43 protein-coding genes are annotated in these 47,903 nt (G+C 72.0%); 13 read left to right on the top strand and 30 right to left on the bottom strand.

The genetic code is table 11. The annotated features are described in order from the left end of the window. Positions 1-223 precede the first annotated feature (223 nt). Complete coding sequence (locus tag ACWEQL_RS16870) at positions 224-1,738, bottom strand: gamma-aminobutyraldehyde dehydrogenase (RefSeq protein WP_452151016.1); 1,515 nt, start codon at positions 1,736-1,738, stop codon at positions 224-226. Between the two features lie 438 nt (positions 1,739-2,176). Here ACWEQL_RS16870 and ACWEQL_RS16865 point away from each other — a divergent pair, with 438 nt between their 5' ends. Then, positions 2,177-3,829, top strand: a complete 1,653-nt coding sequence (locus ACWEQL_RS16865) for a PucR family transcriptional regulator (protein WP_452151015.1) — start codon at positions 2,177-2,179, stop codon at positions 3,827-3,829. A gap of 112 nt (positions 3,830-3,941) precedes the next feature. Here ACWEQL_RS16865 and ACWEQL_RS16860 read toward each other — a convergent pair whose 3' ends face one another. Further along, positions 3,942-5,300, bottom strand: coding sequence for an aminotransferase class III-fold pyridoxal phosphate-dependent enzyme (locus ACWEQL_RS16860; RefSeq protein ID WP_452151014.1), 1,359 nt, complete (start codon positions 5,298-5,300; stop codon positions 3,942-3,944). Between the two features lie 246 nt (positions 5,301-5,546). Continuing rightward, entirely contained in the window at positions 5,547-6,992 is a 1,446-nt protein-coding gene (locus tag ACWEQL_RS16855; protein WP_452151013.1) for a gamma-aminobutyraldehyde dehydrogenase, read from the bottom strand. Positions 6,993-7,293: 301 nt separating this feature from the next. Between ACWEQL_RS16855 and ACWEQL_RS16850 the strand changes: the two genes are divergently transcribed. The 4 genes from ACWEQL_RS16850 (at position 7,294) to ACWEQL_RS16835 (ending at position 11,410) form a co-directional block, all read left to right on the top strand. Continuing rightward, positions 7,294-7,767: an Lrp/AsnC family transcriptional regulator gene (locus tag ACWEQL_RS16850; RefSeq protein WP_030243538.1), complete on the top strand. Its 474-nt coding sequence runs from the start codon at positions 7,294-7,296 to the stop codon at positions 7,765-7,767. After that, complete coding sequence (locus ACWEQL_RS16845; protein ID WP_452151012.1) at positions 7,764-9,158, top strand: aspartate aminotransferase family protein; 1,395 nt, start codon at positions 7,764-7,766, stop codon at positions 9,156-9,158. The genes ACWEQL_RS16850 and ACWEQL_RS16845 overlap by 4 nt, the downstream gene beginning before the upstream one ends. A gap of 309 nt (positions 9,159-9,467) precedes the next feature. Then, on the top strand, positions 9,468-10,244 hold the full coding sequence (locus ACWEQL_RS16840) for an ABC transporter ATP-binding protein (RefSeq protein ID WP_452151011.1): 777 nt from the start codon (positions 9,468-9,470) through the stop codon (positions 10,242-10,244). Between the two features lie 11 nt (positions 10,245-10,255). Beyond that, complete coding sequence (locus tag ACWEQL_RS16835; RefSeq protein ID WP_452151010.1) at positions 10,256-11,410, top strand: hypothetical protein; 1,155 nt, start codon at positions 10,256-10,258, stop codon at positions 11,408-11,410. A gap of 66 nt (positions 11,411-11,476) precedes the next feature. Here the strand turns inward: ACWEQL_RS16835 and rlmN are convergent, their stop codons facing one another. The 4 genes from rlmN to ACWEQL_RS16815 all read right to left on the bottom strand — a co-directional run bounded on the left by rlmN (position 11,477) and on the right by ACWEQL_RS16815 (position 15,679). After that, positions 11,477-12,577 carry a 23S rRNA (adenine(2503)-C(2))-methyltransferase RlmN gene (gene rlmN / locus ACWEQL_RS16830; RefSeq protein ID WP_452151009.1) on the bottom strand — a complete coding sequence of 367 codons (1,101 nt, stop codon included), beginning with the start codon at positions 12,575-12,577 and terminating at the stop codon, positions 11,477-11,479. Positions 12,578-12,757: 180 nt separating this feature from the next. Beyond that, positions 12,758-13,615 (bottom strand): S1 family peptidase, encoded by an 858-nt coding sequence (locus ACWEQL_RS16825; RefSeq protein WP_452151008.1) that lies wholly within the window; start codon positions 13,613-13,615, stop codon positions 12,758-12,760. 10 nt (positions 13,616-13,625) lie between these two features. Continuing rightward, positions 13,626-15,137 carry a peptide deformylase gene (locus tag ACWEQL_RS16820; RefSeq protein ID WP_452151007.1) on the bottom strand — a complete coding sequence of 504 codons (1,512 nt, stop codon included), beginning with the start codon at positions 15,135-15,137 and terminating at the stop codon, positions 13,626-13,628. A gap of 170 nt (positions 15,138-15,307) precedes the next feature. Then, entirely contained in the window at positions 15,308-15,679 is a 372-nt protein-coding gene (locus tag ACWEQL_RS16815) for a GntR family transcriptional regulator (protein ID WP_452151006.1), read from the bottom strand. 172 nt (positions 15,680-15,851) lie between these two features. Between ACWEQL_RS16815 and ACWEQL_RS16810 the strand changes: the two genes are divergently transcribed. From ACWEQL_RS16810 to ACWEQL_RS16785, 6 genes are all read left to right on the top strand, one after another. Then, positions 15,852-16,235, top strand: coding sequence for a hypothetical protein (locus tag ACWEQL_RS16810; protein ID WP_452151005.1), 384 nt, complete (start codon positions 15,852-15,854; stop codon positions 16,233-16,235). Positions 16,236-16,680: 445 nt separating this feature from the next. After that, a complete protein-coding gene (locus ACWEQL_RS16805; RefSeq protein WP_452151004.1) occupies positions 16,681-17,316 on the top strand; it encodes a hypothetical protein in 636 nt (211 codons plus the stop codon). Next, entirely contained in the window at positions 17,316-18,635 is a 1,320-nt protein-coding gene (locus tag ACWEQL_RS16800) for a hypothetical protein (protein WP_452151003.1), read from the top strand. Before ACWEQL_RS16805 ends, ACWEQL_RS16800 begins: the two co-directional genes overlap by 1 nt. Positions 18,636-19,269: 634 nt before the next feature. Next, on the top strand, positions 19,270-19,533 hold the full coding sequence (locus tag ACWEQL_RS16795) for a helix-turn-helix domain-containing protein (RefSeq protein WP_452151002.1): 264 nt from the start codon (positions 19,270-19,272) through the stop codon (positions 19,531-19,533). 212 nt (positions 19,534-19,745) lie between these two features. Beyond that, on the top strand, positions 19,746-20,987 hold the full coding sequence (locus ACWEQL_RS16790; RefSeq protein WP_452151001.1) for a tyrosine-type recombinase/integrase: 1,242 nt from the start codon (positions 19,746-19,748) through the stop codon (positions 20,985-20,987). 388 nt (positions 20,988-21,375) lie between these two features. Next, the gene (locus tag ACWEQL_RS16785) at positions 21,376-21,963 is read left to right on the top strand and encodes an excalibur calcium-binding domain-containing protein (protein ID WP_452151000.1); all 588 of its coding nucleotides are present in this window, start codon (positions 21,376-21,378) and stop codon (positions 21,961-21,963) included. Between the two features lie 124 nt (positions 21,964-22,087). Here ACWEQL_RS16785 and ACWEQL_RS16780 read toward each other — a convergent pair whose 3' ends face one another. The 5 genes from ACWEQL_RS16780 to rpsB all read right to left on the bottom strand — a co-directional run bounded on the left by ACWEQL_RS16780 (position 22,088) and on the right by rpsB (position 27,276). Beyond that, positions 22,088-23,245, bottom strand: a complete 1,158-nt coding sequence (locus ACWEQL_RS16780; RefSeq protein WP_452151019.1) for a phosphatidate cytidylyltransferase — start codon at positions 23,243-23,245, stop codon at positions 22,088-22,090. A 479-nt stretch (positions 23,246-23,724) separates the two neighbouring features. Beyond that, positions 23,725-24,282: a ribosome recycling factor gene (gene frr, locus ACWEQL_RS16775; RefSeq protein WP_452150999.1), complete on the bottom strand. Its 558-nt coding sequence runs from the start codon at positions 24,280-24,282 to the stop codon at positions 23,725-23,727. Between the two features lie 84 nt (positions 24,283-24,366). Further along, entirely contained in the window at positions 24,367-25,134 is a 768-nt protein-coding gene (gene pyrH / locus ACWEQL_RS16770) for a UMP kinase (protein WP_452150998.1), read from the bottom strand. 263 nt (positions 25,135-25,397) lie between these two features. Further along, positions 25,398-26,237 (bottom strand): translation elongation factor Ts, encoded by an 840-nt coding sequence (tsf, locus tag ACWEQL_RS16765; protein WP_452150997.1) that lies wholly within the window; start codon positions 26,235-26,237, stop codon positions 25,398-25,400. A 172-nt stretch (positions 26,238-26,409) separates the two neighbouring features. Then, on the bottom strand, positions 26,410-27,276 hold the full coding sequence (rpsB, locus tag ACWEQL_RS16760; protein WP_452150996.1) for a 30S ribosomal protein S2: 867 nt from the start codon (positions 27,274-27,276) through the stop codon (positions 26,410-26,412). Between the two features lie 696 nt (positions 27,277-27,972). Between rpsB and ACWEQL_RS16755 the strand changes: the two genes are divergently transcribed. Beyond that, positions 27,973-28,650 carry a M23 family metallopeptidase gene (locus ACWEQL_RS16755; protein ID WP_452150995.1) on the top strand — a complete coding sequence of 226 codons (678 nt, stop codon included), beginning with the start codon at positions 27,973-27,975 and terminating at the stop codon, positions 28,648-28,650. A 37-nt stretch (positions 28,651-28,687) separates the two neighbouring features. Here the strand turns inward: ACWEQL_RS16755 and ACWEQL_RS16750 are convergent, their stop codons facing one another. The 18 genes from ACWEQL_RS16750 to proS all read right to left on the bottom strand — a co-directional run bounded on the left by ACWEQL_RS16750 (position 28,688) and on the right by proS (position 46,289). Further along, the gene (locus ACWEQL_RS16750) at positions 28,688-29,260 is read right to left on the bottom strand and encodes a TetR/AcrR family transcriptional regulator (protein WP_452151018.1); all 573 of its coding nucleotides are present in this window, start codon (positions 29,258-29,260) and stop codon (positions 28,688-28,690) included. Positions 29,261-29,478: 218 nt separating this feature from the next. Further along, complete coding sequence (gene whiG / locus ACWEQL_RS16745) at positions 29,479-30,303, bottom strand: RNA polymerase sigma factor WhiG (RefSeq protein ID WP_452150994.1); 825 nt, start codon at positions 30,301-30,303, stop codon at positions 29,479-29,481. A 749-nt stretch (positions 30,304-31,052) separates the two neighbouring features. Beyond that, positions 31,053-32,213, bottom strand: a complete 1,161-nt coding sequence (gene dprA, locus ACWEQL_RS16740) for a DNA-processing protein DprA (RefSeq protein ID WP_452150993.1) — start codon at positions 32,211-32,213, stop codon at positions 31,053-31,055. Between the two features lie 83 nt (positions 32,214-32,296). Continuing rightward, a complete protein-coding gene (locus tag ACWEQL_RS16735; protein WP_452150992.1) occupies positions 32,297-34,069 on the bottom strand; it encodes a YifB family Mg chelatase-like AAA ATPase in 1,773 nt (590 codons plus the stop codon). A 1-nt stretch (position 34,070) separates the two neighbouring features. Then, a complete protein-coding gene (locus ACWEQL_RS16730; RefSeq protein WP_452150991.1) occupies positions 34,071-34,697 on the bottom strand; it encodes a YraN family protein in 627 nt (208 codons plus the stop codon). 171 nt (positions 34,698-34,868) lie between these two features. Then, a complete protein-coding gene (locus ACWEQL_RS16725; RefSeq protein ID WP_148642766.1) occupies positions 34,869-35,195 on the bottom strand; it encodes a DUF2469 domain-containing protein in 327 nt (108 codons plus the stop codon). Between the two features lie 55 nt (positions 35,196-35,250). Further along, positions 35,251-35,724, bottom strand: coding sequence for an NUDIX hydrolase (locus ACWEQL_RS16720; protein WP_452150990.1), 474 nt, complete (start codon positions 35,722-35,724; stop codon positions 35,251-35,253). 175 nt (positions 35,725-35,899) lie between these two features. Further along, positions 35,900-36,658, bottom strand: coding sequence for a signal peptidase I (gene lepB, locus ACWEQL_RS16715; protein WP_452150989.1), 759 nt, complete (start codon positions 36,656-36,658; stop codon positions 35,900-35,902). Between the two features lie 145 nt (positions 36,659-36,803). Next, positions 36,804-37,922, bottom strand: a complete 1,119-nt coding sequence (gene lepB / locus ACWEQL_RS16710; protein ID WP_452150988.1) for a signal peptidase I — start codon at positions 37,920-37,922, stop codon at positions 36,804-36,806. 247 nt (positions 37,923-38,169) lie between these two features. Continuing rightward, complete coding sequence (lepB, locus tag ACWEQL_RS16705) at positions 38,170-39,201, bottom strand: signal peptidase I (RefSeq protein ID WP_452150987.1); 1,032 nt, start codon at positions 39,199-39,201, stop codon at positions 38,170-38,172. Next, entirely contained in the window at positions 39,185-39,943 is a 759-nt protein-coding gene (gene lepB, locus ACWEQL_RS16700; RefSeq protein WP_452150986.1) for a signal peptidase I, read from the bottom strand. The genes lepB (ACWEQL_RS16705) and lepB (ACWEQL_RS16700) overlap by 17 nt, the downstream gene beginning before the upstream one ends. A 266-nt stretch (positions 39,944-40,209) precedes the next feature. Then, positions 40,210-40,560, bottom strand: a complete 351-nt coding sequence (gene rplS, locus ACWEQL_RS16695; RefSeq protein ID WP_030306736.1) for a 50S ribosomal protein L19 — start codon at positions 40,558-40,560, stop codon at positions 40,210-40,212. Positions 40,561-40,714: 154 nt separating this feature from the next. Further along, positions 40,715-41,533: a tRNA (guanosine(37)-N1)-methyltransferase TrmD gene (trmD, locus tag ACWEQL_RS16690; RefSeq protein WP_452151017.1), complete on the bottom strand. Its 819-nt coding sequence runs from the start codon at positions 41,531-41,533 to the stop codon at positions 40,715-40,717. 5 nt (positions 41,534-41,538) lie between these two features. Next, positions 41,539-42,204, bottom strand: coding sequence for a ribosome maturation factor RimM (rimM, locus tag ACWEQL_RS16685; protein ID WP_452150985.1), 666 nt, complete (start codon positions 42,202-42,204; stop codon positions 41,539-41,541). 244 nt (positions 42,205-42,448) lie between these two features. Beyond that, positions 42,449-42,688: an RNA-binding protein gene (locus ACWEQL_RS16680; RefSeq protein WP_344442344.1), complete on the bottom strand. Its 240-nt coding sequence runs from the start codon at positions 42,686-42,688 to the stop codon at positions 42,449-42,451. Positions 42,689-42,690: 2 nt separating this feature from the next. After that, positions 42,691-43,119: a 30S ribosomal protein S16 gene (gene rpsP / locus ACWEQL_RS16675; protein WP_045700219.1), complete on the bottom strand. Its 429-nt coding sequence runs from the start codon at positions 43,117-43,119 to the stop codon at positions 42,691-42,693. Positions 43,120-43,677: 558 nt separating this feature from the next. Beyond that, a complete protein-coding gene (locus ACWEQL_RS16670) occupies positions 43,678-44,256 on the bottom strand; it encodes a hypothetical protein (RefSeq protein WP_452150984.1) in 579 nt (192 codons plus the stop codon). Positions 44,257-44,876: 620 nt separating this feature from the next. Further along, on the bottom strand, positions 44,877-46,289 hold the full coding sequence (proS, locus tag ACWEQL_RS16665) for a proline--tRNA ligase (RefSeq protein WP_452150983.1): 1,413 nt from the start codon (positions 46,287-46,289) through the stop codon (positions 44,877-44,879). Between the two features lie 368 nt (positions 46,290-46,657). Between proS and ACWEQL_RS16660 the strand changes: the two genes are divergently transcribed. Continuing rightward, entirely contained in the window at positions 46,658-47,632 is a 975-nt protein-coding gene (locus tag ACWEQL_RS16660; RefSeq protein ID WP_452150982.1) for a class I SAM-dependent methyltransferase, read from the top strand. Positions 47,633-47,903: the final 271 nt, after the last annotated feature.

Below are 47,903 nucleotides of genomic sequence, written 5' to 3'. Positions count from 1 at the left end.
GGATACCGCAGGCGGCGAGGCCGCCGGCGCCGGCGGTGAGGGCGGCGGCGCGCAGCACCGTGCGGCGGGTCAGGGCGGCCCGGCCGCTGGTCAGGCTGCGTTCCCAGGCCCTGCGGACCGGTTCTGACAGACCGTCGGTGATCTCGTTGAACGCCATGGAACGGGGCCTCCTGGGGCGAGGGGTACGTACGGGCGGGCGGGCGGGGGGTGCGCCCGCGGGGGGTTATCTGTCTCCGAAGACCGTGCGGTGCCAGTCCTTGCGCGCCACCGCCGTGGTGTCGAACATGACGTGCTTGACCTGGGTGTATTCGTCGAACGAGTACTGTGACATGTCTTTGCCGTAACCGGACGCCCGGTAGCCGCCGTGCGGCATCTCGCTGATGATCGGGATGTGGTCGTTGACCCAGACGCAGCCGGCCGCGAGCTCCCGGGTGGCGCGCAGCGAGCGGTGCACGCTGCCGGTCCAGGCGGAGGCGGCCAGCCCGTACGGGGTGTCGTTGGCCAGCCGCAGGCCCTCCTCGTCGCCGTCGAAGGGCAGCACCACGAGCACCGGGCCGAAGATCTCGCCCTGGACCACCTCGCTGTGCTGCGGGGCGTCGGTGATCAGGGTCGGCAGGTAGTAGGCGCCGGCCGTCAGGTCGCGGCCGTCGTGCCCCTTGTCGCCGGGCGCGCCCCCGGTGACCACGGTCGCGTACGAGCGGGCGCGCTCGACGAAGCCGGCCACCCGGTCGCGGTGGGCGTACGAGACCAGCGGGCCCAGGTCGGTGCGCGGGTCGAGGGGGTCGCCGAGGCGGACCGTCCGGTACAGCTCGGCCACGCCGGCCACGAAGGCGTCGTAGAGCGGGCGCTGCACGTAGGCGCGGGTGGCGGCGGTGCAGTCCTGGCCGGTGTTGATCAGGGAGGCGGCGACCGCGCCGTGCACCGCCGCGTCCAGGTCGGCGTCGTCGAAGACCACGAAGGGGGCCTTGCCGCCGAGTTCCAGGTGGGTGCGCTTGACGGTGGAGGTGGCGAGCTCGGCGACCCGCTTGCCGACGGGGGTGGAGCCGGTGAAGGAGACCATCGCGACGTCCGGGTGGGACACCAGCCGCTCCCCCGCCTCCCGCCCGGCACCGGTGACCACGTTGACCACGCCGTCCGGGATGCCGGCCTCGGTGCAGGCCCGGGCGAACATCAGCGAGGTGAGCGGGGTCAGCTCGGAGGGCTTGAGGACGATGGTGTTGCCGGCCGCGATGGCCGGCAGGACCTTCCAGGCCGCCATCTGCAGCGGGTAGTTCCACGGCGCGATCGAGCCGACCACGCCGATCGGCTCGCGCCGCACGTACGAGGTGTGGTCGCCGGAGTACTCGCCGGCGGCCCGGCCCTCCAGGTGGCGGGCGGCGCCGGCGAAGAAGGCGGTGTTGTCGATCGTCCCGGGGACGTCGAACTCGGTGGAGAGCCTGATCGGCTTGCCGGTCTGCGCGGTCTCCACCCGGGCGAGGTCCTCGGCGGCGTCGGCCAGCACGGCGGCCAGCCGGTTCAGCGCCTGGGAGCGGGCCCCGGGGGTGGCGCCGGCCCAGGCGGGCAGGGCGTCCAGGGCCGCGGCCACCGCGGCGTCCACGTCGTCGGTCGAGGCGAGGGTGAACTCCTGGACCACGCTGCCGTCGGCGGGGTTGACGACCTGGAAGGGCCGGTCGCCGGTGCCCCGGGCGGGCCGGCCCGCGATGTACTGGGCGCCCGCGGCGAAGTCGGTCAGGTCCATCTGGTGTGCCTTCCATGTGCCCGGTGGTTGCGCGGCCCGCAGCGGCGGGGGCGACCGTACTGCCGTCCACGCCGTGCTCCGCGGTCGGCGGGCGTGGGGTCCCGCACCGGTGGCGGGCCGGCCGGTCGGGCCGTCGCGCCGGGGATGCGGGGAATCCGTTCCGGTCGGTCACCGGGATCCGCGATCCTGACAGCCACGCGCCGTCCCGGCAAGGGATTCCGCTGTTGCCTTCCGGTCACCCGACGGATTCCGGCGGTGCCGCCCGTGTCCCACCACTGCCGACCCGCTGACCATGCCCGCTGCCGGGTCGGAGTGACAAGGGTCACTCCGCCAAGCTCGGGGCGCAGGGCCTTACAGGGTGCAAGGGTCGCGGCCGGGCGACGGCCCGGCGCCGGGATGGATGATTTAGCTGACACTCTGAACCCAGGAGGCCCCGCGATGCTCCCCACCGTCGCCCGCGTTCTCGACCTGGAGGTGATGCGGCGCGGTCTGCCCGTGGTGGTGGCCGGCGACTCCCACCTGGAACGCCCGGTCCGCTGGGTGCACGTCAGCGAACTGCCCGACGTGGCGGGCATGCTGCGGGGCGGGGAGCTGGTGCTCACCACCGGCATCGCGCTGCCCGGGGACCGCGACGGGCTGGCCCGCTACGTCCACGAGCTGGCCGAGGTCGGTGTCGCCGGGCTGGTCGTCGAGTTCGGCCGGCGCTACTTCGACTCGCTGCCCAAGGCCCTGGTGCACGCCGCCGAGCAGCGCGGCCTGCCGCTGATCGCGCTCCGCCGCGAGCTGCGCTTCGTCGCCGTCACCGAGGCCGTGCACGCCCTGGTGGTCAACGCCCAGCTGGAGCAGCTGCGCACCTCCGAGGCGGTCCACCAGGTGTTCAACGAGCTCGCGGTGGAGGGCGCCGAACCCGCCGAGGTGGTCCGCCAGGTGGCCCGGATGGCGGGCGCGCCGGTCGTCCTGGAGAACCTCGCCCACCAGGTGCTCGCCCACGACACCGCAGGCCGTCCCGAGGCCGAACTGCTGGAGGAGTGGGAGCGCCGCTCACGCGGGGTGCGGCCCGGCGGCCGCACCGGGCACGACGCGCGCAGCGGCTGGCTGGTCACCGCGGTCGGCGCGCGCGGGCAGGACTGGGGCCGGCTCGTCCTGGTCGAGGAGCCGGGCCCGCTGCCCGAGGACACCCCGCACCCGCACGCGATGCTGCTGGAGCGCGGCGCCGCCACCCTGGCGCTCAACCGGCTGGTGGTCCGCGACCGGGAGAGCCTGGAGCGGCAGACCCACCGCACCCTGCTCTCCGGCATCCTCACCCACGCGCTGACCGTCTCCGAGGTGGCCCTGCGCGCCCAGGCGCTCGGCGTCCCGCTGGAGGGCCGCAGGCTGGTCGGGGTGATGCTGCGCCAGCGCCGCGGTCCGATCCCGGCCGCGCTGGAGGCCCAGGCCCGGCTGCGGGACTTCACCGAGCTCGCCGCCGGGGCGATCCGCGCGAGCCGGCTGACGGCGCTGGTCGGCGCGCTGGACGACGAGGGCGTGGGCGTGCTGATCGCGCTCGGCGCCCAGCAGGACGAGCACACCGCGCTGGACGCCTTCGCCGCGGCGCTGCGCCGGCTGATGGCCGAGGGTCACCGGGACGGCGGGCCGCCCCCCGCCCCGGTGATCGCGGTGGGCTCCTCGGTCGGCTCGGTCCGCGACGCCCGGCGCACCCTTCTGGAGGCCACCCAGGTCGCCGACGCGGCGCTGCACGACGCCCCCGGCGGACGCGCGGCCGCCTACTACCGGCTGCCGGACGTCCGGCTGCGCGGCCTGCTCCACCTGCTGCGCGACGACGCCCGGCTGCAGACCTACGTGGAGCGCGAGCTCGGCCCGCTGCTGGCGTACGACGCCGAGCACAACGGGCAGTTGGTGCAGATGCTGCGGATCTACCTGGAGCAGGGCCGCAACAAGTCGGCGGCCGCCGACGCGGCGCACCTGTCCCGGCCGTCGTTCTACGACCGGCTGCACAAGGTCGAGCGGATCCTCGGCGTCGACCTCGACCAGGTGGAGTCCTGCCTGTCGCTGCACGTCGCCCTGCTGGCGCTGGACGCGGTACGGCGCTGAGCGCCCGCGGTGCCGCCGGCACGACGACGGACCCGGGCGGGTGCGCCCGGGTCCGTACGGCTTGCGCCCGGATGTGCCGTGCTCGAACGGGCCGTGCTCGAACGGGCTGTGCTCAGACGGTGTGCGCGTCGGTGAGCGACAGCACCTCGTCCAGCACCGCGAGGCCGGCCTTGGCCTCCTCCTCGGTGACGGTGCACGGCGGGACGACGTGGAAGCGGTTCATGTTGACGAACGGCCACAGCCCGCGCGCCTTGCACGCCGCGGCCAGCTCGGCCATCGGCGCGTTGGCGGCGCCCGCCGCGTTGTACGGCACCAGCGGCTCGCGGGTGGCGCGGTCCTTGACCAGGTCGAGCGCCCAGAACACGCCGAGGCCGCGGACCTCGCCGATCGAGGGGTGGCGCTCGGCCAGCTCGCGCAGGCCGGGGCCGAGCACGTTCTCGCCGATGAGCCGGGCGTTCTCGACGATGCCCTCCTCGGCCATGGCGTTGATGGTGGCCACCGCCGAGGCGCAGGCCAGCGGGTGGCCCGAGTAGGTGAGCCCGCCGGGGAACGGCCGCTCGTCGAAGTCGGCGGCGATCCTCGCGTTGATCGCCACGCCGCCCAGCGGGACGTAGCCGGAGTTGACGCCCTTGGCGAAGGTCAGCAGGTCCGGGGTGACGCCCCAGTGGTCGGCGGCGAACCAGGCGCCGGTGCGGCCGAAGCCGGCCATCACCTCGTCCAGGATGAAGACGATGCCGTAGCGGTCGCAGATCTCCCGCACCCCCGCCAGGTAGCCGGGCGGCGGGATCAGGATGCCGGCCGTACCGACCACGGTCTCCAGGATGATCGCCGCGATGGTGCCCGGTCCCTCGAAGGCGATCACCTGCTCCAGGTGCTCCAGCGCGCGCTCGCACTCCTGCGCCTCGTTCTCGGCGTGGAAGTTGGAGCGGTAGGCGTACGGGCCCCAGAAGTGCACCACGCCGGAGACGCCGGTCTCGTTGGCCCAGCGGCGCGGATCGCCGGTGAGGGCGATCGCGTTGGCGGTGGCGCCGTGGTACGAGCGGTAGGTGGCCATCACCTTCTGGCGGCCGGTGTGCAGCCGGGCCAGCCGGATGGCGTTCTCGTTGGCCTCGGCGCCGCCGTTGGTGAAGAAGATCTTGTCGAGGTCGCCCGGGGTCCGCTCGGCGATCAGCCGGGCGGCCTCGCTGCGGGGCTCCACCGCGAAGCCAGGCGCGATGGTGCAGAGCCTGGCGGCCTGCTCCTGGATCGCGGCGACCACCTTGGGGTGCTGGTGCCCGATGTTGGTGTTCACCAGCTGCGAGGAGAAGTCGAGGTAGCGGTTGCCCTCGTAGTCCCAGAAGTACGAGCCCTCGGCGCCGGCCACCGCGAGGGGGTCGATCAGCGCCTGGGCGGACCACGAGTGGAAGACGTGCGCGCGATCGGTGGCCTTGACGGCCTGCCCGGCGGCCCGGTCAGCGGTGGGGTTGCTCATGCTGGCAAGGCTAGGGAGTGCCGCCCCCGAAGTGCAGCTCCATCCTGTCAGGTGGTCGCCCGATCGCCCGACAGGGTGCAAAGGCACCGGGCCCGGGTCGGATCGACCCGGGCCCTTCGTCGGATCACACGAGCGACGGTGATCGGACCGTCCGCTCATCCGGACGGCCCGCCCGCCGGACCGCCTGTTCGCCGGACCGTCTACTTGTCGGACCGCCTGCTTGTCGGACCGCCTGTGCCAGGAACGTCAGATCGCGGTCATGACGTGCTTGACGCGGGTGTAGTCCTCGAAGCCGTAGGAGGACAGGTCCTTGCCGTAGCCGGACTTCTTGAAGCCGCCGTGCGGCATCTCGGCGACCAGCGGGATGTGGGTGTTGATCCAGACGCAGCCGAAGTCCAGGCGGCGCGACATCCGCATGGCCCGGGCGTGGTCCTTGGTCCACACCGAGGACGCGAGGGCGTACTCGACGCCGTTCGCGTAGTCCACGGCCTGGTCCTCGTCGGAGAACCGCTGCACGGTGATGACCGGGCCGAAGACCTCGTGCTGGACGATCTCGTCGTCCTGCAGCAGGCCCGAGACGACGGTCGGGGCGTAGAAGTAGCCCTTGTCGCCGACCTGGTGGCCGCCGGCCTCGACCTTGGCGTGGGTGGGCAGGCGGTCGATGAAGCCGGAGACCTGCTTCAGCTGGTTGGCGTTGTTCAGCGGGCCGTAGAGCACGTCCTCGTCGTCCACGCCACCGGTCTTGGTCTCGGCGGCGGCCTTGGCCAGCGCCTCGACGAAGGCGTCGTGGATCGACTCGTGCACCAGCACGCGGGTGGCGGCGGTGCAGTCCTGGCCGGCGTTGAAGAAGCCGGCCACCGAGATGCCCTCGACCGCCTCGGCGATGTCGGCGTCCTCGAAGACCACGACCGGGGCCTTGCCGCCCAGCTCCAGGTGGACGCGCTTGACGTCCTTGGAGGCAGACTCGGCGACCTGGATGCCGGCGCGGACCGAACCGGTGATGGAGGCCATCGCCGGGGTACGGTGCTCGACCATCAGCCGGCCGGACTCGCGGTCGCCGCAGATCACGTTGAAGATGCCGGCCGGCAGCTCCATCTCCTTGGCGATGCCGCCGATGATCTCGGCCAGCAGCACGGTGGAGGCCGGGGTGGTGTCCGAGGGCTTGAGGACCACGGTGTTGCCCGCGGCGATGGCCGGCGCGAACTTCCACACGGCCATCATCATCGGGTAGTTCCACGGCGCCACCTGGGCACAGACGCCGACCGGCTCGCGGCGGACGATCGAGGTCATCCCGTCCATGTACTCACCGGCGGCCTTGCCCTCCAGCAGGCGGGCGGCACCGGCGAAGAAGCGGATCTGGTCCACCATCGGGCCGATCTCCTCGGAGAGGGTCAGCGCCCGCGGCTTGCCGGTGTTGCGCACCTCGGCGTCGACGATCTCGTCGGCGCGCGCCTCGACCGCGTCGGCGATCTTCAGCAGCAGCTTCTGCCGGGTGCTCGGGGTGGCGTCGCGCCAGATCGGGAAGGCGGCGGCCGCGGAGGCCATGGCGGCGTCCACGTCGGCGGCACCGGACAGCGGCGAGGTCGCGTACACCTCACCGGTGGTGGGGTCGACGATGTCGAGCGTGCGGCCGTCCTCGGCGTCGACGAACTCACCGTTGATGTAGTTGCGCAGCGTACGAAGGTCGCTCACTGGGTCTCTCCTCGGTCTGGGCCTGCGGCGTTGCAGAGTCCGGCGCCATGGTACGTCGGTACACGGTCAGTACGAAGGCGCCGAGTGGCCGGGCCGGGTACGGCGCGGTCCACTGGTTTGGCGGAACGCGCACCACCCTCGCGGGGGTGCGCGCGTACGAGGCCAGGGTAACCGGATGACTGCCGGTATCGACAGGCCATCTCCGAAGCAGCGATGAAATCCGCACGCGTTTTCCAAGATCGCAACGAAATCAGCAGTTTCCTCGCTTGCGAACACGGGAACGATCGGGCACAGTTGCGGCGTGGCCAACCGCGACCGGAACGCCAGCGTTCCCCTCGACGCCGCCTCCAAGGCGATCATCGAGCAGCTCCAGGAGGACGGGCGCCGCCCGTACGCCGCCATCGGCAAGGCCGTCGGCCTGTCGGAGGCCGCGGTACGACAGCGCGTCCAGAAGCTGCTCGACCAGGGCGTGATGCAGATCGTCGCCGTCACCGACCCGCTCACCGTCGGCTTCACCCGCCAGGCGATGGTCGGGATCCGGGTGGAGGGTGACATCGAACCCGTCGCCGACGCGCTGGCCGCCCTCGACGAGGTCGACTACGTCGTCTGCACCGCGGGCTCGTTCGACCTGCTGGCCGAGCTGGTGTGCGAGGACGACGAGCACCTGCTCGAACTGATCAACAAGCGCATCCGTGCCCTTCCCGGCGTGCGGAGCACCGAGAGCTTCGTTTACCTGAAGCTCCGGAAACAGACCTACACCTGGGGCACCCGATGACAGCCGACCCGGCGCAGAAGGACCTTTCCAAGACCGCCTACGACCACCTGTGGATGCACTTCACCCGCATGTCGTCGTACGAGAACTCCCCCGTGCCGACGATCGTCAAGGGCGAAGGCACCTACGTCTGGGACGACAAGGGCAAGAAGTACCTGGACGGCCTCGCCGGCCTGTTCGTCGTCCAGGCCGGCCACGGCCGCGAGGAGCTCGCCGAGGCCGCCGCCAAGCAGGCCAAGGAGCTCGCCTTCTTCCCGGTGTGGAGCTACGCCCACCCGAAGGCCGTCGAGCTGGCCGAGCGCCTGGCGAACTACGCCCCGGGCGACCTCAACAAGGTCTTCTTCTCCACCGGTGGCGGCGAGGCCGTCGAGACCGCCTGGAAGCTCGCCAAGCAGTACTTCAAGCTGACCGGCAAGCCCACCAAGTACAAGGTCATCTCGCGTGCGGTCGCCTACCACGGCACCCCGCAGGGCGCCCTGTCCATCACCGGTCTGCCGGGCCTGAAGGCCCCGTTCGAGCCGCTGGTGCCGGGCACCCACAAGGCCCCGAACACCAACATCTACCGCGCCCCCGAGTACCTGGCCGGCCCCGACGGCACGGTCGACCCCGAGGCGTACGGCCGCTGGTGCGCCGACCAGGTCGAGCAGGCCATCCTGTTCGAGGGCGCGGACACCGTCGCCGCCGTGTTCGTCGAGCCGGTGCAGAACGCCGGCGGCTGCTTCCCGCCGCCGCCCGGCTACTTCCAGCGCCTGCGCGAGATCTGCGACCGCCACGACGTGCTGCTGGTCTCGGACGAGGTCATCTGCGCCTTCGGCCGCCTGGGCACCATGTTCGGCGCCGACAAGTTCGGCTACCAGCCCGACATGATCACCTGCGCCAAGGGCATGACCTCGGGCTACTCCCCGATCGGCGCCACGATCATCTCGGACCGCATCGCCGAGCCGTTCTACAAGGGTGACAACACCTTCCTGCACGGCTACACCTTCGGCGGCCACCCGGTCTCCTCCGCGGTGGCGCTGGCCAACCTCGACATCTTCGAGCGCGAGGGCCTCAACCAGCACGTGCTCGACAACGAGTCGCGCTTCCTGGGCACCCTGAACAAGCTGCGCGACCTGCCGATCGTCGGCGACGTCCGCGGCAACGGGTACTTCTACGGCATCGAGCTCGTGAAGGACAAGGTCACCAAGGAGTCGTTCAACGACGACGAGGTGGAGCGCGTGCTCTACGGCTTCCTGTCGAAGGCCCTCTTCGACAACGGCCTGTACTGCCGCGCCGACGACCGTGGCGACCCGGTCGTGCAGCTGGCCCCGCCGCTGATCTCCGACCAGTCGACCTTCGACGAGATCGAGCAGATCCTGCGGGTCAGCCTCACCGACGCGTGGGCCAAGATCTGACCTTCCTTCCCCACCCTCCGCCGAAGGGCGGTCCCGTGTGCGAACGGGACCGCCCTTCGGCGTCGCCGTGCGTCGCCGCTTCGGCGTCCCCGCGCCCCGCCGCTCGACATCCCTGCGCCGCTCCCCGCGGCCCCCTCCCGGTCCGCCGACGGGCCCGCGGGGAACGCAGCATGGGTATCTTTTACGGTCAAACACGCCTGATTGCGGATGATTTGCCCCGGATGAACCAGTGCGCCGCGCCCGCGACCGGCCCCGATCGTTCTAATCTGACGACTGTCATATCCCTGCAGCCACCCAGGATGGAACCTCATGTCAGCGGCCCCTCCTGACAACGACGTGCTGTGGGCCCGAGGGATCGTCAAGTCCCTCCACGGCACCCCGGCCCTGCGCGGCATCTCGCTCGGCGTCCGGGAGGGCGAGGTCCTGGCGGTCACCGGCCCGCGCGGCTCCGGCAAGAGCACCCTGCTCGGCTGCCTCTCCGCGCACCTCCCGGTCGACGAGGGCGAGGTCTGGTTCAACAGCTCCCCCGTCCACACCCTCGGCCGCCCCGGCCGCGAACGGCTGCGCCGCGGCCGCTTCGGCTTCGTCGGCTCCGAGCCCCACCTGGTGCCCGAACTGACCGCCCGGGAGAACGTCGCCCTGCCCCTGCTGCTGGCCGGTGCCGGCAACAAGGCCGCCTACACCGCCGCCGGCGAATGGCTGGAACGCCTCGACGTCGGCGACATCGCCCGGCTGCGCCCGGACCGGCTGATCCAGAGCCAGCGCCAGCGGGTCGCCGTCGCCCGCGCGCTCGCCCCGCTGCCGACCGTCGTCTTCGCCGACGACCCGACCGCGCCGCTGCACCGCGAGGCCGCCGAGCAGGTCCTGCGGATACTGACCAGCGCGACCCGCTCGCACCAGCTCACCCTCGTCCTCGCCACCCACGACCCCGAGCTCGTCCGGTACGCGGACCGCGCCGTCACCCTGGTGGACGGCCGGATCACCGCACCGGCCACCACCGTGCCGCCCGGCATCGGGGGCACCGCCGCCGCGGGAACGGGGGCCTCCCCGACGGGGGCGTCCGCCGTCACCGCAGTGCGCCGCTGAAAGAGTCGACCGTGTTCTATCTCCGCCTGGCCCGGGGCTACCGGGTGCTCGACCTCGGCCGCTGGCTGCTGACCGCCGTCGCGGCCGCAGTCGTCGCGGGCTTCCTGCTGCGCGCCCTCGGCCGGGCCCTCGGCGACCGGCCGGGCGACGCCGACGCCGTCGTCCGGCTGCTCTGGTGCCTGCCGCCGCTCGCCGCGGTCGCCTGGTTCGCCGCCGTCGCCGCCCGCGCGGTGCCCGCCCAGCGCCCCGAGCGGATCACCGGCCTGATCGCCGCGGGCGCCGGCGCCACCCGGATCCGCACCCTGATCGCCGGCGAGATCGCCCTCGCCACCACCCTCGGCAGCCTGCTCACCCTGCTGCTGTTCCTGGTCCTGCGCAACGACATCGCCGGACCGGAGCTCGCCGCCGACCTCGGCATGGGCGTCCCGCTGCCGGCCGCCGCGCCGGTCACCCTGCTCGCCCTGGTCCCGCTCACCGCCGGGATCTCCGCGGCCCTCGCCGTACCGCTGCCCGAGCGCCTCCCCGGCGCCGCCGAGCGGCCCGCCGCCACCGGCTACAGCCCCCTGCGGATCGCCCTGCCGATCGGACTCGCCGTCGTCGGGCTGGCCCTGGAACTGATCGCGCTCCGGCCCGGGGCCGCCGCCGACGGCCGTCCGGTCGAGCTCCCGGCCGGCCTCGGCAACACCAGCACCGCCGCGCTCGGCGGCTGGGCCGCCGTCGCCCTCGGCCTCGCCCTGCTCACCGGGCCGCTGCTCGCCTGGGCCGGGCGGCTGCTCGCCGTCGGCCGGCCCACCCCGCTACGGCTGCTCGCCGGGCGGGGGCTGACCGCCCAGGCCAAGCGGCTCGGGGCGCCGCTGGCCGTCCTCGCCCTGGTCACCGCGGTGGTACTGACCACCATCCGCTACTGGGTCGGCACCCCGGGCAGCGCCGACGCGCTGCCCGCCGTCGAGGCCTGCCTGGTGCTCGGCTGCGCGGCCGGCGCCGTGATCGCCCGGCTCGTCGAGGTCCGCACCGCGCGCCGGAACGTCACCGACGCGCTGCTGCGCCTCGGCACACCGCCCCGGCTGCTGTTCGGCGCGGTCGTGCTGCGCGCGCTGGCCGCCGGCACGGTCCTGCTGGTCACCGGCGGGCTGACCGCCGCACTGGCCGCCGCCGGTCTCGCCTGAGCCCGCCGACAGTACGGGGCGGGACGGGGGCTTCCCCGTCCCGCCCCGTACTGTTCGCGCTGCTCGTCAGCCGGCCGCCGCGAGCTGGCCGCAGGCGCCGTCGATCTCCTGGCCGCGGGTGTCGCGGACGGTGGTCGGCACGCCGTGGGCCTGGAGCCGCCGGACGAACTCGCGCTCGTCCTCCGGACGGGAGGCCGTCCACTTGGAACCCGGGGTCGGGTTGAGCGGGATCAGGTTGACGTGCACCCGGTGGTTCTTGATCAGCCTGCCGAGCAGGTCCGCCCGCCACGCCTGGTCGTTGATGTCCTTGATCAGCGCGTACTCGATGGAGATCCGGCGGCCGGACTTCTCCGCGTAGTTCCACGCCGCGTCCAGCACCTCGGCGACCTTCCACCGGGTGTTGACCGGCACCAGCTCGTCGCGCAGCTCGTCGTCCGGCGCGTGCAGCGACAGCGCCAGGCGGCAGCTCAGGCCCTCGTCCGCCAGCCGGTTCATGGCCGGCACCAGGCCGACCGTGGAGACCGTGATGCCGCGCTGCGACAGGCCGAAGCCGTCCGGCGCCGGGTCGGTCAGCCGGCGGATCGCGGCCAGCACCCGGTTGTAGTTGGCCAGCGGCTCGCCCATGCCCATGAAGACCACGTTGGACAGCCGGGCCTCGCCGCCCGGGATCTCGCCCGCCTTCAGCGCGCGCATCCCCGCGGCGATCTGCTCGACGATCTCGGCGGTCGACAGGTTGCGGGTCAGCCCCGCCTGGCCGGTCGCGCAGAACGGGCAGTTCATGCCGCAGCCGGCCTGCGAGCTGATGCACATGGTGACCCGGTCCGGGTAGCGCATCAGGACGGACTCGACGAGCGTGCCGTCGAACAGCTTCCAGAGCGTCTTGCGGGTGGTGTCGTCGTCGCAGGACACGTGCCGCACCACCGACATCAGCTCGGGCAGCAGGCTCCCGGTGAGCGTCTCCCGGCTGGCGGCGGGAATGTCCGTCCAGCTCGCCGGGTCGCCGGACAGCCGGCCGAAGTAGTGGTTGGAGAGCTGCTTCGCGCGGAACGGCTGCTCGCCCAGCTCGGCGACGGCCTCCTTGCGCTCGGCGGGGCTCAGGTCGGCGAGGTGTCGCGGGGGCTTGGCGCCGCGCGGCGCGACAAAGGTGAGTTCTCCGGGCTTAGGCATGGTCCGTCCAGTGTCGCAGACGGCGGGAGCCTCCCCAGTCCTCACATGGGACGGAGGGTTCGACACTGGCCGCCGCCTGTCATCGTTGGCCGCCCTCGGACGGCCCACAGACGGCCCAGGGACGGCCCAGCAAGCTCCATGGCCAAGATCGCCCAGGGCCGCGTTCGCGCGTTCATTGCCCTACGCCGACGAGCCACCGTGGCTCCAGGACAACCGAACGCCATCGTCGTCCCGACTGAACGTCACGGACCCCTGGCTAACACTGCGAACGGCCCTCAGCTGAACCAATTCAGCGAACGTGAACGGGCGCAGCTCTCCGCCGGCGTCGTGGAGTTCGACCTTCAGTTCTGCAAGAGCCGCGAGTGCCGCCCCATAGCTAACTGGATCCTCAGCACTGTCATCCATTCCATGGGACACCACACCCGCGACATTCCCATTGGAGTCAATGATCGGCCCGCCGCTCATGGCGGGGCGGAATATTCCCGCCATTCGGAAGCTCGGGAAGGTGCTGAACGCAGCATCTCGCCGACTCACATGAATCTCCTCCACGAAGCCCCGAGACGCCAGCATCTTGGCGCTATTCCCGGAAGAATCCTGAGGATACCCGACTGCCATGCATCCAGATCCAATCGTCGGCGCGTCCATGGTGACTTCGAGAGCATGAAGCTCCCCGATAGGCCGGTGACTCTCAGAAACGTTGGCCACAAGGAGCGCCACATCGCTGTGACTCTCGGCGACACTCACCTGACGGATGTAAAGCCCGACCAGGCTCCCGTCAGGGGTTCCATCCTCCGGCATGCGCGGGAGAAGGAGGAACGCCGAGATCTCGTCCATGCCGTCCAGCTGCTCGACCACATGCTTCGCCGTAACACATACGATCTCGCCATTCTGAAGCACAGTGACACAAAACGCCGTGCCCTCTATTTGCCCTTTATCCCCATTGTGCCGGATTAGAATTGGAAAGACTGACCTCCGCATCCCCGAAGCGACGGGATCGACGTCGATCGTCTCAGATGAATCGAAGTTGAACTTGTACACGGACACCCCTCTACTCCGCTGCCGCCCTGTAACTCCAGCCCCGACCCGTACCGCGATACTCGGAAACGGGAATCGGCTCCACACCGGGCCGCATCCGCGTCGTGTACAGGACGCCCTCCAGGTGGTCGATCTCGTGCGCCACCAGGCGCGCTACCGCGTCCTCGAAGATGGTGATCCGACGCTGACCGTCAATCTCCTGATGCTCGACCGTGATAGCTAGCGGCCGGGGGACCACTCCACGTACGTCGAAGAAGCTCCAGCAGCCCTCGTACTGTTCATCAATCTCGGCGGACTCCTCGATAACGCGGGGGTTCAGCAGGGTGATGGTCTCCCCGTCAGCGGTACGGACGATGGCTGCCGCGCGGTCGATTCCGAGCTGAGGTGCGGCAACGCCCATGCCCTTGCTGAAGACGTGGATGCCGGCGGCGCGGACAGCAGCAGCGTTCAGCTCAGCCACCACGCGACGAACGTCCTCAGCCTCGGAGGGCAGGTCGAAGGAGCGCGCCCGGTTGGTCAGGATCGGGTCTCCGGCCTGGATGACGCCGATCGATCGCATCTTCTCGCTGGCAGTGGCAGACATGGGTGACCTGGCCTCCTCATGGTCAGGGCGGGCGCGGAACTTCCACTCCAGCCGGTAGCGGGCATGGAGCGGCGGATCATCGGTGGTCCAGGAGTACATCTGGCGGTCGCCGCTGGAGTCCTGGCGGATCGCGGTCCGGAAGGGGAATGCCGCAGCGGTCATGGTGGTCTCAGTGCCCCAGACGGCCGGGTCGAGTTCGGCGGGAAAGTCGAGCCGGACACTCAGCCTCTGGGTGGGCAGCCTGACCGCGCGCTGGAACCAGTTCCCCCACTTGTCGTCGCTGACCGCGTACGAGTACTCGATCCAGATCGTCTCGCCTGGGTACAGCGGGTACCGGCCGTACTCGTTCTCGAAGAGCAGCCACAGTTCCTTGAAGGAGTCGCGGTCGTGCTGGACGCGCCAGCCAACAGGCTCGTTGCCCACCTTGGCGCTGAGGTTGATCTCCTCCCAGGTGAGCGGGTTCTCCCGGTAGTGCCGGTTCGAGCGCTCCGGGTTCCCAGGGAAGCGGTCGACGGAGATGCGGATCAGGTATCGGGTGATCGGGTCCGGGCTCGCGTTGTACAGCTGGCGACGCTGGGTCGCACGGTAGGTCCGCCCGTCGTAGTGCAGCTCGGCATCTTCGTGCCGGACGATCAGGCTCGCTGGCTGAGCCTCCCCGGCTGACTGCTCCAGCGCCGCCTGGTGACTCGCTGGCTCCGGCCGCCCCTGTGCCTCGACTTCAGCGAACGCCCGCCGAAGCGCCCCGCCGGCATGCAGCACCCGATCGGCTTGCTCGGCGAACAGTCGAGACGGCCGCTGCTGCCCGCTCTCCACCTTCGAGACGTACGAAGGCGTGTAGCCCACCGCCTTCGCCAGAGCGGACTGGGAGAGGCCCCGCACGTCCCGCCAACGCTTCAGCTCGGCGATGAACGGCTCGGTTGGCTGTGGCGGCTCGCTCGGCATCCCGTCCCCCTGACTGTGCCTGTGAGTGACCTGTGAGTGATCAGCTCTCAGCCTGTAATCACTGCCTTGAGCTGCGATTTGCTGACTGCACCAGAGACGGAACCTACCGGACAGGAGCAGTCGACACCATGAGATCGAGCCCAGGATTGACCAGTCGTCAGTTGCCGCAGCTACGCGGAGCGGTCCGCCAGCAGAGCCTCTACCGCAGCCAGCCGGTCGGCCAGCTGCTCAACCTGGGCTTCGAGAGCGCTTACGCGGTCGCCAACAGCAGCGGGCGGAGCGGCAGCAGGCTCGACAGGGGCGGGGTCGCCAGGGTGGCGGACGAACGTGCCGCGCCCCTGGGTGGAGGACACCAACCCCTCCTCTCGAAGCACCCGGACACCGTTCGAGGCGGTCATCACCGCGACGTGGAATCGATCGGCCAGCTGACGCGCGGACGGCAGTTTCTGGCCCGGCTGAAGCTGCCCGGAGCGGATCTCCTCCCGGAGTGCGTCGGCTACCTGGATGTAGGGGGCGCGGTGGTCATCGGTGGAGACAGTCATAGGGCCAGCGTATCCGCTGACACGAGCTAATACACCTAGGCCGATTCGCTTGACAGGTTGATACACCTAGGTCAGTCTAGGTGTCACAGCAAGGCTTTCAACGCAGCTGTGGAGCGGCGCCCAATCCGCCAAGAAAGTCCGCCGCTCCACGCCCCACGAAGGGAGTTCCATCATGCACGGATTGCTCTCGGTCCTGCCGCCGGTCTGGGTTGGTGCGGTGGAGGAGAACGTCACGTTGCTCGGGGAGCCGGACCGGGCTGAGGATGAGGCCCGGGCCACGGTGCAGCTGTCGGTGTCGCTGCGATTCTTCGACCTGGTGGGGCTGCTGGCCTTCCAGCCGGGGATGATGCTCACCGAGGACGAGCTGACCGCCGGCGTTGAGCTGCCGGAAGCGCTGCGGTTCGCGCTGGTGAACTCGACCCCGCTCCAGATCGAGGAGTACGCGGATCTGGCCCGGGCGGCCCTCTCCGGCCCCGGGCGCCCCTTCCACCGCTACACCCGCATGGTGGCCGAGGCCGTGACCCGCGAGTTCGGGATCGCCGCGCCCAAGGCATAGCCAGCCCCGCCCCCCAACCTAGCCGCTCACTGGCGCTCACCAGCGCTCACCAAGCGCTCACTGGCCCGGCCGAGTACGGCGTACCCGGTGTACCCCCACCGCCCCGCGCGGCGGGTGCACCGGCCCGTCGGCCGACCGACGCTCACCGGTGCTCACCGGTGTTCACCGCCGCTCACCTGCCGGAAGTGCGTACCCGGGCATGTGAGTACACCCCGGACCGGCGTACCCGATCGCTCGGTCCGGGCCCGGTGAACACCCGACTGTTCACCCGACTCCCGGCCTGCTCTCCGGCCGCTGTCCCGCCCTCTCCCGTCGACGATCGGTCGGCCCCTGACCAGCGCTCACGGGCCGACCGGCCACCCGACCCGCTCACCCGGTGAACACCCGACTGTTCACCGGGTGAGCGCCCGACTCCAGCCCGACTCCCGACCCATGAGGAGCAGCTGTGACCGACCCGACCGAAGCCGACTCCCGCGTACCCGAGTCGGACCCGACCGACCTCGTGATGCCCGACCCGATCTCCCTGCCGTCGGCCGACCGTGACGCGCACCGCGCGACTGCCCGGTGGGCGGCCGACCGGTTCGTGAGCGTGCTTGAGCGCGTGCGCCCGCTGGTGGTGTTCGACCGGTGGGGACAGCCCGTCGGGATCCCCGACTACGGCTCCCCCGCCTTCGCCGCCCTGCCGCCGGCCGACCCGCGCCGGGAGGCCGCCCTGATCACCGCCGCCGAAGCCTGGCGCCAGCAGAGCGAGAGCGCCCCGGAGCGCATCCACGCCAGTCTGCGCACCCACCTGCTGCTGGGCGAGCAACAGCGGGCCGCGTGGGAGGCCGCCGACGAAGCCGCGTGGAAGGACCTCGTACGCACCGTGCGGTCCTGGTCGAACCACCCGACGGCCGTGGAGCTGGCCGCCCAGCGCGCCCGCGCCGCCGAGGCCGCCCGCCGCCCCGTCACGCCCACGGCCGGGTGGCCTCGGGTGGCGATCCCCGGGCGGCCCGGCTGGAGCCGCCACCACCGCCCCGACGGCCCGCCCGTCGACCTGCCCGACACCACCACCGCCCCCGATCTCGCGGAGAGCGCCTGATGCCCGTCGAACTCCACCTCGCCACCACTGCCGACGGCCGACCAACCGGGCCCGTGGACCCGCTGTACGACCCCGCCCCCGGCATCGACCGGCCCACCCGACCGGGCCCGGTCCCGGAGCCGGAGGTGTTCTGCGGCTGGGTCGGTGACACCGTGCGCGACCTGGACCCGACCACCGAGGCCGACCCCGTCGGTGTCCTGGTGAACCTGCTGTCCGCCAGTGGTGCGGCCATCGGGTCGGGGCCGTTCATGTGGATCGGCAACGACCGCCACCCCGCCCTCATCTGGGCCCTGACCGTCGGCGCCACCGCCGCCGGCCGCAAGGGCGCGGGCACGAACACCGCCCGGCGCCTGCTGAAGGCGGCCGTGCCGGACTTCATCGCCTGCAACACCCGCTCCGGCCTCTCGTCCGGCGAGGGCCTGATCGAGATGGTCAAGGACGGTGACCCCGACAGCGAGAAGGACGACGGTGTCACGGACAAGCGGCTGTGGGTCATCGAGTCCGAGTACGGGGTCACCATGGCCCGGGGGCGCCGGGAGGGCTCATCGCTCGGCGGCATCCTGCGCCAGGCATGGAACGGCGAGGACCTGGGCGTCATGAACCGCGACGCCCTGCACGCCACCGCCCCGCACATCGCCGTCATCGGCCACATCTCCCCTCGTGAGCTGCGGGCCAAGATGCAGGACGCCGAGATGGCCGGCGGCACCTACAACCGCTTCCTGCCGGTCTTCGTCCACCGCAACCTCCTCGACCCCGACGGCCGGGGCGCCCCGGATGAGCTGATCGACAACCTCGCCACCGCGTGGAGGACCGTCCTTACGGACGCCCGCCGCGTCGGCGAGGTCCGACTCACTCCCGAAGCGGCCCAGCTGTGGCGCGAACAGGTCTACCCGGCGCTGTGCGGGGATGAGGCGGACGACGGGCCGCTGGCGGAGTTCACCGCCCGCGCCGCCCCGTACGCCAAGCGCGCCGCCATGGTCTACGCCCTGCTCGACCACACCGACCGCATCGCCGAAACCCACCTGCGCGCCGCCTGGGCCCTCGTGCGGTACGCCCGCGCCAGCGCCGCCCACATCCTCGGCACCGCCGCCACCGCCAGCACCGGCGACCCGGCCCTGGACAAGCTGGCCGCCGCCGTGAAGACGGCCGGAGCCGCCGGGATGACGCAGTCCCAGGTGCAGGTGCTCTTCAAGCGGCTCAACGCCACCCAGCGCTCCGACCTCACCGCGCGGCTCTGCCAGCTGCCCGGCTACGCCGCCGCCCAGATCCCCAACGGTGGCCGCCACCAGACCGTGTACCTCTACGCCCCGCCCGACTGACCCCGGGCCGGAAAGCCCGGAAAGGTCGGAAAGCCCCCTGACCTGCACAGATACCCGGCGGAAAGTGGTCCGGAATGGTCCGCAAAGGGGTCCGGTGGCATCCGGCGCCGGGAGGGGCCGGGGGCTTTCCGGACCATTCCGGACCACTTTCCGCCACCCAAAACCCCAGCTCAGACCCCTTTACAACCTTTCCGGCCTTTCCGGCCCGCACCCCAGACGAACGGACACCCGCCATGACCCGCACCACCGCCCGCACACCCCGCCCCCGACCGCTCCGGCGGGCAGCACCACCGGCCGCCACGACGCCCCGCGCCCGCTCCCCACCAACCCGGCTGTCAGGCCGTCTGACACCTCTGACACCTGACACCGCTGACACCCGAACCCCTAGGCAGGCGCGATGTCAGACGCCCCCTGACGGCCTCTGACACCCCCTGACAGCCACCCCGGCCTAGCACCCCCCTCGCTAGACCTAGCAACCCCGCTAGCGACCCAAAGCCGCCCCCACCAGGCACCTAGCGCCTAGCAGCCACACACGGAAACCACCCCGAACCGCCCTCAGCGCACCGACCGGCACCCGGCCCCTCGCTAGCGCTAGGTCCGCACGCCCGCATCCCGCCGCCGCCAGGAGACACCCGTGCCCAACCGCCACAGCCCGGCCGTCCCCTCGCTCACCGACCGCCACCGCACCACCGGCCCCGGGCCCGCCCCGGCCGCCCTGCCCGCCCGCTTCCTCACCCCCGAAGACGTCGCCGCGCTCTTCGGCGTCCCGCTGGAGACCGTCTACCAGTGGCGCCGCAAGCGCACCGGCCCGCCCGGCTTCCGCGTCGGCCGGCACCTGCGCTACCACCCCGAAGCCGTCGCCCGATGGGTCGCCGACCAGACCCGCGACGCCGCCTGAAGCACCAGGGAGGCGCCAGGGAGGCAGGGAGTTCTCCCTGACCGCCTCCCTGGCCCCCGCACCCGCCCTGATCAGCAGCAACACCGTCACAGGGAGGCAGGGAGGCACCCCGAAGCCCCCGCCGAACACCCCCGAAACGCCGCTCCCACGGCACCCCCTTGCCTCCCTCCCTGCCCCGCCACACCCACGCCACCAACCCGAAGGAGCGGCCCATGGCCGGCCACATCCAAGACCGCTGGTACAAGACCGAACCCGGCCCCGACGGCAAGCCGCAGCGCGTCCGCAGCGACCGCTACGGCCTCGGGAGCCGATATCGCGCCCGATACATCGGCCCGGACGGCACCGAGAAGTCCAAGTCCTTCCCCGACCGCCAGAAGCGGTTGGCGGAGGACTGGCTGACCAACATCGAGGCCGACATGGCGCGCGGTGAGTACATCGACCCGAAGGCGTCGCGGACAACGTTCCGGGCGTTCGCGGAGCGGTGGCTGGCCGCACAGACCACTGACCCGGCGAGCCAGGTGCTGGTGGAGACCCGGCTGCGGCTACACGCCTTCCCCAGGATCGGGACACGCCCGCTCGATTCCTTCCGACCGTCCCACATTCAGGCGCTTGTGAAGGAGCTGGAGCAGAGCCCCATCTCCGGCGGGTACGCCCGGAACATCTACGCCGACGTGCGGGCCGTGCTGTCGGCCGCCGTGGACGACGGGCTGTTGGCCCGCAACCCCTGCGGCGCCAGGTCGGTCCGCCCGCCGGCCACCGAAGCCCGCCGCATCGTCCCGTGGCTGCCTGAGCAGGTGTTCGCGGTGCGCGGGGCACTGGCCGAGCGCTACCGGGCCATGGCCGATCTGGGGGCCGGATGCGGGCTTCGGCAGGGCGAGATCATCGGGCTCGCAGAGGGTGACGCCCTGGACTTCCAGAGCGGCACCGTGCGGGTGCTCCGGCAGGTGAAGCAGATCCGCGGGAAGGCGGTGTTCGCCCCGCCGAAGTGCGGCAAGGAACGAGACGTGCCGCTCCCTGACTCGGTGGCCGCTGCCGTGAAGGCCCACATGGACTCCTTCAAGCCGGTACCGGTCACGCTCCCCTGGAAGACCCCGGACGGGCCGAAGGTGACCTTTCCGCTGCTCTTCAGCAACACCGCCCACGGGTTGGTCTGGCGGAGCAACTTCAACCTCCAGGACTGGAAGCCCGCCCTGGCGGCGGCCGGCCTCATCCCCACGCCCCGCAGGGGTGAGCCCTACGCCTCAGCGCGCGAGCACGGCATGCACGCACTCAGGCACTTCTACGCCTCCGTGCTGCTCGACGCTGGCGAGAGCATCCGGGCCGTGAGCGACTATCTGGGCCACGCTGACCCGGCCCTGACGCTCCGGGTGTACGCCCACCTCATGCCGAACAGCCAGGACCGGGCCCGGAAGGCCGTCGACCAGCTGTTCCTTCCGGGTGAGCCGACGATGTGACGGCCCAGGGACGGCCCACGGCATGCAGAGGACCCTCTCCCGGCGGGAAAACCGCTGGTAGAGGGCCCTTTGCTGCCTCACCCTTCAGTGTTCTCCGGGCTTAGGCATGGTCCGTCCAGTGTCGCAGACCGCGTGCGCGGTCGAGGACGCCCGGCCGCCGGCTCGGAGGGGCCCGGCCCGCCGTCGTCCGTCATCGTCGGCCGACCTTCCACGGCCCACGGACGGCCCCGGCCCGCCATCCCCGACCGGCAGCATCCGCCCGCCGTGCGCCGTCAGCGGCCACACCCGTGATCTCCGTTTGGTTACGAATCAACATCATCGATGATCATGCTCCTGCCGGTACGCCATGATGCCGCCGTCACGTCCGCAGCAGATCAAGGATGGCCCCGTGCATCCGTACAACGCCTCGTCAGTACAACCGGCCCCGCGAAGCGGAAGGAACCGGCTGCTGCGCATTCTCCTGCTGGTCTTCCTGCCCCCGGTCGCCGCCGTCATGGTGTGGCGGTCGCGCCGCCTGCAGGTCGCCGTGAAGGTCCTGCTGACGCTGTGGTGCCTGTTCATGTCGCTCTTCTGGCTCGGGGCGATCAACGGGCCGAGTGAGACCAAGACGACTCCGGCTCCCGCTCCGACGGCCACTGCGACCAGCAGCCCGACAGCCACCCCCAGCAGTAGCCCGACAGCCGGTCCGACGCCCACGGCAGCTCCATCACCGACTTCAACGCCGGAATCCCCGGTCCCGACGCCGACACCGACGACGCCTCCCGTCGTCGAGACCCAGGCGCCCGTCGTGGTGCCGACCACCAAGCCGGTCGTCCCCGAACCCGAACGCACCAGCGCCCCCAGTGCCCCCGCGTCCGTCTACTTCAAGAACTGCGATGAGGCGAAGGCCGCGGGCGCTGCGCCGCTCCATCGCGGAGACCCCGGCTACCGTTCCGCGCTCGACCGCGACGGCGACGGGGTTGCCTGCGAGCGCTGACGCCGGGCACGAGGGCGACCGGCCCAGGGGGAACGGCCGGAACGACGAAGGGCCCCGGACGCGTGGGTGCGTCCGGGGCCCTTCCGTGGTTCCGGCCCCTCGTTGCGGGCCGGCTGCCGGGGGCTCAGCTGCCGACGAAGGCCGCCAGGAGCAACCAGACCACCGGGGCGGTCGGCAGGAGCGAGTCCAGCCGGTCCATGATGCCGCCGTGGCCGGGCAGCAGCGTGCCCATGTCCTTGATGCCGAGGTCGCGCTTGATCATCGACTCGCCCAGGTCGCCCAGGGTCGCCGTGACCGCCGCGCAGCCGCCCAGGATCAGGCCCTGCCACCAGCTGCCGCCGTCGATGACGAACTCCATGAGCAGCGCGCCCGCCAGCATCGAGAGCCCGATGCCGCCGGCCAGGCCCTCGCGGGTCTTGCCCGGGCTGATCGCCGGCGCCAGCTTGGTGCGGCCGAACTTGTAGCCCACCGCGTAGGCGCCGGTGTCGCTGCAGATGGTGACGATCAGGAACAGCAGGATCCGCTGGGGACCGTCGTCGGCGGCCAGCATCATCGCCACGAAGGTCGCCAGGAACGGCACGTAGAAGGCCGTGAAGATCCCCGCCGTTATGTCCCGGAGGTAGTCCTCCGGGGGCTCGATCATCCGCCAGACCATCACCGCGAGCCCGGTCAGCGCCAGCGAGGCCGCGGCCCACTGCACGCCCGACCAGTAGCCGGTGGAGATCATCGCGATGCTGCCCGCGACCAGCGGGACCAGCGTCGTCCTGATCCCCTTGCGCTCGGCCAGCCGGCTGGAGAGCTCCCAGACGCCGACCACCACTGCCGCCATCACCACGAACAGGAACAGCGCCTTCACGAAGAACAGCGAGGCGATGATCACCGCTCCGAGGCCGACGCCCACGCCTATCGCGGCCTGGAGGTTGCGACCGCCGCGCTGCTTGCGCTGCTGCGGCTGCGGGTCGGGCTGGGCTGCCACGGGGGTCTCCTGCCGTGGGTGGGACGACGGCCCGGGGTGGGGGTGCCCGGCCGGGTGGCTCTGGTGGGGCTGGAACGCGTCGCCGTACGGGGGCGGGGTGTCCTCGCCTATCGCCCGCAGCACGACCGTCTCGGCCGCGCCGGGGGTCGCGGGGGCGGCCGTCGGCGTGCCGGGCGCGGCCGCGGGCGGCGCGGCGGGGGCGGGCGGTACGGGGGCACCGCCCGGGAAAGCGGGGGAAGGGGTGGGCGCGGGCCCGCCCGGGGCCGGCGCTTCGGGGTGCTCGTCCCGGAACAGCGGCCCGCTCAGCCGGCCCGCCTCCCGGGCCGGCTGCTGCTCCTCGGCCGGGGGCGCGGCGTGCCGGCGGCCCGCCCGCCGACCGGGCCCGGGGCCCGGTCCGGCGGCCTGCGGGTGTCCGGCCTGCGGGTGTCCGGCGGTCGCTGGGTGTCCGGCGACCTGCGGGTGCTCCGGCGGGTACGCCGGAGCGGGTGCCTGGGGGTGTCCCGGGACGGGTGCCCGCCCCGGAGCGGGGGCCGGCGCGTGGCCCGGCGCCCGCTCCGGACCGGGGCCACTGGTCGGTACGGGAGGCATGACCTGAGTCTCCTCCGCGTCACCGCCCCAGTACACCGGAGGCTGCTGCGAGTGACCCGTTCGGTCTCCGGGGTCACCCGCGGCAGCCGGGTGCGGCGTCGCCGCGCCGGCCGGGTACGACGGTGTCGTCGGCCGGTAGGGCTGGTACTGCTGATCGGACGTGCCCCAGTAGCCAGGGGCGTCAGGGGCGTCGTTCATCAGACTTCGAGCAGCTCGGCTTCCTTGTGCTTCAGCAGCTCGTCGACGCTCGCCACGTACTTGGCGGTGGTGTCGTCGAGCTCCTTCTCGGCGCGGCGGCCCTCGTCCTCGCCGATCTCGCCGTCCTTGACCAGCTTGTCGATGGCGTCCTTGGCCTTGCGGCGCACGGCACGGATCGACACCTTGGCGTCCTCGCCCTTGCCGCGGGCGACCTTGATGTACTCGCGGCGACGCTCCTCGGTGAGCTCGGGGAGCACCACCCGGATGATGGAACCGTCGTTGGACGGGTTGACGCCCAGGTCGGAGTCGCGGATCGCCTGCTCGATGGCCTTCAGCGCGGTCTTGTCGAACGGCGAGACGACCGCCATCCGGGGCTCCGGCACGGAGAAGGACGCCAGCTGGTTGATCGGCGTCACGGCGCCGTAGTACTCCGCCACGATCTTGCTGAACATCGCCGGGTGCGCGCGCCCGGTACGGATGGCGGCGAAGTCGTCCTTGGCGACGGCGACGGCCTTCTCCATCTTCTCCTCGGCTTCGAGGAGGGTCTCTTCGATCACTGTCTGCTCCCTGTCCGGTTCAACTGCGGTCGATCCGCACGGAGGCGGCCACCGGTGACGGCGTCCCGTACGGCTTGGTGCTGCTCAGGCCCGGACAGAATCCTGGCTGATGAGTGTGCCGATCTTCTCACTCTTCACCGCACGAGCGATATTGCCCTCCGCCAGCAGCTCGAAGACCAGCATCGGAAGGTTGTTGTCCTTGCACAGCGTGATCGCCGTGAGGTCGGCCACCTTGAGGTCGCGGGCGATGACCTCGGAGTACTCCAGGGCGTCGAACTTGACCGCGTCCGGGTTGGTCCGGGGGTCGGAGTCGTAGACGCCGTCGACGCCGTTCTTGCCCATCAGCAGGACGTCGGCGTGGATCTCCAGCGCGCGCTGCACCGCCGTGGTGTCGGTGGAGAAGTACGGCATGCCCATACCGGCACCGAAGATCACCACACGGCCCTTCTCCAGGTGCCGGACGGCGCGCAGCGGCAGGTACGGCTCCGCCACCTGGCCCATGGTGATGGCGGTCTGCACGCGGGTCTCGATGCCCTCCTTGACCAGGAAGTCCTGGAGCGCGAGGCAGTTCATGACCGTGCCGAGCATGCCCATGTAGTCGGAACGGGCCCGGTCCATGCCGCGGACCTGCAGCTCCGCGCCACGGAAGAAGTTGCCGCCGCCGATGACCACCGCGACCTCGGTACCGGCGCGGACGACCGTGGCGATCTCGCGAGCGATCGCGTGCACGACGTCCGGGTCGACGCCGAGCCCGCCGCCACCGGCGAAGGCCTCACCGGACAGCTTCAGCAGCACCCGGCGGCGAGTGCCGCCCCGGGGGTCCTGCGCGGTCTCCTGCGTCTCCTGAAGCATGGACTTCTCCTTCTGCACCTACTGGTTCACAGGCGTGGGTGTGCGGGTCCCCGGCCTGCGCGTACACGCGAGGAGGCCACTGCCGCGGGAACCGGTACGGTGTCCTGCACGGCAATGGCCTCCTCGTCGTTCATGGTGCCGACGCGGCCCGCCCATAGACGGATGACGCTGGGTGGAGCCCGCTCGGCGCGTCCCTCCCGCCCTGGTCAGCGGGCGGGGGCGGTTCCCAGCCTAAGCGGGCCGGGAACCCGTTGGAACGTGGCTCAGGCGCCGACGCGGAAGCGGGCGAAGCGCTTGAGGGCGACGCCGTTCTCCTCGAGGACCTTGGCGACGGTCTTCTTGTTGTCCTTCGCGAAGGCCTGCTCCAGGACGGAGTTCTCCTTCACGAAGCCGGTGACGCGACCCTCGACGATCTTCGGCAGGGCGGCCTCGGGCTTGCCCTCCTCGCGAGCGGTGGCCTCGGCGACGCGGCGCTCGTTCTCGATGTCCGCGGCCGGGATGTCCTCGCGGGACAGGTACTTCGGCGCGAAGGCGGCGATGTGCTGCGCGACGTCCTTGGCGACCTCGGCGTTCTCCTTGTCCAGCTCGACCAGGACGCCGACGGCCGGCGGCAGGTCGGGGCTGGTCTTGTGCAGGTAGACCGCGACGAAGCCGTCGCCGTCGAACTGCGCGAAGCGACGGAAGACGATCTTCTCGCCCAGGGTCGCGTTGGCCTCGTCCACGAACTGCTGGACGGTCTTGCCGGCCTCGATCTCGGAGGCCAGGGCGGCGTCCAGGTCGGCCGGGGCGGACTTGGCGACGTGGGCGGCGATCGCGTCGGCGACCTTGACGAAGTTGTCACCCTTGGCGACGAAGTCGGTCTCGCAGTTCAGCTCGACCAGGACGCCGGACTTCTTGTCCTCGGCGATCAGGGCGGCGACGGCGCCGTTGGAGGCGTCACGGCCCTCGCGCTTGGCGACGCCCTTCTGGCCCTTGATGCGCAGGAGCTCGACGGCCTTCTCGACGTTGCCCTCGGCCTCGTCCAGGGCCTTCTTGCAGTCCATCATGCCGGCGCCGGTGAGCTCACGGAGCTTCTTGACGTCCGCGGCGGTGAAGTTCGCCATGGTGTGAATCTCTTCTCGCGTCTCGCGTGTCTGCGTGGAGTTGCGCCCGGGGCCGATGGTTCGGCCCCCGGCACGGGGACGTGCGGTCCCGGGGACGGGCTGGTCCGTCCCGCCACTGGAGAGAGGGGCACCTACCGGTACGTACCGGCGGGTGCCCCTCACCCGTGGTACGTCAGGCCTGCTCGGCCTCGGCGGCCGGCGCCTCGGCGGCGGGGGCCTCGGCAGCGGGGGCCTCAGCGGCGGCGGGAGCCTCGTCGGCCTTCTTCTCGCCCTCGAGGAGGTCCTTCTCCCAGTCGGCGAGCGGCTGGTCGGCGCCCGGCTCGGCCTTGGCGTCGCCCTTGGCGACACCGGCACGGGACTTGAGACCCTCGGCGACGGCGTCGGCGATCACGCGGGTCAGCAGGGTGACGGAGCGGATCGCGTCGTCGTTGCCCGGGATCTTGTAGTCGACCTCGTCGGGGTCACAGTTGGTGTCGAGGATGGCGACGACCGGGATGTTGAGCTTCCGGGCCTCGCCGACCGCGATGTGCTCCTTCTTGGTGTCCACGATCCAGACGGCGCTGGGAACGCGCTGCATGTCGCGGATACCGCCGAGGGTCTTCTCCAGCTTGTCGTGCTCGCGCTGGAGGACCAGGAGCTCCTTCTTGGTGAGACCGGAGCCGGCCACGTCCGAGAAGTCGAGCTCGCCCAGCTCCTTGAGGCGCTGCAGGCGCTTGTAGACGGTCGAGAAGTTGGTCAGCATGCCGCCGAGCCAGCGCTGGTTCACGTAGGGCATGCCCACGCGGGTGGCCTGCTCGGCGATGGCCTCCTGGGCCTGCTTCTTCGTGCCGACGAAGAGGACGCTGCCGCCGTGGGCAACGGTCTCCTTGATGAACTCGAAGGCGCGGTCGATGTAGTTCAGCGACTGCAGCAGGTCGATGATGTAGATGCCGTTGCGCTCGGTGATGATGAAGCGCTTCATCTTCGGGTTCCAGCGGCGGGTCTGGTGACCGAAGTGGACGCCGCTCTCCAGCAGCTCCCGCATCGTGACGACGGCCATAGCCGTACTCCTAAGGTGTTGCGCCCGGATCTCGCGCGGCCACCGTCGTGGTTCGCGCGCTGGGCGCTCCCCCGGACGGGTGGCCGTGCATGGCCGGGTCAGGCTCGGTTTTGTCCGTGGCGGCCAGGTGACAGCCACGCCTGACGCCCCGAACGTGCCGAGCCGCCTCTGCCCGCTTCGGCCACGGGATCCGGGGATCCGTGAACCGGTCGGGCTCGGCGGACCGAGCGGCACTCGCACCAGGCGGGGGCGGCGGCCGAGCCGCTTCCGTCCACCGGTGGCGGGGCGTGCGAAGTCGACCCGGCGGACCGGGTCGCGTGTGAAGTGTACGGGAAGCGCCGAGCGACGGGCGACTTCACGAGGGTCCGGGGGTGGCCGCGACGGGACCGGCGGGGGTCGGGACGGCGGGGGTCCGGGGTGCCGTGGGAGGGGGGCCGGGTTCCCTAAGAGGCGGCCGGGGGTGGTGACGGTGGGGGTGATGGGGGTGGTGGGCGGAGTCAGGGGTGGTGGGCGAGGGGTCCTGGGGTGGTGGGCGAGGGGTCCTGGGGTGGTGGTGGGGTTTCGGAGGCGTGCGCGTCATCCACGGGCCCGGGTGTCACCCGGTGGAGGGACGTTCGTCGTCCACAGGTCGCCGGTTGTCCACAGGGATCTGGAAGGCTCTGGTCCCGGACGGACGCGGGCGGGAGTCTCGGCGGCATGACGATCGCACTCGCCGCACGTGCCGGCTCCGCCCTGCTCGCGTTCCTGCTGTCGGCGGTGGCTCTGCTGGGGCCGGTGACGGACGCCCGGGCGGCGCCCTCAGCCGTTCACGTCTACTCAGCCGCCTGGACGGCCTCGCCGGGTCCGGCGACGGCAGCGGCCGACACCCCGCCGACGTCCGCGCAGGTGTCCGGGCGGGCCTGGCCGGTCGCCGGGCCGGACGGAGGGCGGGCCACGCTGCTGCGGCGCTTCGACGCCCCGGCGCAACCCTGGGCCGCCGGTCACCGGGGCGTGGACCTCGCGGCCGCCCCCGGTGCGGAGGTACGGGCCGCGGCACCGGGTGTGGTGGCGTTCTCCGGCCTGGTCGGGGGACGGCCGGTGGTGACCGTCAGCCATCCCGGATCCGGCACGCCCCCGCTGCGGACGACCTACCTGCCGGTCGCGGGCACCGCCGAGGTGGGCACCCCGGTGGCGGCCGGCCAGGTGATCGGGCGACTCGCCCCACCCACGGCGGACGGGTCCACGGGAACGTCGGCGACGGGCCACTGCCCGGAGAGCTGCCTGCACTGGGGACTGCTCCGGGCCGACCGCTACCTGGACCCGCTCGCCCTCCTCGGCGCGGGCACCGCCCGGCTGCTCCCGCTGAGCCGGGCGACCGCCGCCCCGGGGGAATGACGGAAGCGGGCCCGCTCACCCCATGACGGGGGAAGGCTCAGGAATCGCCGAGACCACGCAGGGCGAGGGCGACGGCCGCGTCCGCGATCACCTCGGGGCTCTCGCCCGTGCCCGCGGCGGCTCCGTGCTCGGCGCGCCGGACCGCGGCCTCCACGATCCCCTGCAGCAAGGCGGCCGCGAGCCGCGGCTGGCCGTGCCCGAAGTCCTCCAGCGCCTGGACCACCAGGCCGACCAGCTTGCCGTGCGCGGCCCTGATGCGCTCGCGCGCGGCCTCGTCCAGCTCCAGCGCCGAGATCGCCGCCACCGCCCGGTGGCGTGGGTCGCCGGCCAGCGCGAGCTGCCCCCGCACGTACGCCTCGATCCGCCCGGCGGCGGTGTCGCAGCTCTCCATGCCGGCCTCGATCTCGGCCGCCCACAGCGGGAAGTCCACCTCGCAGAGCGCTTCGACCACCGCCCCGCGGGAGCGGAAGTACTCGTACACCGAGGAACGCGCCAGCCCGGTGCGCGCCGCGAGCGCGGGGAAGGTCAACGCCTCCATGCCTCCCTCGGCGAGGAGGCTGCGGGCAGCGTCGAGGAGGGCTGCCCGCTGCAGCTGGCGATGCTCGGCCAAAGTGGCCGCTCGGATCTTCGGCACGCACCCACTGTACGGAGCCCTACACCGTGCCGGTACGGCGCCGCGCATACGGGCGGGGAGACGCCACCCCGTACAGGGCCTGCTCGCGTCCCCTGCCACCTGTCCGCCTTTCCCTGATTTCCGGGCCGGTCACCCTGCCGATCGCTCCGTCGGCGGACGATCCGGCCTGGTCCGACGCCCGCCCGACGGCGTTCCTACCGGATGTCCGACAACTTCGCGCGCAACTGCAGCACCGATTTGGTGTGGATCTGACTGACCCGACTCTCCGTCACCCCGAGCACCTGACCGATCTCGGCGAGCGTCAGGCCCTCGTAGTAGTAGAGGGTGACGACCGTCTTCTCCCGCTCGGGGAGGGTGTTGATCGCCTGGGCCAGGAGCCGGCGCAGTTCCCGGTCCTCGGCGATCTCCACGGGGTTGTCGGCCCCGCGGTCCTCCAGGGTGTCCACCAGGCTCGGCCGGTCTCCGCCCTCACCGACCGGGTTCAGCAGTTCGTCCAGCGCCACCACGTTGGCGAGCGACAACTGACTGAAGATCGTGTGGAGGTCCTCGATGGCGATGCCCATCTCCGCCGCGACCTCCAGGTCGTGCGGCGTCCGCCGGAGCCGGGCCTCCAACGTCGCGTACGTCCGCTCGACGGCCTTCGCCTTCTGCCGCACCGACCTCGGGATCCAGTCCAGCGCCCGCAGCTCGTCGATGATCGCGCCTCGGATACGACTGATCGCGTAGGTCTCGAACTTGATGGCCCGGTCGATGTCGAACTTCTCGATCGCGTCGATCAGACCGAAGACCCCGGAGGAGACGAAGTCGGCCTGTTCGACGTTGGAGGGCAGGCCCACCCCGACCCGGCCCGCCACGTACTTGACGAGCGGTGAGTAGTGCAGGATCAGCTGGTCCCGCAGGCGCTGTTCGCCGCTCTCCTTGTACGCGCGCCACAGTGCTTCCAGCGCCGTCCGGTCCGGGCTCCCCGCATCCCGGCGTGCGGGAGGAGAGGGAGGAGCGGTGGGCGCCGACGGCGCCAAGGGTGTGACGGGTACCGCCGGTGAGACCGGTGGCGTCGGGGCGGTCGTCGTTGGGGCGGTGGTTCTTGCGGCGGCCGGCACCGCCGGTGTGGTCGACGGTGACGGTGTGGTCGACGGTGACGGGGGTGCCGCGTTCGACCCGATGGCCGTACCGACAGGCGGGCCGATCACTCCGGGCGTGTCGCAGGGACCGGCCACGGGCGGGGCGCCGGACGTACTGCGCGCGCCGAGCGCGGCAGTGGCGGCGTCCCCCGGCGTGACCTCCGGTTCGCGGCCCGGCACCTCCGGGCCACCCATGTCCTCGGGGGCGGCCGGGGGTGTGGTCAGAGGTGCGACCGGTGGAGCGCCTGGCGCGGCGTCCGCCGACTGACCGGGTACCGGCGCGGGTCGGCCGCCCTGCCGTGTCAGGCCCCCCATCGCCCCGGCCGTCTTGGCCGGGAACTCCGGCAGGGGGCGCCGCTCGGTCCTCGGCCCTCCCGAGGACCGGGCGCCACCGGTCACTCTGTGTCCGGGAATGTGTGTGGGCATGCGTTGGTCTGCGCCGTTCTGCCGAGTCATGTGCTGATAGGGAAGGCATGTGGAGCGTAGCGTGACCGACTCACTGCGTTGTGCTACCGCCACTCGGTCGTCCCCCGATCCGGTGGCGTTCTCCTCGCCTCAGACCGCCGGTCCCCCGCCCCGGAAGCACGGTGCCGACGGACCTTTCTCCTCGGCCCAACGGAGGGGCGCGGACGGCGGCAGCCGTGTCCCTATCGGCGCCCTCCCTTCCGCACCAGTCGCCAGTGGGCGCCGTGCCGCTCCACGAAGCCGAGCGAGCCCAACTCGTAGAGTCGATGCAGCACCTCGTCCGGAGGAAGGCCGGACTGCCGGGCCAGTCGCTCCACGGGCGCACCGTCGGGCGTCGAGGGCACCGCCTCCAGCACCCTGGCCCCGGCCGGCTCCAGCAGGTCCCTGGGCACGACCGGTCCGACCCGCTGCGGTGCCAGGTCGTCCCCGATCGCGCCGATCAGCTCACCCACATCCGCCGCGTCGGTCACCAGGGTGGCGCCGCCGCTTCGGATGAGCCCGTGCACCCCGGCGGAGAGCTCCGAGGTCACCGGGCCCGGGATACCCATGGTGTGCCGGTTGAGGTCCCGGGCGCGCCGGGCGGTGCTGAGCGCGCCGCTGCGGACCGCCGCCTCGACCACCACCGTGCCCCGGGTGAGGGCCGCGATCACCCGGTTGCGCAGGACGAAGCGGAAGCGGTTCGGGTGCTCCCCCGGTGGGAGTTCGCTGAGCAGCAGGCCCTGGTCGGCGATCCGGCGGATCAGTTGCGCGTTGCCCTGCGGGTAGGCCAGGTCCACCCCGCAGGCGAGCACTCCGATCGTCATGCCGCCCACGGCGAGCGCGCCTCGATGGGCGGCCGCGTCAACTCCGTACGCGGCTCCGGAGACGATCACCCATCCGCGTTCGGCGAGCTGCGCCGCCAGCTCACCGGCGACGTGGGCGCCGTAGGAGGTGCAGGCGCGGGAACCGACGACGGCCACCGAGCGCAGGGCCAGCAGTCTCAGTGAACCGGTGCCGAGCACCCAGAGCCCGATGGGCCGCCCCTCACCCAGATCGTCCAGCTGGGTCGGCCACTCGATGTCGCCCGGAATGATGAAGCGCCCACCGCGGTGGAGCACTCTTTCCAGGTCCACCCGCGGGTCGGCCCCGGTGAGACGTTGCCGGTAGGCCGTGAACCGTGCGGCGTCCAGTTCGGAATGGTCGGGCACCGTCCCGGCGCGGATCGCCTGGACGAGCTCCAGAGCGCCGAGCCGCGCGACCAGCCGGCCGACCACCGCGTCGCCGGGCTCCGACAGCCTGCTGAGGAGCGCCCGGGCGCGGCGCTCCGGCTCCGCGCCCGGAAGGGTCACGGTGGGTCCGGCCATGACGGGCCCAGGGCTCTGGCCACAGGGATCCGGGCCACGAGGATCCGAACCGAACGGCGGCTCGGGATGGTCGACGATCCGCTTCATGTGGCGGCTCCCTTCCTCCTGGTCTTGACGAGCGCACCGGTGTCCGGCGACGGCGGATGCCCCGTCCCTCCGGGTGTGTCCTCAGTCCATGCGTCCTCGGCGGCCCCGAATCGACCCGCCCCGGGCCCGGCGGCCAGGCGGCCCCCCGCGCCCGGCGGACGGAAGGTGCGCTCGGTCATCGGGAGTCCCTGCTCCACCCCGGTCCGCAGCACGAGCGCGGTGCGGACGTCCCGCTGGTCGGGCCGGTCCCGGCCGGCGAGGTCGGCGACCGTCCAGGCGACCCGGAGCACCCGGTCCAGGCCTCGCGCAGTGAGCAGGCCACGCTCCAGCTGGCGTGCGACGTCGGTCAGCGCGCCGGACCCGAGCTGCCACCGGGTGCGCAGCTCGTGCCCGGGCACCTCGGCGTTGGTCCGCCACGGCGTGTGGGCCAGTCGGGCCGCGGCGCGTTCGCGTGCCTCCAGGACCCGCGCCGCGACGACCTCCGTGGTCTCCGCACCGATGTCGCGCTCCATCAGCTCAACCCTGGTCACCGGCGCGACCTGCACCTGGAGGTCGACCCGGTCCAGCAGGGGCCCGGACAGCCGCCCCTGATAGCGACTCACCATCGCCGGTGTGCACTCGCATCCCTCCCCACGTCGCGAGTACCGCCCGCACGGGCACGGATTGGCGGCCAGGCAGAGCAGGAATCTGGCGGGCAGTCGGAGCGACCCGGCCGAACGGGCGATCACCACCTCGCCCGCTTCGAGCGGTTGACGCAGTGCGTCGAGCACCCGGACGGGGAACTCGGGCGCTTCGTCGAGGAAGAGCACGCCCCGGTGGGCCAGCGAGACCGCACCCGGCCTCGGCAGTCCGCTGCCACCGCCGACGATCGCCGGCATGGTGGTGGAGTGGTGCGGCGCGCAATAGGGCGGGGTGTCGATCAACGGGCGGCCCGCCGGCAGCAGCCCGGCGACGGAGTGGACGGCGGTGACCTCCAGCGCCTCCTTCTGGGTGAGCGGCGGCAACAGGGACGGCAGCCGCTCGGCCAGCATGGTCTTCCCCGCACCCGGCGGCCCCTTCAGGTAGAGGTGGTGGCCGCCGGCCGCGGCGATCTCCAGGGCCCGTCGGGCCTCGTACTGCCCGGCGACGTCGGCCATGTCGGGCCGGATGGCGTTGTCACCTGGCAGGCCCCGCACGCCGGAGCTGGGGAGCATCAGCCCGGCCATCAACGGGTCGGGGCGGCCGCCGACGGCGTCGGGCGGCTCCTCCGGTTCGGGCGCGCCGGTCAGGACGGCGAGCAGTTGCCGCAGGCTGCGGACACCGATGACGGACACCCCCGGCACCAGCGCGGCCTCGGCAGCCGTCTGCTCGGCCACCACGACCTGCCGGAACCCGGCGTCGGCGGCGGCGAGCACCGAGGGCAGCACGCCGCGCACCGGGCGGACCCGGCCGTCCAGCCCGAGCTCGCCGATGATCAGCAGCTCGGCGATGGCCGACGGGTCCAGCCGTTCGGCCGCCGCGAGCACCGCACAGGCCACCGCGAGGTCGAAGCCGCTACCGCTCTTGGGGACCGAGGCGGGGCTGAGCCCGACGGTCAGTTTGCGCTGCGGCCAGGCCTCACCGCTGTTGACCACGGCCGCGCGCACCCGGTCGCGGGCCTCGGACAGGGCCTTGTCGGGCAGGCCCACCAGGGTGAACGCGGCGACCCCGGGCTCCAGGTCGGCCTGGACCTCGACGATCACACCGTCGACGCCGACCAGCGCCACCGAGCAGGTTCGTGCGAAGGCCATCTCAGATCACCCCGCGCAGGTGGTCCACCGAGGCGGCGCCCCGGATCCGGTTGATGACGGCCACCAGGTCGATCCGCACTCCGCCGGGCGGGGGCGGGGGCGTCCAGGCAGGATCGGCGGTCACGCCCGTGAGGTCGGCGCCCGTGGCGCCGGCGGCGAGGCGTACGAAGTGGTGGCTCCACCGCTCCGCCATCCACCGCTCGGCGAGGCGCTGCAGCCGCTCGGCCTTGGCCGCGTCGATGGCCTCGCTCGGGGTTTGGAAGCCCCGCTCGGAGCGGGTCTTCACCTCGCAGACCGCGAGGGTGTCCCCGTCGAGGGCGACGATGTCCAGCTCGCCCTCGACACAGCGCCAGTTGCGGTCCAGGATCCGCAGGCCGTCCTCCGTGAGGCGGCGCGCGGCGACCTGCTCGCCGTAGCGGCCGAGGCCGGTGGTGGTGCTCCGCCCGAAGCGGGGCGGTGGCCGGTCGGCGGCGGGCGGGCGCGGCCCGTCCGACTCCAGGGGCGGCGCCGGCGGAGGGGCCGGGGCCTTCCCCGTCCGCCGCTCGCGGCCGCTCCTCCGGCTGCTCCCCGTGGTCTGCGCGGTGCCGCGCCCGGCGCGTGGCCGTACTGCCTGCTTGGTGTCCTGCACGGTGATCACCTCCGCCGGGGAGGTTGCCGCGCGGCCCGCACAAAAACCAGGACGTTGTGAATTCCTGTGGATAACCCGGGCCTGTGGACAGCCGAGCTCACCCTCAGGGGTGAGAAACCCGAAATACCTCTGGACAGCGGGCAGGTCGCCGGTCCAACGTCGGGTCCGGCATCAGTTACCGAAGCCCGAATCGTCCGAGGGCAGCTCCAGGTCGCTCTTCGCGAGCTCCTCGATGTTCACGTCCTTGAAGGTCAGCACCCGGACCTTGCGGACGAACCGGGCCGGCCGGTACATGTCCCAGACCCACGCATCAGCCATCGACACCTCGAAGAACACCTCGCCCTGGACCGAGTGCACCTGCAGCTCGTAGTCGTTGGTGAGGTAGAAACGTCGTTCAGTCTCGATCACGTACTTGAACAGGCCGACGACGTCCCGGTACTCCCGGTAGAGCTTGAGCTCCATCTCGGTCTCGTACTTCTCGAGATCTTCGGCACTCATCCAGGCGTCCCCTCAACTTGTCACGTCCACCCATTGTGGACCACCACACCTGTGCTCAGAGCCTCACCGGAGCGACTGGCGGCCCTTCGGCCAACAGCCGCCCCATGAACCCCGCAAGTCCGATCGGGTAAACCGTCTCCTCGGTGTCCCGCAGCTCCTCGAACGTCCACCAGCGCACCGACAGCAGCTGAGCGTGTTCGTCGGCACCCATTCCCGAGTGGTCGAGCTCCGTCTCGGCGGTCCGGGCGAGGTGGAACCACTGCTCCTGGTCGTAACGCTGCCCCTGGAAGGAGAACGAAGCCGTGCCGAACGCCACCAACGGCCCCAGCTCCACGCCCCGCAGTCCGGTCTCCTCCACGATTTCCCGCGCGGCCGCCTCGCGCACGCCCTCGCCGGGCTCCAAACCGCCCCCCGGGGTGAACCACCAGGTGACGCCCGGGGTCGCCGGGTCCTCGCCCCGGAAGAGCAGCAGCCGGTCCTGGCTGTCGAGCAGCAGGACGCGTGCGGCCCTGCGCCGCTGTGCCGTCATCGCGGCTCTCCCCGTTCTCGCCGTGCGATCCGGTGCGGTACGCCCCGGTGCTGTCATCGATCCTGCCACTCGGCAGGCCGTTCCGGGGCTCGCTTGGGGACAGTCGTGGCGGCTGCCGCTCCGCCGCCCGGGGCCCGTCCGACGGCCGTCGGCATCGGCGGGCGCCCTGGCGTGCTCAGGACCGGCCGGTCCGCCGCAGCCGACGTGCGAGACCCGCCACCCCGCCCGCCAGGGAGGTGATGACGATCAGCGCCGCGCCCGCGACGGTCGCGTAGAAGGCCGGTTCCAGCGGGCCCGGCTCACCGGCGACCGGGCCGCCGAGCGCGTCGAAGGCGGAGGTCCGGGCGAGCAGGCCGGTCCGGCCGAACGGCAGGAGGGTGGCCTCCACCTTGGCCTCGACCTCGCCAGCGGCGATCGTCCCGCCGTCGACCTCCAGGTGGATCCGGGAGTCCAGGGAGCCCTGCCGGTTGTCACCGAGCAGGAAGATCCGCCCCGTCGGCACCTCGGTGCTGAACGTGCCGCCCTCCGCTCCCGGCCGGGCGAGGTAGGGCTCGTCCACCGGCTTGCCGTTGACCGTCAGCCGGTGGTCCGCCCCGGTGACGGCGACGGTGTCGCCACCGACCGCGACGACGCGCTTGACCATCAGCTCGCCGCCCCAGGCCTGGTCGCGGAAGACCACCACATCACCGCGGCCGATGTCGGTGCCGTCGGTGGTGCGGCCCACCACGGTGTCCCCGATCTTCAGCGTGGGCGACATCGAGGCCGTCGGGATCTTGTACGGCCGGTAGTCGACGGCCAGCACGCCGAACCCGCCGAACAGGAGCGCCAGACCCAGCGCGACGGCCACACCTTGGACGACCGTGCCGGTCCCGCGCTTCGGCCGCGGCCGGGTGGCGGCGGAACGATCCGCGGACTGCTCCACGACACTGCTCATCGATACCGTCCAACCCTGACCGACCCGGAAACCCTGGCAGCGGGCCGCGGCCACGGGCGGAAAACCCGGCGGGCCGTGGCACGTCCGAGCAGATTACTCGTCGGTACCACGGCCCGCGCAAGACCTGAGGCGTTCAGGGAGGTGGTCAGGACCGCAGACGGTCGGCTCCGTCCCGGCCCGCCCCATCCGTGTCGACCGCGCTGGTCGCGGCCGCGCCCGGATCCGGGGTGGCCCCGGCCTCCGCGTCACGGCGGGACCTGTTCCGGTCCGCCCGATCCTTCAGCCGACGCATCACCGGCAGCAGGGCGACCGCGCCGACGGCACCCGCCGCGGGCGGCACGGCCGGCGCGCCCGCCGCCAGCCCCTTCTGGTCGAAGGTGCTCGGGACGGGCAGCGTCGACCAGCGGTCGATGGGCCAGGCCACCACGAACGCCCGGCCGATGACGTCGTCCACCGGGACGGTGCCGCCGCCCGGCTGGTCCATGTGGAAACGGGAGTCCAACGAGTCCGCCCGGTGGTCACCCATGACCCAGATCCGGCCCTCCGGCACCTTGACCGGACCGAACGGCTTCGTGCCGCAGGGGGTGTTGCCCGGGAAGACGTACGGCTCGTCGAGGGCGATCCCGTTGACCTTGACCGGCCCCTCGCCCTCGCACTCGACGGTGTCGCCGCCGATCGCGATGACCCGCTTGATCAGGTCCTTCTCGTTGGCCGAGGGCATCAGGCCGACGAAGCTGAGCACCTCCTGCACGCCACGGACGAAGGAGTTGCCGCTCTCCTGGACCGGCTCGTCGTTCAGCCAGCCGCCCGGATCGTGGAACACCACGACCTCTCCGCGCTCCGGCTCGGCACCGAACCACGGGGTCAGCTTGTCCACCAGCACCCGGTCGCCGACCTGCAGGGTGTTCTGCATCGACTCGGACGGAATGGAGAACGCCTGGACGAAGAATGTCTTGATCACCAAGGCCAGGACCAGCGCGATCCCGATAAGGATCGGCAGTTCCTTCCAGAAGGAACGCTGCTTGCGCTCCTTGCCCGAGGAACGCTCCCCGGACTCACCCGCCGTTACCGCCTCGTCGTCGAAACCGTCCGAGGCGCCGCCGGCGCCGCTTCCCGCGCCCTCGCCCTGTTCGTCGGCGGACTGGGCCGCCGCTTCCTCGGCGTGCGCCGAGGGTGCGGCGGACTCGGCGGACCGGGCCGCCCGGCCGCCGGAGCCCTCAGGCTCGCCGGCACCCGAGCGGGCGCCGATCACCAGATCCCCCACAACATCTCCTCCCTGCTGTGCGGACGCCCGCGCGCCCGCGCTCACAGTGCCGCACAGCGGGCACCACGTTCACATCGCCGACCGTGAACCCGCCTCAGGGCTGCCCATCGTGAGCTCGCCTGACACCAGCACAGCCTCCCGGAGCAGCCGACACCGTGTACCGACAACTCCAGCACTTCTCTATCACTCCCAGGCATCCGGCTCGCGATCCCACACGCGTCACCGTGCGGTGAGCGGCGGCCCCGTTCTACTCGGGCAACGGCCTCGACCGACGGGCGACGAGCGGAAGGATGCCCAACACACCCATAACGAGCGGAGGTTCCTGCGGAACCGGCCCGACCCCCACCGAGTTGGGCGCCCTTCCGAGCGCACCCGGAGCCGACGCCACCGAGGAGAGTGAACCCGGTGCGTCAAGTTGATGGAGGCGGTCCAACGGCCATGCGATGACGAAGGCCCGACCCACCACACCGCTCAGCGGGATGGTGCCCTGACCGGGGCCGCCCATGTGGAAACGCGAGTCGGCGGAGACCTCCCGGTGGTCCCCCATGACCCAGAGCCGGCCCTGCGGCACCTGCACCTTGAAGGGCTGACGGGACGGCGCGTTGCCGGGCGCGACGTACGGCTCGTCCACGGCCGTGCCGTTGACGCTGACCCGCCCCTGGTCGTCACAACACTCCACGGTGTCCCCGGCGACACCGATGACCCGCTTGATCAGATCCTGCTCGCTCTCGGAGGGCAGCAGGCCGACGAAGGTGAGCACCTGCTTGGCCCCGTGCAGCACCGGGCCGTCCGTCGACGGCTTGTGGTCGACCTCCAGCCAGCCACCGGGGTCCTTGAACACCACCACATCGCCACGTTGCGGCTCACTGCCGAACCAGGGGGTGAGCTTGTCCACCAGTACCCGGTCGCCGACCTGGATGGTCGGTTCCATCGACCCGGAGGGGATCACGAACACCTGCACCATGAAGGTCTTCATCATCAGCGCGACCAACAGGGCCACCACCGCGATCAGCGGGATCTCGCGCAGCAGGGAGCGTCTGCGCCGGCGGGCCGCCCGGCGGGCCGTGCGGCGGCGCTCGGCCCGGCCGCGGACGGGTGCCCCCGGCTCCGATCCCGGACGGTTCCCTGAGCTGGAGGCGTCCGATCCGCCCGTCGATCCGTGGACGTACTCACCCGTCGATCCCCGGACGGCCCCACGCGCGGTCCCCGACCCCGGGGAGCGGGTCGAAGCACGCTCCCCGGGGCGGACGGCGACCTTGCCCTTACCTCGGGTCCCCATGACCACCCGTCCCCCCTGTCGCGGCGAACGCCGCCGGCCGGTCCAGGCTGGTCCAATGGCCGAACGGGAAGACCACCCACTCGGCCCGCCCGATCACCTTGCTCTCGGGCACGAATCCGCCGCCGGGCTCTCCCAGGTGGTCCCGGGAGTCGCGGGAGGCGCTCCTGTGGTCGCCCATCACCCACAGCTTCCCGGCCGGCACCACGATGTCGAAGGCCACGTTCGAGGGTTCGTCCCCGGGGACCAGGTAGGCCGACTCGTCGAGCGGTACGCCGTTCACGGTGAGGCGGCCGCCCGGGCCGGTGCTGGTCACCCGGTCACCGCCGACACCGATGACCCGTTTCACGTACACCGAGTCGCCGGCGGGAGCCAGCCCGAGGCCCTGGCCGAGCGAACGCAGTCCGCCCCAGAGGCCGTCGTCCTCCTCGGAACCCTGCAGGAAGGAGCCACGGCCGTCGAAGACCACGACGTCGCCGCGCTGGGGGTGGCCGCCGAAGGCGTACGCCAGCTGGTTGGCGATCAGCCGGTCGCCCGGCCGGAGGGTGTTCTCCATGGAGGCCGAGGGCACCGCGAACGGGCGTACCACGAAGGCGTTCACCAGCAGCAGGGTCACCAGGCAGATGCCCGCCAGCAGCAACAGGTCACGCGAGCGCGGGCGGGACTCGTCCGCCGGTTCCTCCGGGGTGGCCGCGGAACCCGAGGGATCCGGCTCGCCCGTGGAATCTTGGCCAACTGTGGCCACCGGCTCCCTCACGACCGACGGCTCACCCCCGGCCGCCGGCTCCTCGGCGGGCGCGGACTCCTCAGCGGGCGCCGGTTTCTCCGCAGGTGCCGCTTCCTCCGCGGAAACGACCGCGGACCGCGACGGCGAGCCCGCACCGGTGGGTGCGGGACTGCCGTCGCGGTCCGCGGGTGGTTCGTGCGTGCTCATCGGGGGCTGAGCTTACCTTGCGGCAAGTAGGCCCCGTCGAGCGTTCCGATCCCCCGGTCGGGCCGGGGGCCGGTGGATCAGCGGTCGCGCTTCTCCTTGATCTTCGCGGCCTTGCCGCGCAGGTCACGCAGGTAGTACAGCTTGGCGCGGCGAACCGCACCGCGGGTCACGACCTCGATCTTCTCGACGACCGGGGTGTGCACCGGGAAGGTGCGCTCCACGCCGACGTTGAAGCTGACCTTGCGGACGGTGAAGGTCTCACCGATGCCCGCACCGTGGCGGCGGATCACGACGCCCTGGAAGACCTGGACACGGGAGCGGTTGCCCTCGATGACCCGGACGTGAACCTTCAGGGTGTCACCGGCGCGGAAGGCCGGGATGTCGCTACGCAGCGAGGCCGCGTCGACAGCAGCGAGCTTGTTGCTCATGTTGCTCTCCATCGCAGGCGCCACGGGCCGCCCACGGAAAATCGTCACAATGGGGTCTGCTGCGGGCCGCATCGGCTGACGGTGATCCCCCCGTGGCGGGGGCACCGGTCCACGTGACCCCTACGAGAGAGGACCAGCGACAGACAGCAGCCGCCTATTCTTCCACATCCGCCGCCACCGACCGAAATCGGCCGAGTTCCTCGTCCCAGGCGAGCCCGAGGATGCTCAGGGCCTCACGGTCCTTCTTGTCGAAGGCGCCGTACTGCCAGCGCTGCACCAGGTCGGGCCGGTTCGCCAGGGTGCGGGCGAAGGCCTGCTCACGCCGCCAGCGGGCGATCCGGCCGTGGTTACCGCTGAGCAGGACGTCCGGCACCTCGCGGCCGCGCCACTCGGCGGGCTTGGTGTAGACCGGGCCCTCCAGGAGGTCGGCCATGGCGCCGGGTGCGAAGGAGTCGTCCCGGTGGGACTCGGCGTTGCCGAGCACCCCGGGCAGCAGACGGGCGATCGCCTCGACCATGACCAGGACGGCGACCTCGCCGCCGGCCAGGACGTAGTCGCCGATCGAGGCCTCGACCACCGGCATCCGGGTGGCCGCCTCCTCGATGACCCGCCGGTCGATGCCCTCGTACCGCGCGGGCGCGAAGGCCAGCCACGGACGTCCGGCCAGCTCCTGGGCGAGCTCCTGGGTGAACGGCCGCCCGCTGGGCGTGGGCACCACCAGTGTGGGCACCTCGCCCTCGGGGCCCTGGCCGACCACCGCGTCCAGCGCCTCGCCCCACGGCTCGGGCTTCATCACCATGCCGGGACCACCGCCGTAGGGGGTGTCGTCCACGGTGCGGTGCACGTCGTGCGTCCAGCCGCGCAGGTCGTGCAGGTGCACGTCGAGCTGGCCCCGGGCCCGGGCCTTGCCGACCAGCGAGACGTTCAGCGGCTCCAGGTACTCGGGAAAGATCGTGACGACGTCGATCCGCATGGAGGTCACCGGGACTCCTCCCCCTCGGCACCCTCGGTGTCACCATCGGGGCCGTCGCCCTCGGCGCCCGCGGAGCCCTCGGGGCCCGCGGAACCCTCGGCATCCGCGGCGTCATCGGCGCCCGCCTCGGCCCCGCCCTCGCCGCGCGCGACCTCGGCCTGGTCGAGGTCGATCAGGCCGGGCGGCGGGTCGAGCACGGCGCGCTGGTTCTCCAGGTCGATCGTCGGCACGATGCGGCTGACGAACGGCACCAGCACCTCGGTGCCGTCGGGCGTGGTCACCGTGAGCAGGTCCTGGTACGGCAGGTGGACGACCTCGGTCAGCTCACCGACCGGAGTGCCGTCGAGCAGCACGACGTCCAGGCCGATCAGCTGGTGGTCGTAGTACTCCTCCGGGTCGTCCGGGCGCTCCTCCGGGTCGACCTCGGCAATGAGGATGGTGCCGCGCAGGGCCTCGGCGGCGTTGCGGTCCTTGACCCCCGCGAAACGCAGCAGCAGCCGGCCGCTGTGGACCTTGCCGGACTCGACGGTGAGCGGCCCGGTCGAGGCGGGGTCGGTGAGCAGGACGGCGCCCGGACCGAGCCGGAGCTCCGGCTCGTCCGTACGGACCTCGACGCTGACGTCCCCCCTGATGCCGTGGGCGCGGCCGATCTTGCCGACGACGAGCTGCACGGTGATCGTTCTCCTGAGTGGGTGCAGAGGTGGGTGCAAAGGTGAGTACGAAGGTGGCTGCGGAGGTGACTGCCGGGAGCCGCGACCGCCGCAGTGACGGGCTCGGCACGGGTGGGCGTGGAACCGGACCACCGCGCCGGGCGGACCGGCCCGCCCCCGCAACGACAGAAGGCCGGCCGGGACGACATGCGTCCCGGCCGGCCCCGAACCCGACGGCTGAACGAGCGATGAAGCAGGTTCAGCGTCAGCGAATGCTGTCCACGTCGACCAGGTCGACCCGGATGTTGCGACCGCCGAGGGCGCCGACCACGGTGCGCAGAGCGCGAGCCGTGCGGCCGCCCCGGCCGATCACCTTGCCGAGGTCATCGGGGTGCACGCGCACCTCGATGGTGTTGCCCCGACGCAGGTTGCGCGAGCGCACCTGCACCTCGTCGGGGTGCTCGACGATGCCCTTCACCAGGTGGTCGAGGGCGTCCTCGATCACGATCAGGCCTCGGCGGCGGCGTCGGCCTCAGCCTCGGCCTTGTCCGACTTCTTGGCCTTCGGGGTGATGGCGACACCGGTGGTGGCGTCCTCGAAGCCGGCGACGGCCTTCGCGAACAGGTGCGAGAAGTCCTCGACCTTGGGCTCGGCGACCTTCAGCGGCGCCGGGGCCGGCAGACCCTTGAACTTCTGCCAGTCACCGGTGAGCTTCAGGATGGCGAGGACCGGCTCGGTCGGCTGGGCGCCGACGGACAGCCAGTACTGGGCGCGGTCGCTGTCGACCTCGATCTTCGAGGGGTTGTAGGTCGGCTGGTAGATGCCGATCTCCTCGATCGCGCGACCGTCACGCTTGGTGCGGGCGTCGGCGACGACGATGCGGTAGTGCGGGGAGCGAATCTTGCCGAGACGCTTGAGCTTGATCTTGACTGCCACGGGAGTGGATTCTCCTGGTGTTGACGTGGGTGAGCAGCCGTGCCTCCGCGTGGGGTTGCGGGGCGGGCCGTTCAAGGGACACGCCAGCCGTAGGAGAGAGGGGTCCTGCTCGGCTGCCGAGTACTCAGCTGTCCATTCTGCCATACCGGCGCGAAGCGCCCTCACGCGGCACCCGCCGCACCCGGCGTCCCCGACGCTCCCGGATCCGCCCGGGCGAAGCGCTCCGGACACCGGAAACGCAGGGACTGGGCGCGGACGACGCAGGGCCTGCGCGGACGAGGCGCGGACGACGCACGGACGAGGCGCGGACAACACATGGCCGGGGAGACACTGCCCGATGGGCGGGAACACCGCCGAGCGCGCCCGGAACGCGCCCCGGCGGGGCCGACGGGACGCGACACCGTCGGCCGAACGGTTCAGGTCGACCGGGAGCCCCCGCTCCCGGTCAGCCCAATCATCGAACTACCACTACTCTCCGGCCGGAGTCGCCGCCCGCACAGCACTCCACCGGATCCGCCGGTTCGCCGGCGGTCGCGGCGCTCACGCGCCCCTGCACGGTCAGGCGATCTTGAACGGTTGCTGGCACGCGCCGCAGACGATGGACGCCTGCGCGAGCACCGAGGGCACCACCCGGACGTTGCGCCCACAGCCGCAGACCGCCTTGACCCGGACGCCGCCCCCGGAGGAGCCGTGCCGCGCGGCCGGTCCGCGGAAGGCACGGGTGGAGCCGTCGCCGGCCACCGCTTCCTGGTGCAGGCCGAGCGCGCGGTCGAGCCGCTCGATGGTCTCGGCGTACCGGTCCTGCGTCTCCTTGAGCATGGTCACCTGGGAGAAACCGCTGCTGGCGTGCGGTTCCACCGGGTGCGCCAGGCCCAGCTCGGAGGCGAGGAGCAGGAAGCGGCGGTTGTGGTAGCGGCCGGCCCGCGAGGTGTCCCGGATGTCCCGGGCCGCGGCCAGACCATGGGCAGCCTCGTGGAGGAGCCGCTCGAAACCGAGCCGGGTGCCACAGGCCGAGGAGGACTCGCCGATCAGCGCCTCGGGCGAGGCGAGGTCGGGGAGGTCCTGGTGGTAGGCCTGGATGTCACTCCAGGCGGCGGCCAGTTCGGCCGCGAGAACGAGGGGCTGTGTCGTGCTCACGCTAGACCAACGATGCACTGAGAGCCGATGTTCCGCGTGTTCCCGTTCCCGGGGAATTCCCAGGAAACTCCCAGGAATGAAAGACTGCGCGCGAATTGCGCGCTCCGGATCTGACGCATGACCAACCCCCTGCAGGTTTCGACCCGTCGAAGCTCGCCGGGCCTCGTTTTCCGCCGTGGGAACGGGCTGTCGCCCCCAAGACGTACGGCCCGTGGTCCTGTCGAGTTGACAGGGCCACGGGCCGTACACCGTACCGCTATTCCGTTAATACCGGCAGTTGACCGACCAGTAGGGATGTCGGCAGATGAGACGACTTCTGAACTGCTAACGACCGCTAACCGTCCATAAAGCCGAATATCACCCCACCCGAACAACCGGCCGCACCGCGATCACGGCGCGGCCGAGGCGACACCGGTCACCATGCGGCCGGGTCACCATGAGGCCGGACCCATCGGCCGCGGGCCGGGCCGTGCCGTGCCGGACCGTACGAACGTCCGGCACGGCCGCAGGACGCCCCACGGCCGGGCCGCGGTGCGCGGTCGGCGACCCTGGCCGTACGCGGTCGGCAACCCGGCCGTCCGCAGTCTGCGGTCGGCGGTCGGCGGCCCTGCCGTACGCGATCAGTAGGCGCGGGCCACGATCGCGATGTTGCCCTCCTGGTCGTCCGTCGCCGGCACCGAGCCGTCGGCGGCGACGATGCAGCGGACCGAGACGCTCTGCTCGGCCAGCTTGGCCTCGCCCTCCGGGCCGAGCTCGGCCCAGGAGATCCGGCCCCAGCCGGTGGCGGCGGCCTCGACGGCCTCGTCGATGGTCTTGACGTCCACCGTGCGGGCCTCGCGGCGCTCGCGGGACTGGCGCAGCAGCAGCGCCTGGTCCTCGTCCAGGATGCCGGGCAGCAGGGCCGCCAGGCCGTCGATGGAGACCGGCTCCTTGCCGCCCGGGATGCGGCGGGCCAGCATCGCGGTGCCGTTCTCCAGGTCGCGCGGGCCGACCTCGATGCGCAGCGGAACGCCCTTGAGCTCCCAGTCGACCGCGCGGCGGCCGAACGGGGTGTCGGTGCGGTCGTCGACGACCACGCGGATGCCGGCGGCCTCCAGCTGGGCGCCGATCTCGCGGACCTTGGCGATGACCCCGTCGTCGCCCTTGATGGCGAGGACGACGGCCTGCACGGCGGCCAGTCGCGGGGGCACCCGCAGGCCGTTGTCGTCGCCGTGGGACATGATCAGGCCGCCGACCATGCGGGTCGAGACGCCCCAGGAGGTCTGCCAGACGTGCTCGCGCTCGGCGCCCTGGAGCTGGTAGGTCGTGTTGAACGCCTTGGCGAAGTTCTGGCCCAGCTCGTGGCTGGTGCCCATCTGCAGCGCCTTGCCGTCGCCCATCATGCCCTCGAGGGTGAGGGTGTTGATCGCGCCGGCGAAGCGCTCCTTGGCGGTCTTGCGGCCGAGCACGACGTCGATGCCCAGCACGTTGGTCATGAAGTCGCCGTACACCTGGGTGTGGATCATCGAGGCGTAGTCGCGGGCGTCCTCGTAGGTGGCGTGGGCGGTGTGGCCCTCCTGCCAGAGGAACTCGGTGGTGCGCAGGAAGACGCGCGGGCGCAGCTCCCAGCGGACCACGTTGGCCCACTGGTTGATCAGCAGGGGCAGGTCGCGGTGGCTCTGCACCCACTTGGAGAAGTACTCGTTGATGATCGTCTCGGAGGTGGGCCGGACGACGACCGGCTCCTCCAGCTGCTTGCCGCCGCCGTGGGTGACCACCGCGAGCTCGGGGGCGAAGCCCTCGACGTGCTCGGCCTCCTTGGTCAGGTACGACTGCGGGATGAACATCGGGAAGTAGGCGTTCTGCGCGCCTGCCTTCTTGATGCGGGCGTCCATCTCCTGCTGCATCCGCTCCCACAGGCCGTAGCCGTACGGTCGGATGACCATGGTGCCGCGCACCGGACCGTTGTCGGCCAGCTCGGCCTTGTTGATGAGGTCCTGGTACCAGCGCGGGAAGTCTTCCGCCTGGGGGGTGAGAACGGGTGCCTTAGCCATGGGCCGAATGGTACGGGGAGTCGCGCCCCGACTTCGAATCCGTTTGCCCGTGTGCCGGACGGGTCGCGCGCCCCCGACCGGCCCGGTACACCCGCCCGCCCGCACGCCCGCCCGGCACCCCGGTCCGCTCCCCCACCGTCCACCGCCGTCCACTCCCGTCCCGCCCGCCCGAGCGGCGCAGCGCACCCGGTCGGACGGCCCCGGCGCCCGTGGTGACCGGCCGCCGGCGGAGGGGGCGCACGACCGCGACACGAACGCACCACCCTGCACCCCTCTGGACGCCGGGCCCGACCCGCTGTTCGCTGGAGTGGGGCGGGACTTTGGGGGAGCCGAAGGCAGGACACCGAAGGACCGGATGGGAGGCCTCCATGGCTTCAGCGCAGGCGCTCGGCACGACCGCACGACCCGCACAACGACCGGCACAGCGACCCGCCGAGCGACCGGCACAACGGCCCGGGCAGCGGCCGGGCCAGCACCCGCACTCCGCGCACCCGGGGCAGGCCGCGCACGCGGCCCGGTCGGCCCGGGCGCGCGACTGGGCGGAGATCCAGGAACGGATGCTGGTGCCGCTCTACGAGGCGGTCTACGAGCGGCTGGAGGTGGGTCCGGCGACCAGCGTGCTGGGGCTGGGCTGCCGCTCGGGGCTGGCCCTGTTGCTCGCGGCCGGACGGGGGGCGCAGGTCGCCGGTCTGGAGCCGCAGGACGAGCTGCGCGAGCTGGCCCGGAACCGCCGGCTGAGGGTCGCCCGCCCGGACGGCCGCAGGCCCGCGGACGGCCCCGGCCGGGGCACCCCCGCAGCGGCCGACGCGACCGCGGAGCGGTTCGCCGGGCAGTCCGCCGAGGCCCCCGCCCTCCCCCGGACGGCCCACTCGGTGGTCACCGTTTTCGAGCAGCTCCCCGGCGCCGCCGACCCTCGTCGCACGGTGGCCGAGGCGGCCCGGCTGACCCTGCCCGGCGGGCACGTGGTGCTGGCCGCCTGGGGCCCGCCCGAGCGCTGCGAGAGCGCCTCCGTCCTGGACGTGGCGCGCCGGATGGCCGGACGGGCGACGGCACGCGACCCCTTCGCGCTGAGTGCCCCGGGCGCCCTGGAGGACCTGCTCACCGCGGCCCGGCTGCGTCCGGCGGGCGGCGGCCGGGTCGGCTGCCCCTTCGCGTACGCGGACCTGGACAGCGCGGTGCGCGGGCTGCTCTCCACCGGGCTGTACGACGCGGCGGCCGAGTTCTCCGGGCTGCCGCAGGTGGCGAAGGAACTGGAGGAGGCGCTGCAGCCGTACCTGCGCCCCGACGGCTCGGTGCGGATGGTGAACCTCTTCCGCTACGTGATCGCCGAACGGCCCCGCTGACCCGGCCGCCCCGCCGGCCACCGACCCCACCGGCCCCACCGGCCCCGGCCCCTGAGGCCCCCCGGCCCCACCCCGGTGAACAGTCCCGCCCCGGTGAACGAAAGGGGCGCGCACCCACGCGGTGCGCGCCCCAACCACTCCTCGGCGCCGGCCGCCCCGCCCCTCCCCCGGCCCCCGCTAGACGAGTAGTTCCGAAGTCGGTCAGTGGTCGTAGGCGATCAATGAGCGGGTGACGGGTTGGCCGGTGGTGCGGTTGTGCCAGATCGCGCAG

Source organism: Kitasatospora sp. NPDC004240 (genome assembly GCF_053603215.1).
Note: the sequence above shows the minus strand (reverse complement) of the source record. Positions and strands in the feature narration are given on the sequence as shown.

Excerpts from the sequence above, each read along its gene's own strand:
- ACWEQL_RS16870 (WP_452151016.1), bottom strand. The coding sequence starts at position 1,738 with ATGGACCTGACCGACTTCGCCGCGGGCGCCCAGTACATCGCGGGCCGG.
- ACWEQL_RS16865 (WP_452151015.1), top strand. The coding sequence starts at position 2,177 with ATGCTCCCCACCGTCGCCCGCGTTCTCGACCTGGAGGTGATGCGGCGC.
- ACWEQL_RS16860 (WP_452151014.1), bottom strand. The coding sequence starts at position 5,300 with ATGAGCAACCCCACCGCTGACCGGGCCGCCGGGCAGGCCGTCAAGGCC.
- ACWEQL_RS16845 (WP_452151012.1), top strand. The coding sequence starts at position 7,764 with ATGACAGCCGACCCGGCGCAGAAGGACCTTTCCAAGACCGCCTACGAC.
- ACWEQL_RS16840 (WP_452151011.1), top strand. The coding sequence starts at position 9,468 with ATGTCAGCGGCCCCTCCTGACAACGACGTGCTGTGGGCCCGAGGGATC.
- rlmN (WP_452151009.1), bottom strand. The coding sequence starts at position 12,577 with ATGCCTAAGCCCGGAGAACTCACCTTTGTCGCGCCGCGCGGCGCCAAG.
- ACWEQL_RS16820 (WP_452151007.1), bottom strand. The coding sequence starts at position 15,137 with ATGCCGAGCGAGCCGCCACAGCCAACCGAGCCGTTCATCGCCGAGCTG.
- ACWEQL_RS16815 (WP_452151006.1), bottom strand. The coding sequence starts at position 15,679 with ATGACTGTCTCCACCGATGACCACCGCGCCCCCTACATCCAGGTAGCC.
- ACWEQL_RS16810 (WP_452151005.1), top strand. The coding sequence starts at position 15,852 with ATGCACGGATTGCTCTCGGTCCTGCCGCCGGTCTGGGTTGGTGCGGTG.
- ACWEQL_RS16800 (WP_452151003.1), top strand. The coding sequence starts at position 17,316 with ATGCCCGTCGAACTCCACCTCGCCACCACTGCCGACGGCCGACCAACC.
- ACWEQL_RS16790 (WP_452151001.1), top strand. The coding sequence starts at position 19,746 with ATGGCCGGCCACATCCAAGACCGCTGGTACAAGACCGAACCCGGCCCC.
- pyrH (WP_452150998.1), bottom strand. The coding sequence starts at position 25,134 with ATGCTTCAGGAGACGCAGGAGACCGCGCAGGACCCCCGGGGCGGCACT.
- tsf (WP_452150997.1), bottom strand. The coding sequence starts at position 26,237 with ATGGCGAACTTCACCGCCGCGGACGTCAAGAAGCTCCGTGAGCTCACC.
- rpsB (WP_452150996.1), bottom strand. The coding sequence starts at position 27,276 with ATGGCCGTCGTCACGATGCGGGAGCTGCTGGAGAGCGGCGTCCACTTC.
- ACWEQL_RS16755 (WP_452150995.1), top strand. The coding sequence starts at position 27,973 with ATGACGATCGCACTCGCCGCACGTGCCGGCTCCGCCCTGCTCGCGTTC.
- dprA (WP_452150993.1), bottom strand. The coding sequence starts at position 32,213 with ATGGCCGGACCCACCGTGACCCTTCCGGGCGCGGAGCCGGAGCGCCGC.
- ACWEQL_RS16735 (WP_452150992.1), bottom strand. The coding sequence starts at position 34,069 with ATGGCCTTCGCACGAACCTGCTCGGTGGCGCTGGTCGGCGTCGACGGT.
- ACWEQL_RS16725 (WP_148642766.1), bottom strand. The coding sequence starts at position 35,195 with ATGAGTGCCGAAGATCTCGAGAAGTACGAGACCGAGATGGAGCTCAAG.
- ACWEQL_RS16720 (WP_452150990.1), bottom strand. The coding sequence starts at position 35,724 with ATGACGGCACAGCGGCGCAGGGCCGCACGCGTCCTGCTGCTCGACAGC.
- lepB (WP_452150989.1), bottom strand. The coding sequence starts at position 36,658 with ATGAGCAGTGTCGTGGAGCAGTCCGCGGATCGTTCCGCCGCCACCCGG.
- lepB (WP_452150987.1), bottom strand. The coding sequence starts at position 39,201 with ATGGGGACCCGAGGTAAGGGCAAGGTCGCCGTCCGCCCCGGGGAGCGT.
- rplS (WP_030306736.1), bottom strand. The coding sequence starts at position 40,560 with ATGAGCAACAAGCTCGCTGCTGTCGACGCGGCCTCGCTGCGTAGCGAC.
- trmD (WP_452151017.1), bottom strand. The coding sequence starts at position 41,533 with ATGCGGATCGACGTCGTCACGATCTTTCCCGAGTACCTGGAGCCGCTG.
- proS (WP_452150983.1), bottom strand. The coding sequence starts at position 46,289 with ATGGCTAAGGCACCCGTTCTCACCCCCCAGGCGGAAGACTTCCCGCGC.
- ACWEQL_RS16660 (WP_452150982.1), top strand. The coding sequence starts at position 46,658 with ATGGCTTCAGCGCAGGCGCTCGGCACGACCGCACGACCCGCACAACGA.